The organism is Flavobacterium flevense, from assembly GCF_900142775.1.
Taxonomy (GTDB): Bacteria; Bacteroidota; Bacteroidia; order Flavobacteriales; family Flavobacteriaceae; genus Flavobacterium; species Flavobacterium flevense.
Window position 1 is genome coordinate 288,358 of the sequence record NZ_FRCC01000003.1, and the last position, 57,671, is coordinate 346,028.

A 57,671-nucleotide genomic window follows, 5' to 3' on the forward strand; every position below is an offset into this window, starting at 1 on the left:
TTTTCATCTTTTTTTACTATTTAAAACAAATATAGCCAGAGTTATGAATATTAATTAGTGGAAATTACCTTATTTTGCATTTCAAATTAATTAATGATGACACACACAATTCAAGCCAATAACTATAATGTTTATTTCAACGAAAAAGGATATGAAGAATTAAACATTCACCTTACTAAAAATAAATATTCTAATATTTTTGTAATTGTAGACAGCAGTACTAACGAATTTTGTTTACCAAAATTATTGCCTTATATCGAAACGGATCTCAATGTTGAAATTATTGAATTTGAAGCTGGAGAAGAAAACAAGAACATTGAAACCTGCGTTGAAATCTGGAAAGTACTAACGGAACTGGGTGGAGACCGAAAAAGTCTTGTTATCAATCTGGGTGGTGGTGTTGTTACGGATCTGGGAGGTTTTGTTGCTTCAACGTTCAAGCGCGGTGTTGATTTTATCCATATTCCTACTACTTTGCTTTCGATGGTTGATGCTTCGGTAGGCGGTAAAAACGGAGTAGATTTAGGGAATTTAAAAAACCAGATAGGTGTAATCAATGTTCCTGCAATGGTTATTATTGATACTCAATACTTAGAAACGGTTCCTCAAAACGAAATGCGTTCCGGTCTTGCCGAAATGCTGAAACACGGTTTGATTTACGATAAAAAGTACTGGGAGGAATTTTTAGATATTTCTACTATTGATTTTGAAGCCTTAGATCAATTAATTTTCAGATCGGTAGAAATTAAAAATGAAATTGTAAAACAGGATCCTACTGAGAAAAATATTCGAAAAGCATTGAATTTCGGGCATACTTTAGGACACGCTATCGAAGGTTATTTTCTGGAAAGCCAAACCAAAACAACCCTGCTTCACGGTGAAGCAATTGCTGTGGGAATGATTTTGGAAAGTTATATTTCATTAAAGAAAGATTTGATTTCTGCAGAAGAATATGCGCAAATTAAAAATGTATTAAAAGCAATTTACGAAGACATCATTTTTGAAGAAGCAGACATAGAACCGATTCTGGAATTACTTATTCATGATAAAAAAAATGAATATGGAAGTATTCAATTTGCCTTAATCGAAGGAATTGGGAAGATAAAAATCAACCAAGCAGTTGAGAATGAATTAATTCTTGATGCTTTTGAAGATTATAAATCTTAACTGTTTTTTTTATAAAAAGGATTGCATCACTTATATATTATTTTTTACATTTGCCGCAATGAAAAGAGATCAAAAACAGCGAAATTATAGCACAAATCAAAGCGTTAACAATAGTTCTTTCTTAAGAGTATTGAAGCGTTTAAACTTGGTTATAGGCAGATTTAATTTTGATACTTTTCAATATCTAAAAGTAGAAAACGAAAAATTACAAATTATTTATGCTAATATTAGGGTTTGAATTGTAGATTAATCATTATCATTAAGCTATAAAAATAAAAAATCCTAAAATTCAATGAATACAAAATATTCTGACTTAATAAATCAATCGTACTACTTTCCTCAGGAAGAATTCAAGCTCAATAAAGACAATCTTCAGTTTCACAATATTGATTTGATGAAACTGGTTGAAAAATATGGTACTCCATTAAAATTTACTTATTTACCTCAAATTTCCAACAACATTAACAAAGCCAAAAGCTGGTTTCGTAAATCGATGGAAAAAAATAAATATGAGGCAAAATATTATTACTGTTACTGTACTAAAAGTTCTCATTTTGAATTTATCATGAACGAAGCGTTCAAGAATAATATTCACGTGGAAACTTCGTCTGCTTTTGATATTAATATTGTCGAAAATTTATTAGAAAACGGCAAAATCAATAAAAGCACTTATGTTATTTGTAACGGATTTAAAAGAGACGAATACATCAGTAATATCGCCCGTTTAATTAATAATGGACATAAGAATACTATTCCTATTATTGATAACTATGAAGAATTAGATTTACTTCAGGCAGAAATTAAAGGAAAATTCAAAATTGGAATCCGTATTGCTGCCGAAGAAGAACCTAAATTTGAGTTCTATACTTCCCGATTAGGAATTGGTTATAAAAACATTGTTAATTTCTATAAAAAGCAAATTCAGGAAAACAATAATCTTGAATTAAAAATGCTTCACTTTTTTATCAATACAGGAATAAATGATACGGCTTACTACTGGAACGAATTAGTAAAATGTATTAAAGTTTATATTGCATTAAAAAAAGAATGTCCTTCATTAGACGGATTAAATATTGGAGGTGGTTTTCCTATCAAAAACTCATTGGCATTTGAATACGATTACCAATATATGATTGACGAAATTATCAATCAGATTAAAATTGCCTGTGATGAAGCCGAAGTAGATGTTCCTAATATTTTTACGGAATTCGGTTCCTTTACCGTAGGAGAAAGTGGTGGCGCTATTTACCAGATTTTATATCAAAAACAACAAAACGACAGAGAAAAGTGGAACATGATTGACTCTTCATTCATTACCACCTTGCCAGATACCTGGGCAATAAATAAGCGTTTTATCATGTTAGCTGTAAACCGCTGGAATGATACTTATGAAAGAGTATTATTAGGAGGTTTGACTTGTGACAGTGATGATTATTACAATTCAGAGCAAAACATGAATGCTATTTATTTACCTAAATACAACAAAGAAAAACCGCTATATATTGGTTTTTTTAATACAGGAGCTTACCAGGAAACCATTGGCGGATACGGCGGTTTACACCACTGTCTGATTCCGCAGCCTAAACATATCTTAATTGACAGAGATGAAAATGGTATATTAGCAACAGAAGTTTTTTCAGAACAACAAACCTCTGAAGATGTATTAAAAATTTTAGGTTACAATAAAAAATAATTAACAAAACACACAATTAGTAGATTTATAATTTCATTATATTTGAGCCGGTTTAGATTCAGATACCTATAAATTTACAAAATATTTAAACACCACAAAATGAGTAAAGGACCGATCAGTCAGTTTATTGAAAAGCATTATTTACACTTCAATTCTGCATCTTTAGTCGATGCCGCAAAAGCTTACGAACAACAATTAGCCAATGGAGCTAAAATGATGGTAAGTATGGCGGGTGCTATGAGTACGGCAGAAATTGGAAAAATCTTCGCCGAAATTATTCGTCAGGACAAAGTTCAGATTATTTCTTGTACAGGAGCTAATCTTGAGGAAGACATCATGAATCTGGTAGCACATTCTCATTATGAAAGAGTACCTAATTATCGTGATTTGACTCCTCAGGATGAATGGGATTTATTAGAAAGAGGACTAAATCGTGTAACAGATACTTGTATTCCTGAGCATGAAGCATTTCGTAGATTACAAAAACATATCTACAAAATATGGAAAGATGCTGATGATAAAGGAGAGCGTTATTTTCCTCATGAATTCATGTATAAAATGCTACTTTCAGGCGTTCTTGAAGAATATTATGAAATTGACTTAAAAGATAGCTGGATGTATGCTGCTGCTGAGAAAAATTTACCTATTATTGTTCCCGGATGGGAAGACAGTACAATGGGAAATATTTTTGCATCGTATGTTATTAAAGGAGAATTGAAAGCATCTACTATGAAATCAGGTATTGAATACATGACTTTCTTAGCAGATTGGTATCCAAAAAATAGTGAGAATGGTATTGGATTTTTCCAAATAGGTGGTGGTATCGCAGGAGACTTCCCTATTTGTGTGGTTCCAATGTTGTATCAGGATATGGAAATGCACGATATTCCGTTTTGGAGTTATTTTTGCCAAATTTCGGATTCTACAACCAGTTATGGTTCGTATTCCGGAGCAGTTCCAAACGAAAAAATTACTTGGGGTAAATTAGATATAAAAACGCCTAAGTTTATCATTGAATCAGATGCTACCATTGTAGCACCATTAATTTTTGCTTATTTATTAGATTTATAATACCATTTTTATGAGAAGAGTTATTGTTGAGTACGCTAAACTGACAAATGAAATTTTAAACTTATTGGTTGAAAAATTTCCTGACGGATATGATGACGAAGATATCATTCGTTTTAGAAATGCTAAAAACGAACTAGTTGAAGCAGTAGAAGTACGTACTGAAGACACTATTTATTTAGTAAAAGTAAGCACTAAACTTGCTGACAGAATCGAAAACTTTGATGAAGATGAAGATATTGATGATGAAATTGAACCAATTGCTCCTATTAAAGGTTTAGATCTTGATGACGACATTAGTGACGATGACGACGAAGACGATTCTATTGATAAACCGGAGCTGGATGATGACGATGAAGATGCAGACGACAAAGACATTGCTGACGATGAAGACGAAGATGATGAAGATTAATTCATAAAACAATACAAAAAAAAAAGGAACTCTATTTTGAGTTCCTTTTTTTATCCTTTACAAAATATTAAATCCATTTGTGCTAAATAATGATTACTTCCCAAATTTTACACCATACGCTTAAAGAAAATTTTGGATTTGAAAAATTCAGAGCCAATCAGGAAGAAATTATAAATACTATCTTAAATGGAACTGATGCCTTAGCAATCATGCCCACAGGTGGCGGAAAATCAATTTGTTTTCAATTACCCGCTTTACTATTTCCCGGAATTACGATCGTAATTTCACCACTTATCGCTTTAATGAAAGATCAGGTAGATAGCCTCAAAGCCAATGGAATTGCTGCCTGTTTCATCAACAGTACACAAACTGATGCCGAGCAACAATTGCATATTGAAAACCTGAGAAACAATAAAGTTAAACTTGTCTATGTTGCTCCCGAAAGTTTGTCGTATCTGGAAAATGTATTTAATATACTTACCGTAAGTTTAATTGCTATTGACGAAGCACACTGTATTTCGTCATGGGGTCATGATTTCAGACCGGCATATACTAACTTGGGTTACCTGAAAAACCGCTTCCCTTCTACTCCAATATTAGCTTTAACTGCAACCGCTGATAAAGCTACACGTCAAGACATTAGCAATCAGTTAAACTTAAGAAATTCAAGAACTTTTATAGCTTCTTTTGATCGAAAAAACCTAAGTCTGGAAGTGCGTCCCGCTCTGGACAGAGTAAAACAAATTGTTGATTTTATCGAATTAAAACCTGCTGAATCAGGCATTATTTATTGTCTTAGCCGAAAAACAACCGAAGAACTTGCCGAAAAACTCAGCAATATCGGAATCAAAGCTAAGGCTTACCACGCGGGTTTAGACAGCGATCTTCGTTCTAAAACTCAGGACGAATTTATAAATGATCAATGTCAGGTAGTTTGCGCTACCATTGCATTTGGGATGGGAATTGACAAGTCGAATGTTCGTTGGGTGATCCATTATAATTTACCTAAAAATATTGAAGGCTATTACCAGGAAATTGGTCGTGCCGGACGCGACGGATTAGCTTCTGAAACTATTTTATTCGAAAGTTATGGCGATTTGATTCAGTTGCAAAAATTTGCTTCGCAGGGTCAAAATTCCGAAATCCAGCTGGCAAAACTGGAGAGGATGAAACAATATGCGGATGCTTTGAGTTGCCGACGCAAAATACTACTTTCTTATTTTGGTGAAATTGTAACCCAAAACTGTGGCAATTGCGATATTTGCAAAAATCCGCCTGCTTTTTTTGACGGAACTATTATTGCTCAAAAAGCTCTCTCGGCTATCATCAGACTTAAAGAAGCAGAATCACTGCCTGTGATTGTTGATTTTTTAAGAGGTTCTAAAAACGCTTATATTTATGAAAAAGAATATCAAAATTTAAAAACATACGGTGTAGGAATTGAAACTTCATGGCAGGACTGGAATCAATATCTGATTCAGCTTATTAATTTAGGCTATTGCGAAATTGCCTTTCATCAGCAAAATAAAATAAAACTTACTCCGTTAGCTAAAAAAGTATTATTTGAAGGCGAGAAAGTACAACTCAATACGGTGCAGAAAGTAAATACTGATAAAGCTAAAAATAAAGAAACCAAAACTAAAGTAGTTGCTAATTCTCTTTTTGAAAGTTTACGCAAATTGCGTTATGAAATTGCTAAAGAAGAAGAAGTTCCGGCTTACGTGATTTTTAGTGATGCGGCTTTACGCCAAATGGAAGTAAATCGTCCCATGAGTGAAGAAGAATTTATTGTAATTGATGGTGTAGGAAAAGCCAAATTAGAAAAATATGGAGATGCTTTTATAAAAACGATTATTGCTTTTCTAAAAAATAAGAAAGATAAAACAAAGAAAGAATCGAGTACTTATAAAGAAACTCTGGCATTATTTAACGAAGGATTATCTGTTGAAGAAATTGCCGAAAAAAGAAAATTAGGCTTAGGAACTATTATGTCCCATCTGGCTAAATTACATTCCGACGGAGCTTCAATTGATTTGTACCAATTTATTTCAAAAGAAGAAGTTAGCAAAATTTCAGAAGCCAAAAACACTTTAGATAATCCAAATGCCTTAAGACCTTATTTTGATTATTTTGAAGAACAAATTAGTTATGGAAAAATAAGGCTGGGATTAGCAATAATTGAAAAAGAAGAAAAAAATATCTAAAATCATGATTCGGTCCTTTCCTCCTTTTATTAATAATGAAACCGAAATTTTAATTTTGGGAACTATGCCAGGAATTGCCTCTTTAGAAAAACAGGAATATTATGCTCATCCACGCAATCATTTCTGGAAAATCATCTATACTTTATTTGATAAATTGCCTGTTGCTACAGTTTTCGAAGAAAAAATAAAACTACTGCAAACGAATAAAATCGGAATTTGGGATGTTCTGGAAAATTGTGAACGCAAAGGAAGTTTAGATATTCACATCAAAAATCACAAACCCAATGATTTTGAAAGTCTCTTCAGTCAGTTTCCAAATATCAAAAAAATCATCTTTAACGGAAAAGAGAGCCACCGTTATTTTATAAAAAGTTTTGGACAAATAAAAGGCATTACTTATTGTGTAATACCTTCTACAAGTCCCGCTAATACGATGTCTTTTGAAAACAAATTGAAAATATGGTCAAGTTGTTTTGAGTAGATTATAAATATCTTTCCTGAAAAATTTTCTTATGATGGTTTTGATGTCCAATAATAATAAAACCTATCGCTCGCACTGAAATTTCATTATTAGAAGCTATTCCGATTCTTTTTAGCTGTTCTCCTGAAAAACTTTTATAAAGCGCTAAAGTACTTTGACGAACAATGGATAATTCAGTCAGTAAACTTTGCAAATGCCTGTCGTTAGCATTGGTGTTTTCAACAAAATCGTTTTCATCAAATCCGGGCAGCGGTGTTTTATCATTTCTGGAAATTCGCAGTGCACGGTAACTAAAAACCCGTTCGGCATCAATAATATGCTGAATAATTTCTTTAATCGTCCATTTGCCCTGAGCATAACGATAATCAAATTTATCCATTGGTATATCCTGAACAAAACGAATAAAATCATGAAGACTTATTTCTAAGTCTTCATGTAAATCTCCATTTCCAGCTGCTTTTATATAAGTAGCATAGAATTCAGAATATTCATTTTCCGGAATTTCAGTTCCCTTCATGATTTAATATTAAGCTGAATTTCTACTTGCGTTAGTATTACCAAACAAAGAACGCATTACGATTTTTTCGTATACTTTGATTAACTTGTCGTCCGGATTTGCTTCTTTATTCAATTCGTTAATACGCAATAAAGCATATTGCTGAATGGTTAACAATGGCAATACGATACGCTCTCTAATTTGGATAGAAGCCATTCCGTCAGGATAATTTTCCATCAGTTCTTTATGACCGGCGATTTTTAGCAACAATCTTTTTGTTTCTAAAAACTCATCGTAAATATTTTGCCAGAATTCTCCAAATTCAGGATCATTCTTCATGTATGCCGTTAATGGGAAAAATGATTTTGCCAATGACATCATACTATTTTCCAACAATGTTTTAAAGAACATAGAATGGTTGTATAAATCCTGAACTTTATCCCATTGATTGGTATCTTCAAAATGTTTCAATGCAGCTCCCACTCCGTAAAAACCAGGAACATTTTGCTTTAACTGGCTCCAGGAACCTACAAAAGGAATCGCTCTTAAATCCTTAAAATCCAGTTTTTCAGATTTACTTCTTTTAGAAGGACGGCTTCCGATATTTGTTTTAGCATAGTATTTCAACGTACTCATTTTTTCCAGATAAGGAATAAATTTGTCGTGATTTTTAAAACTTAAGTATTTTTTATATCCAAGTTCAGATAACTGATTCATTACCTCTTTATCCGTTTCAGAAAATTTATTTAATTCTTTACTGAACACCTGATTTGTAACTCCGGCACTCAATAAATTTTCTAAATTATGACGACAAGAGTCTAAAGTTCCAAAATTAGAACTAATGGTTTGTCCCTGAACAGTTACCTGAATTTCTTTGTTCTCAATATCCGGACCTAAAGAAGCGTAAAATTTATGTGTTTTTCCTCCTCCACGAGCAGGTGGCCCACCACGTCCGTCAAAGAAAATCACTTTAACACCATATTTTCTGGACATTGCAGTCAATGCTTCTTTTGCCTGATAGATACTCCAGTTTGCCATTAAATACCCACCATCTTTAGTACCATCAGAGAATCCAAGCATAATAGTCTGTTTCATTCCTCTGTCAGCCAAATGAGCCGCATATACCGGGTTAGTGTACAATTGCTCCATTACATTATGCGCATTTTGCAAATCATCAACAGATTCAAATAAAGGCACAATATCAACCGAAGGTTTTTCCCAGTCACTCAAACGAATTAATGCAAAAGTCTCTAAAACATTCACTGCATTTTCGTTATTACTGATGATATAACGATTAGCTCCTAACTCACCATTACTGGCCTGAATTTGTTTAATAGCCTGAATGGACTCTAATGTGGACTGAGTCATTTCATTTTTAAAATCACCAGGATTTAGATTGCCCTGAACGCTTGTTAAAACTTTACATTTTTCAGTCTCTGATAATTCGTAATAGTTTTTAGGAAAAATATCGCTGCCACTATTTTGATAGAAATCAAAAATATCTCTAAATACAGCATCGTGAATTCTGCTGTTTTGACGAATGTCTAGGGTTGCAAAATGGAATCCGAATAAGTTAACTTTTATCAGTAAAGCTTCTAATTCATTCACATATAAAGATTGATGTTGCTCAACAATAATCGTTTTAATTTTATTTAATTGTGCTTTGAATTCTTCTAAGGTGATGTAAATCTCTCCTCTTGAATAGAATACAGAACGGTATAATTTATTTTCCAGTTCAGCAACCAATACATCTACGCCTGAAAAAGTTAATTTTCTTTTTAAGCTTCTCATTTCAAAATAGTAGCATTTTAAAATCGAAGTTCTTAAGCGATCAGCAACTTTTAATGTAATATCAGTAGTTACAAACGGATTTCCATCCCTGTCTCCTCCCGGCCAGAAACCAAGCTGGATAATTGGATTTTTAATATTTCCTGATGGAGCAATATTAGTTTCTAAATAATGCATCAAATCACCGGCGGTGTTATAGAATACATTTTCAAGATACCAAATTAAGCTAACCGCTTCATCAAAAGGATTTGGTTTTTCATTTTGAATAAAAGGCGTTTTTCCTAACTGAGCTAAAAGTTGTTTAATTTGAAGTAAGTTATTATCACGAATTGCCTGAGTCAGGTCATTAATAATTCCTAAAACGGCTCCGGGATAAAATTGTGTAGGATGCGCTGTTAAAACAGTTCTGACATTGAAATTCTCTAAAAATTCAACTAACTCTTCGTTTTTACCTCTTGCATCTGATTTTTCTTTAACATCTCTAAGTGAACCACGCCCTTCCATATTATTTACAATTGGAAAAGCAGCATCTTCTACAGCATCAAATAACACAATTTGACGTTCGATATATTGAATAAAACGAAACATCAAATCGATTTTGTCTGCTTCTACGTCAGTATGTAAATATTTTTTGGAGAAAAATTCAAAAATTTCCTTAGGAGTTTCCATTTTTTTAAAGCCTGTTTCACAAACTTCTGTGAATAAAGGTAATAAAGCACCTGTATTGTCTATTGAGTCAAAAGGTAAAGTAATAAAAACGCTGTTGTAAATGTTATATTTAGAGAGTACGTTTTGGTTAAAACGTTCTATTTTAGGGAGCGTATACATAAATTATGTTAAATTATTAAGTTAATTATATGGTATTTATTGTTGTGTCTTAAAAAAAATAACCCCAAGAGTCAACTTGAGGTAAATATTTTTACATAGCATTCAAGTTGATTACATATTTTTGAAGATAGTATGCATCAAACGCTTTTTGTCGTTGATACTTTCTTCAAGGGAAATCATCGTTTCTGTTCTGTAAACACCATCAATATCATCAATCATAAAGATTACATCCTTAGCGTGTTTAGTGTCTTTTGCTCTGATTTTACAGAAAATATTGAATTTTCCTGTAGTTACAGAAGCAACAGTTACAAATGGTATTTCATTAATACGTTGCAAAACAAACTTAGTCTGAGAAGTATTATTCAGGAAAACACCCACATAAGCTATAAAAGAATAGCCTAATTTGTCATAATCCAAAACTAATGAAGATCCCATGATAATTCCGGCATCTTCCATTTTCTTTACCCTAACGTGCACTGTTCCGGCAGAAATCAATAATTTTTTAGCAATATCCGTAAACGGAACTCTCGTATTGTCTATCAACATGTCTAATATTTGATGATCAACTTCATCTAAACGGAACTTACTCATATTTCTCTAATTATATTATTAATTATCATTTTTAAAGCATAAAAATATACATAAAAATGAACAACTCTTACAAAAAATTACTTTTTTATCAATCCGTTAACAAAATTAATGTTTTTATCTAAACAAAAATTTGCTTTTTGATCTAATTTGGGGAAATTTTCATCATCATCTTCATAAAGGCCACCCTGACCATCAAACACCTCATGACCAAAAAAGCCATCCAAATCATCCAGTTTTGCAATATAAGCGTTAAAGTTGATTTTTCCTTCAACTAACTCTTCTTTATACTGTGCAGCAAAATTCGTTATTTTTTCATTACCGTCATAATTTATTTTAATCTTTTTATATATAAAATCATAAAAAACGACTTTATTTTGAGGAATATTCAAATAATCATCTGTTCTGTTAGTTTCTATAACGTTTTCGTTAAGGAATTTAAAACTCGATACTAATGCGATGAAAATATATTTACGGGTCACTTCTCTTTCATAGTCATTAGGGTAATGTCCTGCTTCAAATAAAATGGTGGGTACTCCCAGAAATTGAAAGGTATCACCAATACAATTGATGTTAAAAGAATCATCAAAACGGCCAATTTGCCCCGGAATGAATTTTTGCAAAACTTCATTCATTCCTGCAATCAAATTAATCGCTTTTTGTCTCGAATCATTTATTTCTCTTTCCTCATTGTAAGAAGGTGCTAAAAACGATACAGTTGCCGGTTTTCCTGTATCTGCCACGCCAAAAATAGTACGCTGATCATGAAGATTGTAGCAATAATCCGGTTTGAATTCTTCAAAAACAGCTCGTAGTAATTTGCTTTCTGGTTGGGTTAAATCCTGAGAATCCCGGTTTAAATCTATTTCGTTGGCATTAGCACGGGTGTATAAAACAGCTCCATCCGGATTCAGCATTGGCAAACAACAAAATGTAAAATTATCCAAAAAGCTTTTCGCTAAATCACTACCGCTGTGCAAGAGGTTTAGAAAGTCAAATAATGCTTTGGTCGTGGTACTTTCATTTCCGTGCATTTGTGACCAAAGATAAATTTTAGTCTTTCCGGTACCAATACTATATTTATAAATTGGTCTTCCCTGAACCGATTGTCCAATAATAGAAAGTTGGTTGTCTGTATTAATTCGGTTCAAAATTGGCTCAATTGACTCCAAAGTCAAATACCTGCCTTCAATCGTTTTTTCCTTGTTGTCTAGAAACAACTGCTCTAAATTCATAATCTGATATATTTGATTTACAAAAGTAAACATCTTTATTTTTACATTTGTAAACTATTTTTTAAACTGTTTTTTTAGAATTGTAAACAAAGATTTTAGATTTCTCCGACTAAATACATTACTTAGAATTAACAAATGTTACTCATTTTTAAAAATAAATTTAATTAATTCTTTTTCAGTTATTTAAATATTGTTACATTAACTAAAAGATTATACTTTTTAGCGTTAAAAACGCTTTTTACAGTTGTAAATTTGCTAATACTGAATGTTTTATTTACATTTGTAAATAGTTGAATTTTAATATCTATTTACAATGGTAAACACGGATGATTTTATAAAAAGACTCGAAATTATACTGGACTATTATGGTGTAAACGCTTCTACATTTGCTGATAAAATTGGGGTACAACGTTCCAGTTTATCTCACCTCCTTTCCGGAAGAAACAAACCCAGTCTGGATTTTATACTTAAAATTTTAGAGGTTTATCCTGAAGTGGATTTGTACTGGCTTTTAAACGGAAAAGGGACTTTCCCTAAAAATAACTCAATACCTGCTGAACCTGAAGCTATAAACAGCTTTACGGATAGCAAAACGGCTGTAAAAGAGGATTTGTTTTCTAATAGCTTTCAAGAAGACAGAAGAGAAGAAAAAAAAGATACCAATTCGGATAAAAAAGCCGAAATCGCATCTCATTTCTTTGAAGAGACTATTGACAAAATAGTGTTTTTTTACAAGGACGGAACTTTTAAAGTCTTTAATCCAAACCAAAAAAAATAACCCCAAACACCTTTAACAGCATTTAGGGTTATTCAAAACAAATAAAAACCTATTTTTAATTTCTTATAATAAAAATTGAAGTAACTCCCGCTTCTGTTCTTACACTTAAAGGATTAGCATCAGCAGAAGCAGTAGCTTTCGCAAAAGTAAGTACTTTTCCTCCGCCGTTTAATCGTTCTGCCACATACGTCATTTTAGTTTCATTATCATAAGCTACATCCACAGGATTTCCTAACTGAGAGTTAGGTCCGTAAATCCTGATTTGGTTGCTTGTTCCAATAGTTCCCATATTAGCAGTTGAAGCAAATACACTGGTAAAGTTTTTAATAAATACTAAACCACCATCCGAATCAGAAGTTGCACTTCCCACATCAGTAAGAACCATTAAGTTGTCCTGAGGTGAATAAGTAATTCCGTGAGTTCTTACAAGACCTTCGATGCTTACCCGCTTTGTTGCAGCAATATTTCCGGAAGGATTGTTCATGAAATTCTTAAAGACAACAATATCCGAAGTTAAATCTACAACAGCATACAAGTCATTTCCGTCCATGTGAATTCCCCATAACTTAAAATCAACGGTATAAGAATTTAAAAGTGTAAAACCACTTGCTGTTTTTTGATACACCAATAATTTATTAACCATTCCATTAGAAGCTAACTGATCCTGAGCAACAACAATTTTATCTCCGGAAACTGCTGTTTCGCGGGCATTTGTAAAATCAAGGTTAGAACTGCTTAAAGATGCCGTTAATGCGATTGCTCCCGAAGCAGCTGCGACTTTAACATCCGAATAACTTTCTAATCTGTTATTTGTACGAGACGCTACAGTAATAGCATCTGTATCCGGATCATACGAAATTCCTTCAGCATCCAGAGAAGCAATTGTAAATGATTTAACCATTGCAGAAGGTTCTAATAAATCAACATAAGTAACTTTACCTGAAGTATTACTTGATGTTACTAATACCAGTTCTTTATCTTTCATTCCTTTGTCATCATTAGAGCAGGAAGTAAGTGATAAGATCAAAACAGCACAGGAGATAAATAAATTTTTCATAGTTGTATTTTTTAAAGTTTCATTTATTTACGAAAAATAAAGTGCTGCGGTTTTATAAATTACTAAAAAAAATCCTGTTATTTTAATTTTATTATAATATGCAAAATCTTACCCATTTTTAAAGTTCCAAATAAGAGAATTTCAAAAAATATGCAGTATTTTTGGTAAAAGCCCAGTTTTTATGATCAAACGTTTATTAAGTTATTTTTATCCCGTAAAAATTTTTTCTCAAAAATCAGCTTTGAGTCAGACTTTAGAAATTACCTGGTCTAATGGCGATTTGGTTATGGATTCTTTAAATACTAATTATTCGTATGGAAGTTTGCAGCGTATTTTAAAATTAGGTTTAAAAAATATTGGTTTTGCCAAAATAAAGCAAATGCAGCATATTTTAGTTTTAGGAGTTGCAGGCGGAAGCGTCATCAAAACCCTGGTTGATGAAATTGAATTTAAAGGAAAAATAACAGCTGTAGAAATTGATTCAGAAATTATAAAAATAGCGAATCGGTTTTTTAAGCTAAATGAAATTCCACAGCTCGAAATTGTGATTGCCGATGCTTTTGAATTTGTTTTGAAAACTACCGAGAAGTATGATTTAATTATAGTCGATATTTTTCAGGATACCAAAATGCCAAACTTCCTTTTTGAATCCTTTTTTATCGACCGGATTTGTTTGCTGTTAAAAAACAAAGGAAACATTCTTTTTAACACCATGCTTTTAAACGAAGCGGATAATCTTAGAAATAAAAAATTAATTGCCGATTTTAAAAAGCAGTCTTTCGCAATTAAAACTATTCCAAGGGTAGAACAGCACAATGAATTAATTATTATTGAAAAATTAATTTAAAACTTTTAGATACTTCAGTAAAAAATAAAGCCACGAATTCACTTATTTTCAATTCGTGAATTCGTGGCAAAAAAGTTTATTTCTTAATTAAACTATTTTTCGGGCTTTGTCTAAATCTTCTTTGGTATCGATACCAATTCCGGCATGAGTAGTTTCGACCATTTTGATTTGTTTACCAAATTCCAAATAGCGCAATTGTTCTAATTTTTCCGAAGCTTCCAGGGATTTCATGGGTAAATGGTAAAAATCCAGCAAAGCCTGCTTTCTAAAAGCATATACCCCAATGTGTTTCATGTAACGTACACCCACATTTTGCTCTCTGGGATACGGAATTACCGAACGTGAAAAATATAATGCAAAATTGTTTTGATTCACCACCACTTTTACATTATTAGGATTATTGATTTCTTCCTCATCTTTGATTTCATACATCAACGAAGCCAAATCCACTTTTTTATCTAGGTCATTTTTAAAAACTTCGATTACTTCTTTTAAAGGTTCGGCATTGATAAATGGTTCGTCACCCTGAACATTGATTACAATATCCACATCCAGATTTTCTACCGCTTCAGCAATTCGGTCACTCCCCGATTCATGCTCCTTAATACTCATGATGGCTTTTCCGCCGTGAGCAACAATTTCGTCAAAAATCAAACTGGAATCGGTAACCACAAAAACATCATCAAACAAATTAGTGTTTACTGCTGCCTGATAGGTTCTTAAAATGACTGTTTTTCCTCCAAGATCCTGCATTAATTTGGCATGAAATCGTGTTGAGGCGTAACGCGCGGGAATGACTGCTATTATTTTCATGTTTTGACTGTTTGCCACAAAGGCACTAAGGCGCAAAGATATATTTTTTTAATTTTAAATTTAATTGAAATTAAATTGATAAATAAATTTATAAACTAAATTCAGTTATTCTAAATTTAGGCCACTTATTATAACCAATATTAGGATCATTTGATTTATATCTTAAAATCATCTCAACTTCAACCTTGTTTATTTCTTTATCAGTCAAAATATCAGATTCAAACAAAATGTCTTTTATTATTACAAAATTTTTTCTTTGTTCTCGAGTAAAATCTTTTTCAATTAAACGACTATCCGCACTACCAAAATAATTTAAAGTATCTGTCAAATCTTTTCCAATATAAATTTTTCCATTTGGATATGTAATTTTATAGATTATTTTAAACATTTTATATTATTTAAATTGATTTTAAAAATTCTTTTTTTTTTTAAATTTCACTTCCATAAATCTTCAATAGATATAGTAGTACATTCGCCGCGCTTGTATTCTTCTCTTCCTTCCTCAACTGATTTTATAAAATCAGGATTGTAAATATCGTCATCTTTATTTATATCACTCATAAAATATCTTTTAATTTAGTAAAGATAGAAAAATCAACTCGTTTTTTAATTCAAAACGTCTTACACAATCTTCACCGAAGTCATACTCAAAGAACCTCCCAGTAATTTATCATTAAATAAACTCAATTCTTCCTCTTTTTCTTTTAATCCCAAAGTATAAATTAAAGGCAAATAATGTTCCGGTGTAGGAATGGCCAGTTGCAAAGCCTGCCCTTGTTTTTCATAATCAATTAAGGCTTGAAAATTTCCGTCTAATAAACAAGAATTTACTTTTTCTCTAGCTTCAATAGCCCAGTCAAAACCATAATTATCTACATTCATATTATAGAAATCGACCAATCGCAAGTTATGTACAATGTTTCCGCTGCCTATAATAAGGATTCCTTTATGCCGCAAAGCACTTAATTTTTGTGCCAATTCAAAATGATATTGTGGTGATTTTGAATAATCAATACTCAACTGAATCACAGGAACATTAGCCTCAGGATATAAATGTTTAATTACACTCCAGGCACCATGATCTAATCCCCAGTGTTCGTCTAATTCAACTTCTGTGGGCAATAATAATTGTGAAGTTTCCACAGCCAGTTCCGGATTTCCTTTTGCAGGATATTCAACTGCGAATAATTCTTTTGGAAATCCGCCAAAATCATGAATTGTTCTGGGCATTTCCATGGCAGTGACTTTGGTTCCTTTAGTAAACCAATGTGCCGAAATACACAAAATCGCATTCGGCTGAGGCAAGGTTTTTGCCATATTTCTAAAACCAGCGACAAACTGATTTTCTTCAATGGCATTCATTGGGCTTCCGTGTCCTAAAAACAGCACCGGCATTTTATCGGTATTGGCAAAAGTGCCTGAAATTTTATGTAAATCGTTTAAATTATTCATAGACCATGTTTTTACCATTAAGAAGATAAGATTCTTTAACTAACGCTTAATAAAACTTAACTTCTTAATGATCTTTAAATCTTTATAAATATAAAAATCTTTTCTTTTAAAATTATTTTAGGTAGACCTCTTTTAAAAAATCGGCTAAAGTTTTGGGGTTTCTGCCTAATAATTTTTCCAAATCACTTGAATTTGTTTCAAACTCACCTTGTTCAATTGCTGCTCCAAAACCTGCAAACATTCCGATGTATTCTCCCGGAACTCCTGCATTTTTCAAGGTTTCGGCATATTCTTCTGAAATTGGATTTAAATAAGGGACTTCTTTATTAATAATTGTTCCTAAAATTTGAGCAACATCATTCATAGCATAATTCTCGATATTATTCATTGCATATTCTTTGTTTTCATGTCCCTCGGAACTTAAAACTATGGCTGCGGCTTCTGCCAAATCTGCTCTGGAAACATAAGCTGCTTTTCCTTCTCCGGCAGGAAAATAAATTCCGGATTCTAAAACTTGTTCTCCCAGAAACATAGGTAAAACATCCAGGTATAAATTATTTCTAAAAATAGTATACTTGATTCCGCTTGCTTTGATAGCATGGTCCGTAGCAATGTGTGATTGGGCTAAAAAGGCAATTGGCGAAGTTTCCGTTTCGTTTTTACGTTCAAAACTGGTATACAAAATATGCTTCACTCCTGCTTCTTTTGCCGCTTTGACAGCATTTAATTGTTGGCTCGTTCTGTTAGCTAAATCAGTTCCGGATACCAATACTAACTTATCGATTCCTTGAAAAGCGTTCAATAATGAATCATAATTATCATAATCTCCAACTTTTATATTAATTCCCTTTGCAGCCAAATCTTCTGCTTTTTTTTCGTCTCTGACTAATGCTGAAATATTTGCCGGAACAATTCCTTTTTTCAATAAAAAATCAATTGTTAATTTTCCGAAATTTCCGGTAGCTCCGGTAACTAAAATAGTAGTATTCATTTTTTTCTAAATTTTATCATTAATAATCATTCAAAGATACTTACATTTGCTATATAAAATATACTAACATACTAAAGTATACTACTATCCTTTTGTATAGTAACAACAAAATCAAACTCTTATGAATAACATTGTTAGTTTTAAAGAAGCCAAAGCCTGCCCTATCCAGTTTGTTTTAGCTGTAAACGATACGCTGAATGTTATTAGTGGCAAATGGAAATTACCAATTATTGGTTCGCTTTTATTCGAAAAAAAACGTTTTACAGATATTCAGCGTAATATCTCTAAAATCACGCCCCGAATGTTGTCCAAAGAGTTGAAGGATTTAGAAATGAACGGAATGGTAAAACGTACTGTTTATGACACTTCACCTATTACCGTTGAATATGAATTAACCGAATCAGGTAAATTACTGAGCGATGTGCTGGATAAAATGCTGGAATGGGGAATACAACACCGGGAAGCGGTACTTTCAGAAAAGTAATTCATCTTATCTTCCGGTGTAATTAGGACAGCCAAAACACTTTTTGTCTAAATTAAACTGGTAAGTCAGCGAAAGTTCGTAGACACCACCTGTTCGACCTATCTTAGTTGTATTTGCATCATAAGAAAGTCCCAGTCTTAAATGGTCATATTGCAATCCGGTAAAGAAGTTTAATGACGTTAGCAAGTGTCCGTCTATTCCGTTTTTAGCAGGATTAGTAACGGCTGTAACACCAAAAAACATTTTTTCAAATAATATTGAAGTTCCTATATCCAGACGGTTGTAACGTCCTTGTTGCATGTAATTTGCTGTAGCAAACATTTTAGTGGCATACGGAAAAAATTGTACATCGATATAATCGGCTAAAAGAAATTCGTACCCGGAACTCAATGAGAAAAAGGTATTTAAAGGCACATTTCCATCTTTATTAAAAGCAATATTGGGTTTATTGAGGTGTTTCACAGACAGACCTATCCATAAATCCTCCTTATTAAAAACCATCCCTGCTCCTATATCAAAAAAACCAACTTTATCATTCTTTAATGCCGGATCAATTGAAGTAGCATTATTAATTCCTGTTCGAATATTGATTTGGTCTTCCAATAATAAATTTTGAAATCCAAATGATTTTAATCCAAAACCAACTTCTATTGCGGGTCTAAAATCCCATTCGTCACTTATTTGCACACGGTAAGCATAGTTGGCATTGATTTGAGAAAAATTATAATTGGTTGCACTTTCCCGCTGACTTAAAAAACTGACACCAATACCACTATTCATTTCGTCGCTCCAGGTATTTAAAAAAGCATAATCAGTATCGATTTTCAAATTTAAATCAGGCCATTGTTCTCTATGAATAATTCCCAGATAGGTAGTCTCCATAAAACCTGTAAAACCGGGATTCAAAGTCTCTGGCACTAAAAAGTACTGCGTAAAAACAGGATCCTGGGCTTTTACATTCGAATAAAAGAAACACGAAATCAGGATAATAATTAATTTAATTCTCATTTGTAATTCTATTCTTTTATTTTATTAATGTAACAGCTCCTTCTTCGGTAATGGTATGATTGTAAAAGGTTGTCCCTATTATTTTAAAATAATAATTTCCATTTTCGGCATCAGTATCTTTTACTTTTCCATTCCAGCCTTTTATGGTTTCTCCTGTTTCACTGTAAATTAAACTGCCCCAGGTGTCATAAATATGCAATGTAATCTGAGTGAGACCTAAAAACACAGGAGCAAAACTATCATTAGTACCATCATTATTAGGAGTAAAAGCGGTAGGCATTACTAAGCTATATCCTTTTTCTACTTGAATAGTTTTAGAGAAAACATACTGACAACCAAAAGGATAAGTAACGGTTTGCTTAATAGTATAGGTTCCTGTTCTGGTATAAATATGAGAAGGATTTTGTTCATCAGAGAAATTACCGTCTCCAAAATCCCAGGCAATAGTAGTGAAATCTCCCGTAGCTGAATTGGTAAACAAAACAGGGTCAAATATGGAATATAAATTATAAACATCATTTCCATACGATTCGAAAGAAAAACCGGGATTTCCCAGTACCGGAGTATTTACATTGAAAGGCAAATCCTGTTTACAGCCAAAACTGTCTTCTACACTAAATACAATTAAACCATTATTTTTAGTGTTCATAATTTGGTTATTACTACCACTAATTACCCCGTCAGACCAGCTTAAAGTATAAGGCGGAATCCCTCCTTTTACATGTCCTACAAAGGTTTGTTTGACATATTTAGTATCACAATCATAATCCGTTATGGTTTCGACAGTGGGTGTTAATTGTTCAAATCGGGTAATTTTCCAGGATTCGGTAGCTTTACAACCATTCGCATCAGTGACATTCACAATGTAATTATCCGGAGGCAAATTGATTAAATCTTTTGTTTTTGCTCCATTAGACCAGGCATAAGTAAAAGGCGGTGTTCCTCCGGTAACAATCAGATTAATTGCTCCGGTATTGGCATCATTACAACTCAACGGATTAGAAACATCTGCTTTTAATTCTATAGCTAAAGGTTCGTTTATAATAAAAGTATCCTCAATTTTACATAGTTTTTTATCTGTAATAACTACAGAATATCTTCCCGGTCCAAGATTGTTTCGTTCCACTCCGGCTGTAGGATCATCACTCCATACTAATTTTACAGGAGCTACTCCTCCTACTAAGTTTAATCGAATGTGACCGTCTTTAGCTCCAAAACAGCTAATTTGTTTTACATCTGGATGAATGGCAAACTCAGGAACATTATCAATGGTAACCGGAAATACTTTTGGACAGCCTAAAGCATCTTCGATAGTAATAACATAAGTTCCCGCTGATAAATCGTTTTGGATTCTTCCCGAACCTAAATTACTCCATTTGATACTATAAGGTTCGCCTGAAGCAAATGGAACTCCGCCAGTAATATTTGTAATAGTAATGGATGCATTGGCATCATCATAACAGGCAATTTCAGTTTTAGTGTACTCCAGTTTAATTTCGCTATTCTGAGTCAAAACAACATCCAGATTGTCCACACATCCTGAATTATCAGTTACGCTTAAGCGATAAGTTCCTGCGTACAGATTGCGTAAATTTTTAGATGAACTTCTAAATCCGTTAGGACCAGTCCATGAATAGCTGTAATTAAATACACCCGGACTTGTTTCTACAGCTCTGCCGCCAATTACAGCTACATCAATTTCTCCCGTAGCATAACCATAACAAAGAATATCTTTTTTTCCTGCCAGACTTACTTCTAATAAAGGAGGATTGACAATCGTAAAACTTTTTTCGAGAATATCACAATTATTTACTTCGGTTATTGTGACCTGATAAACACCTTCGGCTAAATTTCGAAGATCTTTCGAAGAAGAAAATGGATTTCCGTCTTTGGTCCATACATACGTATAAGGTGTAGTTCCGCCACTTACATTCAGAATAATTTGTCCGTCATTCAAATTATGACAGGAGATGTCTGTTTTAAAATCAGTAAAAGCAAATTTGCCCGGCTGATTCACGGTATAAGATCTTGAAAAAGGACAATTTCCGTTATCGGTAACGGTCAGATTATAAGTACCGGCTACTAAATTAGAAATATCCTCACTGGTACTTGTAAAACCATTAGGTCCTGTCCAGGAAAATTGATACGGAGCTCCTGTAGTAAAAGGGATACCTCCTGCTACGGTTATGTTAATAGCACCATCAGCTGCACCAAAACAAGTAGTATTCCTGATGACAGGATTTGGATTTATCAAAGGATCAACCGTAACGGTAATTGTAAAATTAGGTCCCGGACAACTTCCTGCCGTAGGTGAAACGGTGTAAGTAGCAGTCGCCCGATTGCTTGTATTGTTGACTAATGTCTGACTGATATTGGTTCTGGGAGTTAATTGTGCCGATGCACCACTAATTGCTCCCGCAGGAGAAATTACCGGTGTAGACCAGGTATAAGTAGTACCCGACGGAACGTTGTCTCCGGCTCCGCTTCTTGGGGTAACATTAAAAGTAGCACCACTACACATATTAACTGTTTTAGGAGCTATAATAGGGGACAAAACCGTATTTACAGAAAAATTTTGTGATGCGGAAACAGAACCACAACTATTAGTAACCGTAAAAGTTGCCGTGTAATTCCCGCTGCTTGTATAATTTACAGGACCCGGATTTAAAGAAGCAGAAGTTGATGGTGTCCCTCCGGGAAAACTCCAGGAATAGGTCAACTCTGAACTTGGGGCACAATTTTCAATAATTTTTCCAACAGGATTAATAGTCGCCGAATTACAAAAATCAGAAATAGGCTCTAAAGTAATAACAGGTGGTTTTTTAACTTCGATTATTTTAGTTATTTCACGTTCTATACCACATGAATTGATGGTTCTTAATCGAAGGCGATACGTTCCAGAAACTGTAAAGTTAATTACAGGATCTTTAGAATTAGAGCTTGTTCCAGCTGTAAAATACCAGCTTCCTCTCTCATTTTTGCAATAAGGATCATAAAAATCGTTTATACTCCAATAATAACTTTGAGCGCCACAGGCAAAGCGGGTATCCGTGGTATTTGTAATTTGTGTATTCGAATTAACACAGGCTTTTACATACGTAAAATCAGGTTCTAAAACAGGTTCTACACATATCGTTCTTTTATATTCTACCCCAACACCACAAGGCGTTATTGCGTTAAGAGTAATGGTATAAGTTCCCGGAGAAGAATAAGCATGACTTGGACTGACTTGTCTTGAAACGGGACTTCCATCACCAAAATTCCATGTGTAAACATCTACAGTACTACAATCATTCTTAAATCCTGCTATGGTGGTATTGTTAAAATAAACCGGAGAGTTAACACAGGCAATATTTACAACACTAAAACTAACTGTAGGTTTATCCAGAATAATAATGGGACCTGCCGATAAATTAGTACTTCCACAGGAATTAGAAATAGTTAAAGTAACTGTATTGCCACTTGGACAATTAAACCGTGTAAAAGTATGCGGAATAGGAAAATCTTGTGAAGCAGCAGGATTTACAGCATCATAAAAAACAGAATTTTCTAACTGTGATTGGGTATATGTAGTAAAAGAACCATCCCCATAATTAACCTGATAACGGGTATCAGTAGGATTTAATGCCCAGGAACCAATGGCAAAATTCATAGGTTCTAATGGTACACAAAAATTGGTAGTATTCCCCGGAGCAATTAAAGCACCCACAGGATTATTAGAATTTTTAACAATATACGAAATGCTGTTGTTACATCCGCTTGTACCAATAGCGGTAATTACCATATTAAAAGAACCTAATTTTTGATAGGTGTGTTGTTTGGGAAAAGTAACATTTGTTTCAGAACTTCCGTCTCCCCAATCTACATTATAAGAAGTGATACAAGCCGTTGAAGCTGACATATTTCCCACATTAATTGTATAACTCAGACTGGAATTATTGTCCCCGCATCGTTCAAAAACAGAGCCGGAACCTGTATTTGTATTAACAAACTTTAAATCCGGTTTTTGTTGAACAGAAACTGATTTAGTAATTGAACTACTAAGACCATTTCTATCTGTAACCGTTAATTTGACATTGAAATTTTGAACTCCGCAACCCAAGGCGGTGAAACTATGTGTAGGATTACTATTAGCAGAAGTGGTTCCATCTCCAAAATCCCAATTGTACGTATAAGGAGCGTCGCCCGTTACTACGGGAACAAAGGTTACAGGAGTTCCGGAACAGCTGTTGTTATTATTAAAAGTAAAATCAACTACAGGAGCAGCTACAACATTGATAACAGCGGTATGCAGAGTATTAGCAATTGTTGTATTTATTCCAATAAGAGTTATGCACACAATTAACCAATAGGTAATTCTGTAAAGTTTTATCATAGAAAACGGATTCTGTATTTTTCTGACAAAAATATAGATAATTTTTAAATAAACAGGATATAAAAAAATATTCTGTTTTTTATATCCTAAGTTCCAATTATTTACTATTCAACGTAATTAAAAACATCTGTTAAAAAACGGAAAACCTCCTTTTTTATAAAAGCCACTATTTCTACTCTTCATAAAAATAACTATTTTTACAGTCTAAAATTTTTATCGATGCCAAACAAAAAATATAAAATTGCCGTTGTCCAGTTAAACCTGAATGACAATGCCGAAAACAATTTAAAAAAATGCATGAGTTGGGTAAGAGATGCTGCCAGTCAGGGAGCCGAAGTGATCTCATTGCCTGAATTATATAGTAGCCATTATTTCTGTCAAAGTGAAGATGTTGAAAATTTTAAGCTTGCAGAACCTTTATACAGTACTTCTTTTATTGCTTTTAGCGAATTAGCTAAAGAATTAGGTGTCGTAATTATTGTTCCTTTTTTCGAAAAAAGAATGGCCGGAATTTATCATAACAGTGCTTACATTATTGATACTGATGGTACTGAAGCCGGATTATACCGAAAAATGCATATTCCGGACGATCCCGCTTTCTATGAAAAATTTTATTTTACACCGGGCGATTTAGGTTTTAAAAACAATCCGACTAAAAAAGGAAATATAGGAACTTTAATTTGTTGGGATCAATGGTATCCGGAAGCAGCTCGTTTGACTGCTTTAAAAGGTGCCGAAGTGTTGTTTTACCCAACAGCAATTGGGTGGCATCCACAGGAAAAAGAGCAATATGGTGAAAACCAATATGGTGCTTGGATGAATGTAATGAAAGGTCATGCAGTTGCGAATGGTGTATTCGTAGCAGCAGCAAACAGAATTGGGTTAGAACAATATTTACCGGATACTCCGGGAATCGAATTTTGGGGTGCTTCTTTTATCTGTGGTCCGCAAGGAGAAATTTTGGCACAAGCCTCACATGACAAAGAAGAAATATTAATTGCTGAAGTAGACTTAGATTTACAGGAAAACGTACGCCAAAACTGGCCATTTTTCAGAGACAGACGAATTGATGCTTTTGGTGATATAACTAAAAGAGCAATTGATTAAGTAAAAATTAACCGCAAAGATTCGTAAAGGAAACACTAAGGCTCGCAAAGTTTTTTTTAGAATCTTTTATATCTAAATCAGTATATTGGATTAACATGACTTTTTTAGTTAAACTTCGTTTCTCCTTTACAAATCTTTGCGGTAAAACTCAAAAAACTATACGTTAAAACTTAAGAAATAAAAAAATGGACTAAAGCGCCTTGCCTTAGTCCATTTTTTTTAATCTTTGTGACCTTTGCGCCTACTTTGTGCGCTTTGTGGTTAGAAAATTATAGTAAATCTGGCTGGAAAAACTTAACTGCTCCATCACCTTCGCTACTTACTACTAACAGACTTCTTTTGTTAGGACTCTTGGCAGCAGGAATAAACAACAAACCTTCCGGTGCATCACCTGTTTTTATACTTTGTAAATATTGTGGTGCCGATGGATTGGTAATATCATAAACGATTACGGTATCAGTTCTTTCCAAGCCTACAAATAAAATATTTTTGTCCCCCATTTTAGTGACTACAACAGCCTCCGGTTCTGAACCTTTATCATCACTACGACCGTCATCATAAGTACCAAAATCATTAGAACGTTTATCCAGATCATTTTTGCTGTCAAAAACCAAACTTCCTGAATTTCCGTTCCAAATAGTAAATGAACGCGCTCCAAAACTGATTAATTCATCTAAATCACCATCATTGTCAGTATCTCCTTCAGTTGAAACTAAATTCAAACGTCCCATTTTAGCATCTGCTTTTAAAGTAGCGGCATCAGGAAAAACAGTCGCATCTAAACTCAGTGATTTTAATCGGGCAACATCTGCATAATCATCATATTCTCTGGCATCACCTTCGTTAGCGGTAATAAAATATTGCGTCCCGTTTACAGTATAACTTGTAATTGCATCCGGCATGAACAATCCTTTTACATTCCATGGTGTAAAACTAACAGCATTATCCTTATCACTTACATCAATTCCGTTCTCGGCAGTATTGAAATTTTTATATCCCAATCCAAAAACAGAACTAATAGTTTTGCTTGCTAAATCTATTTTAGCCACACCATTATTTTCCTGCAAAGTAACCCAGGCTGTTTTAGAATCTTCGGAAATTGTAATATATTCCGGCTCAATATCGGCAGCAAAGCTTTTAGCTTTTTTAGAAATTCTAAAACCTTTGATCTTTAAAGCAGCCAACTGACTTTCGAAAGCAGCAAAATTTAAAGTGGTTACCGCATAATTATTTGTGACATCAATAATAGAAATTGTTCCGTCAGGATCTACTGAATAATCAGCATTTGGTTCTCCTTCGTTAGCCGTCATAATGTATTTACCATCTGGGGGAAAAGTAACCATATCTGGCAAAGCACCTACATTAATTTGTTTTATCACACTATAATCAGAAGTTTTAAAAACTATTACTTTTCCATTTTCCTGCTTATTTGTAGTTGATTCTAAAGCTACAGCTAATTTTCCATCATAAACAGCAACACTATTAGAAGCTCCGTTATAAACAGACAAATCAATCACAGCTAATTTTTTAGGGCTTGCCGGATCTGACAAATCAATAACATCAATTTGGTTAGTATTACTGTTATTTACCGTAAAAAGCCTTTTAGTGATTTCGTCATACGCACTAATTTCAGCTGCTGCTTCACCACCTATTGTAATGGTTCCTATTTCTTTAAAGCTCGAAATATCTTCATTTACTTCAATTTCCTGATTGTTACCATCAGCTTTATCATTCTCGCAACTGCACAAAATGAAAAGTGCTGCCAATAATGAAATTCCAAAATTTTTCATGTTTTATAATTTATTCGTTTGCAGCAAAAATAGATTTCAGGCAAATCTTTTGAATTAAGACATCATTATAAAATCTTTAATTTAAACATGAAAAACAACCGCTAAATCCGTTCTAATGTTAAGCCAATAAATTAGTACGCATAAAAAAAGAGGATATAAAAATCCTCTTTACGTTTTTAAACTAACATCATTATTATAACAATCATGAAAGTCAACCATCTTGAAATAAAAAAAAGCTGTTTTAACAATTGTCAAAACAGCTTTTTGATATTTAATTTACTTAAAAATTATTTTACTTTAAAAGTAACTCTTCTTACAATTTGACGAGCTTCGTTTGAATTTTTGTTAACTGAAGCATCTTCACCATTACCTGATACAGTCAATCTTGAAGCATCAACTCCAGCATTGATTAACACGTTTTTAACAGCCTCAGCTCTTTTTTGAGATAAAGTCTGGTTGTAGCTTGAACTTCCAATTTCATCTGCATAACCAATAACTTCTGCACTTTTTGAAGGATTGTTTTTCAAATATTTCACTAAGAAATCAACACCTGATAAAGAAGTATTTGTTGGTTTTGACGAATTAAAGTCAAAATAAACATTTACATATCCTCCGTTGATTAATTCTTCAACAGTACTGTTAGTTGCACTTGTGCTGTTGTTTTGAGCAAATCTATTATCTAAATAAGTTTCTAATGAATCTGGAACACCATTTTGATTTTTATCTACAGCTTGTCCTTTTGTATTAACATCAGCACCTGCAGGAGTGTTTGGCTCTAAATCATATAAATCAGCTACACCATCTTTATCAGAATCAAGAATACCTGTTTCTACTAAAGTTAATCTTTCGTCTAATTCATCGTATTTGTCTTTAGAATACCAGTCAGCATGTACTTCGTTTTTACCTAAGTAAAAAGTCAAACCAACAGAAGCATTAAGAGTTACTCCGTCTAAAGCACCTGTACTAGCTGCTCCCATACCATCAAAATTATAATTTTGTCTTCCGTAAACTAAACCGCTTAAGTCTCCAGTTAAAGCAACACTGTTACTCAATTTAATTTGTCCGGTTAAACCAAGGATTCCATGTCCCATGTAATCTTCTCCGTCAAAACCATTATCTTTAGCAGATAATTGAGAAACTCCAAATCCACCATGTGCTAATAAACCAATAGTGTTAGTCCATGTCTCAAAGTTTAAAGTTCTACCTAAGTTGATAACCCCTTGTAAACTTGTTCTGATCATTCTGCTATCAAATGGTGCAGTATCATCACGTTCTTGGAATTTATCATATCCAAAATCAAGTTTCAAACCAAATTTAGGATTAAACATATATCTTACTCCTAAATCAGCATGAAAAGGATTAAGTGTAGCTGTAGAATAACCTGGTGTCATAGCTCTCAATGGTTTGTTTACACCACCATTTAATTCAATAGACCACTTATCAAATGGATCTTTCTCAATGCTAGTAGCTGATGTTGTTGACATATCCTGAGCAGTGGCTGCAAATGATAGTATTAACAGGGATAAAGAGGCAAATTTCTTTTTCATGATTATTTATTTTAATTTATTTTATTTTTTAAATCCCTGCAAATATAAATCATATAATTCTGATAATTGTTATATCAGAGTTATATAATTCCCACTTTTTTAGTTGCTCCTTCCTTATTAAGGATGTTAAAAGCGTACTATTATTTTGATTATCAAAGTGTTAAAACACCTAATAACACTATTTTCAGAGCCTTGAAAAAATAACTTTTTTTTTAAATTAATCTCTCGATTATCTGAATTTACTTGAGATATTATCTTTATTTCCTTAATTCAACCATCATTTTTTAACAATTGAGCAAGAAATATTCTCAGCAAAATTAAAAATCAAGACTACAAACAGAGATAAAAAACCATTTGCTAACATAACTGTTTTCTATTTATTCTATTCCTGACATTCCCTATCATTATAAAGAGACAGAAACAGCTTTTATTTTCATTTTCATACCTCTTTAATAAAGCCTTTTTATTGTTATAATGTAAATTCATTTTCTAAAAAATTGTTTTCCGGAGCGGAATTTTTATAATCCTTGTGAATGTTTATATTTGCGGTCTTATAATTTTTAGCTTTTTTTATGACAACTACAAACAGACGTTTTCCTGCTGAATGGGAAAAACAAGAAGGAATTTTACTTTGTTTTCCGCATAACGGAAACGATTGGCCGGGAAAATACGAAGCAATTCAATGGGCTTTTGTGGAGTTTATTAAAAAAGTAGCTGCTTATGAAAAAGTATTCCTTGTAGTTATTGACGAAAAATTAAAAATCAAAGTCAGTGACATGCTCAGCAGAGCGCGTGTCAATTTAGATCAGGTTTTATTTATTATCCAAAAGACTAATCGCAGCTGGATGCGTGACTCCGGTCCTATTGTTGTTTATAAAGATGGCCAAAGAGAAGCGCTGAATTTTAATTTTAACGGCTGGGCTAAATACAAGAATTTCCAACTGGATAAGCATGTTCCTGCTAAAGTCGCTGATTTTTTAAAAATACCTTTAACACAAGTAACTTACAAAGGAAAACCTGTAATTGTAGAAGGCGGTGCTATTGATGTTAACGGTCGTGGCACTTTATTGACTTCAGAAGAATGCCTGATGCATCCCACTATTCAGGTACGCAACGCCGGTTTTAGCAAAGAAGATTATGAAGCTGTTTTTAAAGAATATTTAGGTATAACCAATGTAATTTGGCTGGGCGACGGTATTCAGGGAGATGATACTCATGGTCATATTGATGATTTATGTCGTTTTGTCAATGAGGATACTATTGTAACCATTGTTGAAACTGATAAAACGGATAAAAATTACGAACCGTTGCAGGAAAATTTAAAACGTTTGCAAAATGCCAAATTAGAAAACGGAAAATCACCTGTAATTGTGACTTTACCTATGCCAAAACGATTGGATTTTGAGGATCTGCGTTTACCGGCGAGTTATGCTAATTTCCTGATTTTAAACAACTGTGTTTTAGTTCCTGTTTTTAACGACCCAAACGATAGAAAAGCGTTAAATATTTTAGCAGAATGTTTCCCTGACAGAGAAATAATTGGAATTAGTGCTATTGATTTAATTTGGGGATTTGGCACTTTACATTGCTTAAGTCAACAAATTCCTGTATAAAATACGAATGACTATTATTTTATTAAAATAGTCATTTTATCCATAATATCGTTAAATAACGCAATATCTTAAAATATCGCCTTATTTAACGATATTTTTATAGTATTAATTTATATAGCATCGCAAAAAGAATTCCGAGTCCAAAACTCATTAATGTACCTATTAAGATATATTCCGTCAAACGGACATCTTTAGATTCTTTTAAATCACCAAACCTGAAAATAGATTTTGCTGCCAATAAAAAGCCAATTCCCTCCCAAAAATTCATCATCACAAAAAAGAAAATAAACAGTCTTTCTAAAATCCCAATATATTTACCGGCATTATTAGTATTGTTATTATCTATTTTCACAATTTGTTCGCTCCATTTCGACAATAATACTTTTAAAAGTACTGCACTTACATAAGTAACTAAAATTAAAGCAGTTATCAAGGCTAAACTTTGCTGAGAATACAATTGAGAAAACGGAATTTGGTAGGGATAATAATAATTTACCGTAAAAGCGATTACTAATAAATGCAATAACTGATCGATAAAAAACCAGCTTTTTTCAGTTTTCTTTTTTTCGAAATATAATTTGGCACAATCAATCCCAAAATGACTTAGTACAATCAACAAAACAGCCACAAAATAGTTGGAATCAAATTGTGTGGTGAGCAGTAGCAATACCAAATGTACTGCAACATGATAATACAGGAACTTCGATTTAATTTTTCGCTTCTTTTTATCTTTTACCCAAGCTGTAGGCTGCATTAAAAAATCACCTGCTAAATGTGCCAGAAGCAAACTTAAAAATAATGCTACCATTGTTTTTTGATTTCTTGTTTATAAAATGCTATCATATTTTTGATTTCTTCGTAAGCTGCTCTCTTTAAGGAGGAACTAATCGAACTTTGGCTTTTTCTGTTCAATGCAGATGCGAGCTGGTTTTGATTAATTTCCGGATTCTCCAAAGCTTTTTTTACTATTTCCGCAGAAGTACTTGTCCAGTTATCAGCAATAATTAACATAAACGAAAGAATAACAGCAAACATTGCATTAAATTCCTCCCAGGGCGTGTGTATCCCCAGCGTTTGTTTTTTCAAATTTTCGAAACATTCCCCTGAATTAATAAAAGCCAGGCCATTCGATTCGGTAATTTTATCCGATAAATAATCTATTGTCCCCACTCCTATTGCCATTCGTACATCTAATTCTTTATGTTGCTTTATCGCTGCCTTAATCAGCAACGCAATCTCAAGAGCATCTTCAACAGTCACAAGCAGCTGAAAACTGTCTCCTCGATAAATTTCCCAATCTTTAGGTTCCTCACCATATTGATTTAAAACTGCCTTTAAATCGGCTAGCCAAACTGCCGAACTCAGCTTTCGTGAATCAATAATATCAGCTGTAATTACTGCTTTCATAGACTTTTTTATGGATTATCTTTTTAAATTAAAAGGCAATGTACAAAAATTATCGCTTATTTCGACGATAATTTAAAATATCGCTTAATTTAACGATAAAAAAATTATACCTCATTTATTCAATACTTTCTAAAATATAATTAGAAGGTGTTTTACCTAAATGTTTTTTAAACATAAAAATGAAGGCGCTTGTGGTTTCATAACCTAAATCGAATGCTATTTCTTTTACAGATTGCTTTTCTCCCAATCGTTTTATGGCTTCCAATAATTTTAATCGAATGCGCCAATCACTAAAATTCATTCCTAATTCTTTAATAAACAAGCGGGATAATGTCCGGCTGCTCATGGACGAAATCTCCGCATAATACTCAATAGTATATTTACTGGCTACATCATTCAGTAAAAGCTGAACCACGTTTTTTAATCGCTGATGATTTGTCGTAGGTAAAAAAGTCGCACTGGGTTCTATTAAAGCCATTTCATCTAAAAAAACATCCATAATTCTTCTTTCTGAATTTGTAATAGGTTGATTAGAGTCGAATGAAATGATTTTAAAAACTAATTGTTTTAAAAAAACCGAAATATCAAAGGAAAAACTGGCTACCGGCAAACCTTTTACAAACGAAGGATCTATAAAAACACTGTACAAATTCACATCTTTTTGAAAAGAAACCTCATGTTCGGTATTTCCCGGAATCCAAAGCCCCTGCAACGGATTAACTACCCAAATTTGATTATCTACCACCACATTCATTACACCACTGGTGGCATAAATCAATTGTGCTCTGGGATGGGAATGAGACAAACAAACGGCATTAGTAACTTTTTCAGTGTATCCGATTATTGGCAACTCAGGATTGACCTGAAATCCAAAATCTACAACTTTGTATGTCTGATTATCGTTATTCATTGTCCAAATATAACAATTAAGACAATACTTTTTCTTATCATCTTTGTAAAAAATAATACAGCTGTTATTTTAAAAGAATATTATAATTAAAAAACAACTCATGGAAAACGTTAAATCACATCCTGAAATAATTCAAAAGACCATCTATTCGATACTTTTTACAATTAGTTTTTCTCATTTTATTAATGATTTATTACAAGCCGTAATTCCTTCAGTTTATCCATTATTCAAAGAGAAATTCAATCTTAGTTTTGCCCAAATTGGTTTAATTACCTTAACCTATCAACTTACTGCATCCATTTTACAGCCTTTTGTGGGAATGTACACTGATAAGAATTCGAAACCCTATTCTTTGATGATAGGAATGAGTTTTACCTTATTCGGGCTATTCTTTGTTTCTATAGCAACTAGTTTTTATTATCTGTTACTTGCAGTTGCTTTAATCGGAATTGGTTCTTCCATTTTTCATCCGGAATCTTCCCGAGTGGCTCATTTGGCTTCGGGTGGTAAAAAAGGATTAGCACAATCTATTTTTCAATTGGGTGGAAATGCAGGAAGTGCGATTGGTCCATTATTGGCAGCTTTAATTGTAATTCCGTTTGGGCAATTTTATATTATTTGGTTTTGTGCTATTGCATTAATCGGTATTTTAGTTTTATACAAAATCGCCATTTGGTATAGCGATCAAATGGTATTAAAGCAACAAAACAAGGTAGCTCCTGAAAAAACAACTACGCAACATTTATCTAAAAACAGAATCATATTTTCTTTAATAATCTTACTTATTTTAATCTTTTCAAAATACTTTTATTTGACCAGTATTACTAGTTATTACACTTTTTTCTTAATTGATAAATTCCATGTATCTATCCAGCAATCTCAAATTTATTTGTTTGCTTTTTTAGGTGCGGTAGCAGCTGGAACCTTAATTGGTGGACCATTAGGAGATCGTTTTGGGAGGAAATATGTAATTTGGATTTCCATTTTAGGAGCAGCTCCATTTACGCTTTTATTACCTTATGTTTCCTTATTTTGGGTTGGTATTTTATCCATTATTATTGGATTAATCATCTCTTCTGCTTTCTCGGCAATTCTGGTTTACGCGACTGAATTATTACCTGGAAAAGTAGGTTTAGTAGCGGGATTATTCTTTGGATTTGCATTTGGAATGGGCGGTTTAGGTTCGGCAATTTTAGGGAAATTAGCTGACGATACCAGTATTACTTACGTTTTTACGGTTTGTGCTTTCCTCCCTTTAATAGGAATCATAACCGGTTTCCTGCCTAATATCGAAGGTGAAAAAAGATAATCATCAACCTAATTAAAACAAATGAAATTCAGTAAATTCTGGGTTTCATTTGTTAATTTCCTTGCAACCGGGTAAAAATACCTTTCATTAAAGCCATTCCGTCTCTTTTTCTTTTAGGAACTTCCTGAGCTTTCAAAACTCCATTTTCCTCTTTAAAAACATAACTAAAAGCAAATTGAGTTTCGTCTGAATCAGCAATTAGCACACCAAATCGTAAATCATTAAAGTAATAGTGCTTCTCTTTTTTTGTAATAATAAACCAACCATCGCTTATCACTCTTAATTTTTCAAAATCACTATTTCCTTCAAGTTCATGAGTGAATTTAGTGTTTTTGGGATATTTTTTAAAAGTAATAGCCTGAGTATCGAATAAGGAATAATCACCTAAAAAATAAGCATCGTTTGTAGCAACATTTGCATTCCACAAAATGCAATTAAAAGCTGTGGGTTTTACAATTAAATCATCATACACAATATTTTGTGCTTTTAGAGCTTTATCAAATTCTTGTAAGGCATACAATTTCAAACCGCATGTGAGCAGTAAATAAAAGGAACTCCAATAAATTCCAATAAGCACGTATTTTTTCCTGGAAAAGAAATCATCTTTTTTTCTCCAGACTAAAATCAAGGAAATCAGTAGCGGAATGGTATATAAAGGATCAATTACAAAAATTGTTTTTAAAGCTAACCGATCCGGTAGCGGCCAAAAAATTTGTGTTCCCCAAGAGGTAAAAAGATCCAAAAGTACATGGGTAAATAAACACCAAAAAACCATTTTAGTCGCTGAACCAAAATTAATTTTATCCCGTTCTGTTTTACTAATTAACCAACCCAAAATTGGCGAAAGCAATAAAAAGAATACTACAGAATGACTTAGTCCTCTGTGTATTGCAACTCCGTCAACAGGATTCATAAACTGACCAATTACAACATCTAAATCTGGTAATGTTCCGAGAATGGCTCCGTACAAAAAGGTTTTACGCTGCAGTTTTTTCCCTGCACATAATTCGGCTGTAGCAATTCCCAAAAGAATCTGAGTAAATGAATCCATAAAAAAGTTTTATTCTACAAAAATACATTTATACCCGCAAATAGCGTAATCCTTAAAATCCAAAACTAGTTTAATATCTTTGCAGCTTCGAAAACCATCCAAAAATGAACATCAAACTCATCGCCATAGGCAAAACCGATAATAAAGCATTACAAAGTTTAATTGACGATTACACCAAACGTTTGTCTTTTTACATCAAATTTGATTTGGAAATAATACCTGATATTAAAAATGTAAAAAACTTATCCGAAAGTCAGCAAAAAGAAAAGGAAGGCGAATTGATTTTGTCGAAAATAACTCCAACAGACCAATTAATTTTATTGGACGAAAATGGCAAAAACTTTTCCAGCGTAGGATTTTCGGAAGAATTACAAAAGAAAATGAACTCCGGAATTAAAACACTGGTTTTTGTAATTGGTGGTCCTTATGGATTTTCAGATACGGTTTACGCCAAAGCTCAAGGAAAAATATCGCTTTCGCTAATGACTTTTTCTCACCAAATGGTACGCTTATTTTTTATCGAACAATTGTATCGTGGTTTTACCATTTTAAGAAACGAACCATATCATCATCAGTAAAATACCGTCAAAACGGGGTAAATGCTACCCAACAGACTACACTTGTCTACTTTGATTGATTAATAGTTGTCATACAAGAAAACTTTTGGTATCTTGTATGACAACTATTAATTAAAATTTTATTGAAAAAATATGGACATTAATAAAATTACTGATTTAATAACTGAAAAATTAACGGTTTGGAGTGAAGCACTTATCAAACTCCTTCCTAACATTGTCGTTGCAGCCATTGTAATGGTATTAGGTTTTTATCTGGCAAAATTTATTCGAAAAACTGCATCCAGACTAATTGGTAAAATTTCTAAAAATCTAACTTTAAATAATTTATTCAGTTCCATCATTTATTTTATCTTTTTAGGAATCGTAATTTTCACGGTACTAAGTATTCTTAAATTAGATAAAGCTGTTACTTCCATATTAGCCGGTGCGGGAATTTTAGGATTAGCTTTAGCCTTTGCTTTTCAGGATATTGCAGCTAATTTCATGTCCGGAATTTTTATTTCCTTCAGAAAACCTTTAAAAGTGGGTGATATTGTCGAAATTAGAGATTATATGGGAAAAGTAAAAGAAGTTAATCTTAGAGATACCGTCGTTGAAACTTTTCAAGGTAAAACCGTTATCATTCCCAACAAAGAAGTTTTTCAAAATCCAATAGAAAATTACACCTTCCTTCAAAAAAGACGTTTTGATTTAAGTGTAGGCGTTTCTTATGGTGATGATTTAGAGAAAGTAAGGCAAATTACACTTGATGCTGTTAGTGATATTGAAGAACTATCAAAAGAAGATGCTGTAAATGTTTATTTTGTCGAATTTGGTGACAGTTCTGTGAATTTATCGGTTAGAATGTGGATCAATACTCCTGAGCAATCCGTTTATAATAAAGTAGGAAGCGAAGCAATTATAAAAATCAAGAAAGCCTATGATGCTAATGGTATTATGATTCCGTTCCCAATTCGTACATTAGATTTTGGCATCAAAGGAGGAACAACTTTAAACGAAATGCCTATTCAAATGGCAAATCCAAAAGAGTAAAAGCACACGTGAAATTGTATTAAAACCGTTGAAAGTTATAGTCTTTCAACGGTTTTTTATTTTAAAAAATAAATTCTTTTGGAGCAATTGGATTTACGCTATATAAATCAAATTTTCGAACTAAAATCTTATTTTGAATGTATTCTCCATAAGACATATTCTTGTCAAATTGTATCACAATTCTTGGTCTCTTTATAAACTGGATACTAAAAATTTCCTGCAATAAATCGGATTTCTTTACGGCTCTTCCGTTAAGCCAAACCAAGTTGGTCCCTTTTTTAAAATTGATAACAAAGTCATTTCTTTTGGGTTTTCCAATGGTGTAATCTACTTTGGTAAAAGGAATAAAAGCCATATTTTTCCCGATTGAATCCGCATAAGAATAATAATTCTCGGCATTTTCGTTTTTATGAGCTTTTTCTTTTCGTTTTTTATCTTGCAGTTTCATCACTTCGGGAATAACTAATTTCAAAGGCAAGCGCTTATCAATATTCAGAATCCAATTGGTCGTAATAATGCTGTTTTTCCAATTCACTTCAGCCAAAGTATCTTTCTCATTTATTCGAAAAAAAATATAAATTGGCGAATGATCTTGTACTTCACTTATTACTGTAGTATCCGATTTTGGAAGTAAAATATCTTCTTTATTTCCGCAGGAAAATAAAAATAAAAATACAATCAGACTAAAATGTTTCATCCTTTAAAATTTATTTTTTCGTATAATTTCACACATTCAACTGCTGCTGCCACATCATGTACTCTCAAGATATGAGCCCCATTGGTTAAAGCAATTGTATTTAAAACTGTAGTTCCGTTTAAAGCTTCATTTGCATTGATTTCTAGCGTTTTATAAATCATTGATTTTCTGGAAATCCCAATCAGAATTGGTAATTCCAAATTTTGAAACAATGCTAATTTTTGCATTACTTCATAATTTTGATCGATCGTTTTTGCAAAACCAAAACCGGGATCTACAATCAAATCGTTGATACCAAAACTTCTGGCGAGACTTATTTTTTCTGAAAAATAAAACAAAACTTCTTTCACAACATCTTCATATTCCGTCATGGATTGCATCGTTTGTGGTGTGCCACGCATGTGCATCATGATATAAGGAACCTGATATTTAGCTATGACTGCTAACATTTTATCATCGAGATTTCCGGCTGAAATATCATTAATCATAGCAGCTCCGTTTTCGATACAAACTCTTGCAACTTCGCTTCTAAAAGTATCAATTGACAATAAAATATCAGGAAAATGTTTTACTAATAATTGTACAACAGGAACAATGCGGCTTAACTCTTCCTCTTCCGAAACAAATTCAGCACTGGGTTTACTGGAATAAGCCCCAACATCAATAAAAGTAGCGCCTTCTTCTAGCATTTTATCAACTTTAGCGATAATTTCTTCATCGCTGGCATACTTTCCACCGTCAAAAAAAGAATTGGGCGTTATATTCAGGATTCCCATTACTTTGGGTTTTGATAAATCAATCAGCTGTCCTTTGCAGTTAATAGTCATTTTTTAATCTTTATTTTAAAGTTGAAACCTTTTCCCTATTTTTGATAAAAATTTTATACAAATATACACCAATAATGAAGAATACTTCTCAGGAATATGATAAGGTAATTGCAATTTGCCGTACCTTATTTGCTAATAAAATGCAGGATTACGGCAGTGCATGGCGTATTTTAAGGTTACCTTCTTTAACCGATCAAATTTTTATCAAAGCTCAAAGAATCCGCAGTTTACAGGAAAATGAGGTTCGAAAAGTAGATGAAGATGAATCCGGCGAATTCATCGGAATTATCAATTATTCGATTATGGCTTTGATTCAGTTGGAATTAGGCGTTGTAGATCAACCGGATTTGAATACTCAAAAAGCAACAGAATTATATGATGCTAAAGTAAAGTTAACCAAAGAATTAATGGAAGCCAAAAACCATGATTACGGCGAAGCCTGGCGCGATATGCGTGTGAGTTCGCTTACTGATTTGATTTTGCAAAAACTCCTTCGCGTAAAGCAAATTGAAGATAACAAAGGAAAAACGATTGTATCAGAAGGAATTGATGCTAATTATCAGGACATGATTAATTACTCTGTTTTTGCCTTAATATTAATGGGTTTTGCTAACAATCAATAAATTTATGAGAAATATAATTACACAATTTTCAAGGTTATTTGTTGGAATTTTATTTATTATTTCCGGTTTAATTAAGCTGAATGATCCGGTAGGTTTCTCCTATAAGTTAGCCGAATATTTTAGTGAACCTGTTTTTAATCTGCCATTTTTAGTGCCGTTTAGTTTACCATTAGCCTTATTTTTAGTAATTATTGAAGTGCTTTTAGGTATTATGTTGCTCATTGGTTACAAATCAAAATTCACGATTTGGAGCCTTTTACTGATGATTGTATTTTTTACTTTTCTGACGTTTTATTCGGCTTATTATAATGTAGTTAAAGATTGTGGCTGTTTTGGAGATGCGCTACACCTTACTCCTTGGCAATCCTTCACTAAGGATGTTATTTTATTGTTTTTTATCTTTATTTTATTTGCCAATAAAAAATTAGTCAAACCTTTATTTAACAAAGGAATCCAAAATTTAATCACTTCTGTAGGAATGGTTTTGGCCATTTTTGTGGCGTATCATGTTTTAAATCATTTACCCATAATTGATTTCAGACCTTACAAAGTGGGTACCAATATCCAAAAAGGAATGGAAATTCCCGAAGGTGCTCCACAAGCAGTCGTAGAAATGATTTTTATTTACAAAGTGAATGGTGTCAATAAGGAATTTACTGAAAAAGACCTGATGAATATTCCCGAAGGAGCTGAGTTTGTTGACCGCAAAGATAAAGTGATATCCGAAGGTTACGTTCCTCCTATTCATGATTTTACAATGATGAAAGACGGTTCTGATTACAAAGAAGAATTGCTGCAAGAACCAAAATTACTAATGTTAGTAACGTATGATTTAACGAAATCGGATGTTGATGGAATGCAAAAATTAGAAACATTATATAAAGATGCTACTGCTAAAGGCTACAAAGTTATAGGAATGACTAATTCATCAGAAGAAGAAATTCAAAAAGCACAAAAAACATACAACCTGAAATTTGACTTTTATACCTGCGATGCTATTGCTTTAAAAACAATAGAAAGAGCTAATCCAAGTATTGTAATTTTAGAAAAAGGAACTGTAAAACAAAAAATGCATTATAACGATATTCAGGATTTAAAATTATAATAAAAAAGAAAGCTCATAAAGACTAAATTTAGCATTTATGAGCTTTTTTTATGTTCGAAAAAAGGTAAAAAAGGACTCAAAACCGCCTTTTTTGATAGCTGTCTTTGAAGTTTATTTTTTTAAAAAGAAAAAATCATCTTAACTATTACGTTTTCATTTGTATTTTTATAACTCTGAAAGCGGTTTTTGTTATTTTATTACTGATTTTGTAAAAAACAACAATCAGCAAACAGCAATCAAATTGTTTATTTTAACTTTGTTACAATGAAAAAATTCGAAAAAACAATAATCATTCTACTGGCTCTAGTTGTCGTTTCCTGTGCAAAATCAACTGCGCAAAAAACGGAATTTTCTAAAGAAGCCTTATCTGAAACATTATTATCAGTTAATGATGAGCAAATTGCTTTTGGAGAAATACTGTCTCAAAACAAAGGAAAAATTACGGTAATTGAAGTTTGGGCTTCCTGGTGTGGAGATTGCGTAAAAGCGATGCCTAAAATCAAAGAGCTACAAGCAGCACATCCGCAAACTGCTTATGTATTTATTTCAATGGATAAAACCGCTGATAAATGGAAAGCCGGAATTGAAAAACACCAACTAAAAGGCACGCATTTTATGGCGAATGACCAAATGAGTGGCGTTTTTGCAAAAGCAATAGATTTAGACTGGATTCCCAGATATATCATCATTGATAAAACGGGGAAAATTGTGCTGTATCGCGCTATAGAAACTGATTTTGAAAAAATCAATACTACTTTAAGTCAATTAGAAAAACAATAAAATAAAATTCAAATATAACACTACTAAAATGAGAAAAAAGATTGTAGCAGGAAACTGGAAAATGCACAAAAATGCAGCACAAACTAGCGAATTATTAGCAGAATTAATTGCTAAAGTACCTTCTGAAACGACAGCACAAGTAATTGTTGCGCCAACATTTGTAAACCTGGCTGCTGCTGTAAATCAATTAAAAGGAACTAACATTAGTGTTGCTGCACAAAACGTTCACCAGACAGAAAGTGGTGCTTTTACAGGAGAAATTTCTGCTGATATGTTAACGGGAGTTGGTGTAAACACAGTGATTTTAGGACATTCTGAGCGTAGAGCTATTTTTAACGAAACTGACGCTCTTATTGCTGATAAAGTAAACACTGCTTTAAAACACGATATGACCGTTATTTTTTGCTTTGGCGAAGAATTAAAAGACCGTCAATCTGACAATCACTTTAATATTGTTGAAAACCAATTGAAAGATGGTTTGTTCCAAATTGATGCTAAATCATGGGAAAAAGTTGTTTTAGCTTACGAACCGGTTTGGGCTATTGGAACAGGCGAAACTGCTTCTCCGGAACAAGCACAGGAAATGCACGAATTCATCAGAGAAACAGTTCTTAAAGCTTACGGAAAAGAAATTGCTGAGAATGTAACTATTCTTTACGGAGGTTCTGTAAAACCGGATAATGCTAAAGAAATTTTTGGAAAACCAGATGTAGACGGTGGTCTTATTGGTGGAGCTGCTTTAAAAGCGGATGATTTTATTGCAATTGTAACAGCTATCTAAAAAAACATTTTTATATAATTCTAAAAAGCGATAATTCATTTTATCGCTTTTTTTATATCCGTTTCTTAGGAAAAAACAGCATCGACACGAATGCAGCAATTAAATTATATCTTTCTCCAATCTATAAAAAACTTACTGAATTACAATTACTTAAATCTATTGTTGATGAGAGAAATTAGCGAATTAGTGGCTAAAAATAATTACTTCACAAAGCGAGCACTCCTAAAAGAGAAATACTACCTTTGCAAAAAATTAAATCCATTATGTCAAATATTTATATCGCCTACCATTTTAGCATTGAACCAAAAGAACTGGGTTCTGAAATTTTAATTGCCGAATTAGGCGAACTTGCTTTCGAAAGTTTCACTGAAACCGAAAAAGGAATTTCGGCTTTTGTTCAAAAAGATTTATGGGACGAAATGATTCTTGACAATGTGAATATTCTGCATTCAGAGGAATTCGAAATCGATTATACTTTTGAAGAAATCGATCAGGTCAACTGGAATGAGGAATGGGAAAAGAATTTTGAACCTATTGATGTAGATGGAAGATGCCATGTAAGAGCTCCGTTTCACCCTAAAACGGATGCTGAGTTTGATATTTTAATTGAACCAAAAATGAGTTTTGGTACAGGACATCATGAAACGACTCACATGATGATTCAGCATTTATTAGAAATTGATGTTACCGGTATGAAAACCTTAGACATGGGTTGCGGAACAGCTATTTTGGCTATTCTTGCCGAAATGAAGGGTGCTCAGCCTATTGATGCTATCGATATTGACAACTGGTGTTATTTGAATTCTATTGAAAATGCAGAGCGTAATAATTGTAAAAACATTAGTGTTTATGAAGGTGATGCTTCTTTATTAAAAGATAAAAAATACGACTTGATTATCGCTAACATCAACAGAAACATTTTGTTGAACGATATGCAAGCCTATGTAAATTGTCTGAATCCAAAGGGAACTTTGCTATTAAGCGGTTTTTACACAGAAGACATTCCTTTTATCGATGCTTCCTGTACAGAAAATGGCTTAACTTATGTTAAAAAATTCGAAAGAAACAATTGGGTTTCACTAAAATACGTAAATTAGTATCCTGTTTATTATCAAATAATTAAAGTACAAAAAATAACATAATGAGTACTAAAGAAAAAATTAGAGAAAGAGTAAGCGTACAAGAAGTTACAGCCAGGAATAACGAAATAATTGTTTACAATGATGATGTAAACACGTTTGATCACGTAATTGAAACTCTGATGCGTGTTTGTGAACATACAGCAGAACAAGCTGAACAATGTTCGCTAATTATTCACTACAATGGAAAATGCACCGTAAAAACAGGACTGATTGCCAAATTAAAACCGCAGTGTACCCAGCTTTTAGAAGCAGGTTTAAGCGCCGAAATAATTTAATAAACTACAAAATTTACCCAATTTTTAAAGCATTCGTCACGGCGAATGCTTTTTTTATAGCACTTTTTTTTACCATGAAGTTAATTAATAAAATTTAGGATTATAGTGTTCTTAAATTTCTTAATTAACTTCATGGTTTAAACCTTTTTTATTTCAGACAATTAGCTGTAAATCGTTTTTTAATGAGGTAATTTATTTTTTAAAACGCCATATAAAAAAGTCCCCAGTACAGCTCCTAAAAGCACTACAATAACACTAATAAAACCTGATCCAATCAAAATAAATATGGGTCCGGGACAAGAACCCGCCAAAGCCCATCCTAATCCAAAAATTAGTCCGCCTAAAAGATAGCGAGCAATAGAATGTTCTTTATTTGGAATAGATATTGGAGTCCCTGAATAATCTTTTAAATGGAATCTTTTTATAATTTGGATACCAATAATTCCCGTTAAAACAGCAACCATAATAATTCCGTACATGTGAAAAGACTGAAACTGGAACATTTCATAAATTCGGTACCAGGAAACTGCTTCTGATTTGGTTAATACGATTCCGAAAACAAATCCAACCAAAATAAATTTTATTAATTTCATATTTAAATATTTATTGTTTTTTATAGGTAATATGTAATTCGCATATAACCAATTGGTAATTTTCAACCCATTTTAGTTTATACTCATTTCATATTTATACAATTAAAGGTAAAATAAAATGAGCCATAATTAATCCGCCAATGAAAAACCCAATTACGGCTATTAAAGAAGGAAGTTGCAAATTACTCAATCCTGAAATAGCGTGTCCTGAGGTACATCCACCAGCATAACGCGATCCGAAACCAATCAATATTCCGCCAATAATCAAGATTAAAATCGCCTTTGGAGACTCAAAAACCTGGTTCGAAAACAAAGCATCCGGCATTAATTTTCCTTGTGGAGCATCAATGTTCATTGCTTGAAGAAACTCAATTGTTTCCGGATTTATCGAAACATTAGAAGGATCGCTTAAATAATTTGTGGCTACAAAACCTCCTAGCATCGCTCCGGCAACTACCGCAAGATTCCAGCGTTGTGATTTCCAGTCAAAATTAAAAAAAGATACTTTTTTTCCGGCTCCGGCCAGACTGCACAGGGTCCTCAAATTAGAAGACATTCCAAACGATTTCCCAAAATAAATTAAAATCAGCATTACTAAGCCAATTATAAAACCTGAAATGTACCAAGACCAGGTATGATAAATTATTTCCATATTTTTATTTTTTTGACAAAGTTAAACAGTATGTTTTGCAGGGAGTGTGAGAAATGTTACAGAAGCTCAAAATAATGCTACTTTTTAAAAAAACACAAAAAGGTAGTATAAACTTTAAAGTTCTGAATATCTTTGTATCACTATTATAAACAACCCACTATTTCTAAATTAATTCATTTTATGAAATTACAATTAATAACTAATTTGCGTAAAAAAGTTTTGGAAAATAAAAAACTCATCCTTTTTATAATTTCTAAGAAAATAATAGTTGCAATTGTTTTAATGTTCTTAAGCGGTTCTTGTATCAGTACAAAATCGACGTTGAAAAACGTAGATGATAATGCTCCTGTTCCCCGACTTTCAAAAAACAATACTTTTATCATTACAGAATATAGTAAAGATAAAAAGTACGGGTACAATAAAGATTATCCCATCAATATATTTTATTACAACACCTATAATGAGCAATTAAACGAAGAACGTTTTTTAAATGCTCTGGCTGGTCCTAAAGGCGAGAAAATCAGCTATACTAAAATAGAGACCTGTTGTCCTTTTCCTTCTAAAAGAACAGCTATGGGTGCAGGATTTCTTAATATTTATGAAATTCGCTGGGAAGGTCAAAAAAAACCAATTCTTTTATATTTAAACATCTATGAAAAGGGATATTTAAAATGCCCTGTGGGTTTAAGTATAAAAAAATAGTAAAAACAATAAGTGCTCTTTACAACAAGAACAAACAGCTGATTTTAATTAAAAAAATCACAAAATCAACTCTTAAATCGCAAATCATAACTACATTTGCACTACTAAATATTACCCATGAACATACACGATATTCCTAAAATTAAGCATACAGAAAGTGGTAATTTCTTTTTGCTTTCAGGGCCTTGTGCCATCGAAGGAGAAGAAATGGCAATGCGTATTGCTGAAAAAATTGTTAGCATTACTGATAAACTACAAATTCCTTACGTTTTTAAAGGTTCTTTTAAAAAAGCAAATCGTTCCCGAATTGACAGTTTTTCCGGAATAGGTGACGAAAAAGCATTAAAAATTCTTCGAAAAGTATCCGAAACATTTGATGTTCCTACTGTAACTGATATCCACACTAATGAAGATGCTGATATGGCAGCTCAATATGTAGATGTTTTACAAATTCCTGCTTTTTTAGTTCGTCAAACTGATTTAGTTGTGGCTGCAGCCAATACAGGAAAAGTTGTCAATCTAAAAAAAGGACAGTTTATGAGTCCTGAAAGCATGAAACATGCCGTTCAAAAAGTATTGGATTGTAACAATCAAAATGTAATGGTTACGGATCGTGGAACTATGTTTGGCTATCAGGATATGATCGTTGATTTTAGAGGAATCCCTACTATGCAACAATATGCTTCGACCGTACTTGATGTTACTCATTCCCTGCAACAACCCAATCAAACTGCGGGAGTAACCGGCGGAAGACCAGACATGATTGAAACAGTTGCTAAAGCGGGTATCGCCGTTGGGGTTGATGGAATTTTTATAGAAACTCATTTTGATCCGGCAAACGCTAAAAGTGACGGAGCTAACATGCTTCATCTGGATTATTTTGAGGATTTAATGACTAAACTGGTAGCCATTAGAAAAACCATCAACAACTTCTAATTAATTATTTTTAAAAAAATCGTGAAAAAATTATTCGCTGCTGTATTTGCGGCTATCTTATTTGTAACCAATTTAAGTGCTCAGGAAGAAATAAAATTACAAGATAAATATACAGCCCACAATAAAGGAAAATTTTTTGTTTCCTGGGGCGGAAACAGAGAAAGTTATACCAAATCAGATGTAACTTTTACCGGAAAGGATTATAATTTTACGGTTAGCAACATGGCTGCTCATGACAAACCAAAAGGTTGGAATGTAGATTATGTTAACCCTTCCAGAATGACAATTCCTCAAACTAATTTACGTTTGGGGTATTTTTTTAATGATCATTACAGTGTGGCTATTGGAGTGGATCATATGAAATATGTAATGACGCAAAATCAAACTGCAAATGTTACAGGAGAAATTAATTTACCGTTAACTGCTCCCGGGGCTATTCATAACGGCATATATAACAATACTCCTGTTGATTTTTCGGATATGAGCTTCCTGACTTATGAGCATACTGACGGTTTAAATTATGTACATACTGAAGTTTCTCGTTTTGACGATATGTCTAAACTATTTGGACTTCCTAATATAGATAAAGTACAAATTAATTTAACGGAAGGACTTGGTTTTGGGATTTTGTACCCTAAAACAAATACCAAATTATTAGGAAAAGAACGGCATGATGATTTTCATGTTTCAGGATTTGGAACTTCGATAAAAGCAGGTTTAAACATCACCTTTTTTAAGCATTTTTATGTTCAGGGCGAATTAAAAGCAGGATATATTAATATGCAGGATATTCGTACTACAAAAAGTGCTGATGACAAAGCTTCTCAGGATTTTTTCTTTTTCCAAAGAATTATAGCCTTTGGCGGAATATTTAAAATATAAAAGAATATAAAAAAAGCTGTTTTTCTCCTTGTAAAAACAGCTTTTTCCTTGCATATAAGTTCTTTTTCTTCAAAAAACAACAATTAATACCTGTAGAAAAAACCAATTAATTATCTCACAAAAAAAACCTTAATTTTAGGGTTTAATTTGGAAAATAATTTATTTTTGTATAAAAATTCTCCCCAAGTCTTTTTTTAACCTATTTATTTGTCCTAATACTATTAATTTTTTTTTAGTAAATGATTATGACCAAAAATAGAGAAACTGACTTAGTATACAATTATGATGTTTTCAATAACTTTGAACATTTTTTTGATGTATCGCAAGATTTATTCTGCATTGTAGGATATGATGGTTATTTTAAAAAAATTAATAGTGCTGTTTCCAATCTTTTAGAATATACTACAGAAGAATTGTTAGCAGAACCTGTTAACCATTTTGTGTACAGCACTGATAAAGAAAAAACAAGTCTTGCCCGTAAAAATTTAAGAGACAGAGTTCCCTTGTTTAGTTTTGAAAACAGATACCAAACTAAAAGTGGACGGATTGTCTGGCTTTTATGGACTTCTATACCGGTAGAAGACGAAAAATTAATTTATGCGGTAGCGAAAAACATTACAGATAAAAAAGAACTGGAACAGGAACGAAAAATTCATCTGAAGAGGCTTACTGAAATTAATAATGAGTTCAAGCAATTAAGTTATGCTACCGCTCATGATTTAAGATCTCCGGTAAATAATATGCTTTCTGTTTTCGAACTTTTAGAACCCGAAAGTATTAAAAATGAAGAAACTTTAGAATTACTTTCTATATTAAAAAGTACTACCCATACTTTAAAAGAAAATCTGGACGAGTACATTAGGGTTTTGAATTATAAAAATCAAACGGATAATCAACTGGAAGAAATCGATTTAAACAATTCTTTGGATGAAGTTTTAATTTCGATTAATTCATTAATTCATAATTCTGAAACAAAGATCAATGTTGATTTTTCTGCCGTTGATAAAGTGTATTTCAATAAATCCTATTTAAAAAGTATTTTTTTAAACTTAATAACCAATGCTATAAAATATGTAAAACCTAATACCACTCCTTCTATCTCTATTAGATCCAGAAAACAAAACAATACCATTCAATTAATTATTTCAGATAATGGTATTGGGTTTGATTTAGAAAAAGTAAAAGACAAAGTATTTGGGCTATTTCAAAAATTTAATGAACATATCGATAGTAATGGTATTGGACTCTATTTAGTTCACAACCACATTACAGCACTTGGCGGCCAGATTACACTGGATAGCGAAGTGAACAAAGGTTCTAAATTTACAATTAGTTTTCCGCAGCGATTATAGAATCACTTTAATTGATTAAATCATAGACTTGAGTGGCAATTTCTAATTCTTCATTTGTTGGAATAACCAGAATCTTAGTTTTTGAATTAACGGTATTGATTTCGCGAATAGTATTAGAGCGGATATTGTTTTTATCAAGATCTAATTTTAATCCTAAAAACTCCATTTCCTGGCAAACTTTTTCTCTGATATAGGCCGAATTTTCACCAATCCCGGCTGTAAAAATTATAGCATCAATTCCGTTTAAAACAGCCGCATAAGCACCGATGTATTTTTTTATTCGATATACATTCATATCTAATGCAAGCTGACAATTGACATCACCGCTTTCAGCATTAGCCTGAATATCCCTTAAATCGCTATGTCCTGTTAAACCCAGCATACCGCTTTGTTTTTGCAATACAGTATTGACTTCACTTAACTGATAACCCAGTGTGTTGACCATATAAAAAATCACCGATTGGTCTATATCACCGCTGCGGGTTCCCATTATCAATCCGTTCATGGGACCAAAACCCATGCTGTGATCCATACTTTTACCGTCTTTTATTGCGGTAATACTACAGCCGTTACCAAGATGAATACTGATAATTTTATTACTTTTTTCTAAAAATCCAATGGCTTTTTCCGAAACATATTTATGAGAAGTTCCATGAAAGCCATAGGCTCTTATTTTATTTTCGGTCAATAAATAATTAGGTATCGCATATCGATAAGCCACTTCAGGCATGGTTTGATGAAAAGCAGTGTCAAAAACCGCTACTTGTTTAGCGGATGCAAATACCTCTTCGGCAACCATAATTCCTTCTAAATTAGCCGGATTGTGCAAAGGTGCTAACTCAAAAAGCTGTTTTATTTTTTCTTTAATCGCATCATTTATCATAACCGTGTTGGAAAAACTTGCCCCGCCATGCACTACTCTATGTCCAACAGCTTCAATTTCTTGTGTACTTTTAATTACACCAATACTTTGATCCAATAATAATTGAGCAATTTTTTCCAAACCTGTTTTATGATTCGCAATTGGTATCCTTTCCTCTAATGAATCTTTATTGGTTTTATAAGTAAGATTAGATGTTTCTAAACCTATTCGATCAATCATACCACTACAAATCACTTCTTGTGAAGGCATGTCAATTAATTGGTATTTTATAGAAGAACTCCCTGAATTTATAATAACTATTTTCATTTTCTTTTTTTAAGTTTTTAAGATACTAAGCAACTAAGGCACTAAGCAACTCTGTTTACAATCCCTGAGCCTGAATCGCTGTAATCACTACTGTATTGATGATATCATCTACCGTACAACCACGACTTAAATCGTTTACCGGTTTATTCAAACCTTGTAACATAGGACCTATAGCTAAAGCTCCGGTTTCTCTCTGAACCGCTTTATAAGTATTATTTCCCGTATTTAAATCCGGAAAAATAAGTACACTCGCCTGCCCTGCTACTTCAGAATTGGGCATTTTGCTTTGACCCACTTCCATGTCAACGGCGGCATCATATTGAATAGGACCTTCAATTTTGAGGTCAGGACGTTTTTGTTTTACAATTTCGGTTGCGGTTCGCACTTTTTCTACTTCATCCCCTTTTCCTGATGAACCGGAAGAATAGGAAAGCATGGCTACTTTAGGTTCTATTCCGAAAGCCAGACTGGAATCAGCTGAAGAAATGGCAATTTCGGCTAATTGCTCCGCTGTAGGATTTGGATTAATAGCACAATCTCCAAAAACAGAAACCCGGTCTTCTAAACACATAAAAAATACCGAAGAAACCACACTGCAATTAGGTTTGGTTTTGATGAATTGTAAGGCAGGCAAAATAGTATGCTGAGTCGTATGAGCTGCACCCGATACCATTCCGTCGGCATGCCCTTTATACACCATCATAGTCCCAAAATAAGACACATCTTCCATTAAATCTTTAGCCATAGCTATAGAAACATTTTTGTTTTTACGAAGTTCATAGTAAGTATTTGCATACTCTTCATAAAAGGGTGATTCGATCGGAACAATGATATTTACTTTCGAAAAATCAAAAGCAATTCCTAATTCGGCTACTTTATGCTCTATTTGTTTTCTGTTTCCAATGATCGAAATATCCACCACATCCATTGCCAATAATCGGGAAGTTGCAATAATTATTCGGTCGTCGTTACCTTCAGGAAGCACAATATGTTTTCGGTGTTGTTTGGCTCTTTTTACCAAATTGTACTGAAACATTTTTGGTGTCATTCCATCAGCTTCAAAAGCACTTAATTTATTGGACAAATCATCTAAATCAACATATTTTTCAAACGTACTTATTGAGGTCTCAATTTTATGTTTATTACCGGCATAAATCTTAGATTGTATCGAACCTATCTTATTCGTTATCCGATACGTACCGCCATCTACTGAAATAATTGGTACAACACTATTTAAACCTTCGATTAATAATAAAATACTTTCTTCCGGCAGAATATTTCCTGTGAGAACAATTCCCGAAACCGTGGGATAATTAGCCGATTCATTAGCCTGTAAAGCTCCTAAAATGATATCCGCTCTGTCACCCGGAGTGATGACTAATGCATTTTCTTTCAGGTGCAATAAATAGTTCCTCAGCTGCATTGCTCCCACACTAAAACTTCCTACTTCATTGTTCAGGTATTCAGCACCAAAAAGTATTTTAGCATCTAATTCCTCTACAATTTCTTTTACTGTAGGGTTATCTAAAGTGGATACCACCGGAATAGCACTTACTAACACCTCTTTAGGTAAAATGCTCTTTAAACCATCTGTAGCCAATTGCAGATTTTCAGGCTGAATTTTATTAGCAATAAAAGCTAAAACCTCTACTTCTTTATTTTTGAAAGAATCATAAACCAAATATTCTCCATCTAAAAATTCCTCCAGGGTTTTGCCTACTCCAGATCCCACAATAATTACGGGAATCCCTAAATTTTTAGCAATAAGAACATTCATATCTAATTCGATCGCGGTTCCTTCTCCACTAAAACTGGTTCCTTCCACTAAAACAAAATCAAAACGTTCTTCCAGATGTTTGAATTTTTCGATAATTAAATCGAGAACATCTCCTATTTTTCCTTTATTCTTCTTTTTGATTAATTGACTCTTAGTAATCGCAAAAGCGGCTTCAAAAGAGATATCTAAACCAAAATGAGTAATCACTGTTTCGATATGATTATCTGATTTTCCGTCTTCAAAATCTTCGATAATAGGTCTAAAATAACCCACTTTTGCAGTTTTACCTATCAGCATACTCATTAACCCTAAAGTAATCATTGATTTTCCACTGTTACTTTCGGAAGTTGCAATATAGATGGCTTTGTTCATGGTATTCTTTTTAGATTTAATAATTGTTTCTATAATTAAAGGTTTCCGTGCATTAAAACCATTTATTTTTTTTAAAATAGGCCATCATTCCCAACACCATTAAAAACATAACACCGATCACTATAAAATAACCGTTACGCATTTTTAATTCAGGAATGTATTCAAAATTCATCCCATAGATACCTGCCAAGAAAGTGAGCGGAATAAATATGGAAGAAATAATAGTGAGCGTTTTCATAATCTCATTCATTTTATGTCCCTGAGAAGAAAAAAAGAAGTTAGAAGCACTTTCCAGCATTCCCATATCTGATTCAATTTGTTCTAAAAGTTCTAAACTTTTTTGGTGCAATCGGGAAAAATACACAAAGGAATCCATTTCGATAACATCACAAATAGCATCATCTTTTAAACTTTTTATTCCGGTTAAGGAATCTCGAAGCGGTACAATAGAACGTTTTAAAAAATTAAAATTATCACGGTGTTTTTCTATTCGAATTAAAATTTCAGGATTAGCGCTTCCTTTTGAAAGTGTCAATAATTCTTCTACTTTATCTTCTTCATTTTCAATAGTAACATAAAAATTTTCGATAATAGCATCCAAAAGCAAGTACAATAGATAATCTACTTTTTTTGTTCGTACAATGCCTGATTTTGTTCGAATTCGTTCTCTGATGTGCGTAAAAAAATCACTCCGTTTTTCCTGAAATGAAATCAGCACACCTTCTTTTATCATGAAGCTAATTTGCTCAACGGTTACATTATCTGAGTTTTCTGTGGGCAAAATAGATTTGATATTGAAAAATAAACTGTTATTTGTTTCTTCTAATTTTGTTCTTCGGCTCGTATTTAAAATATCAGAAAGTAAAAAACTATCAATTTCAAAAAAATTACCAATTCCTTCCACAATTTCAATATCGTTCAAACCATGTAAGTTCAACCAGTTATTTTTAGTTAAATCGATACCTGATTTTAAATCTGATAAAAGAACATTTTTATTTTCGGTAAAACCAGATCCATCATAAACAAATAATTGCATTTCTGACTGAGATTGCCTGTGTTTCCCCGTATATTCTAAAGGATTGGGCTGGACTTTTCTGGTCTTTTTATATTTTATTTTTCTCATACAAAAATCATTTGATAGTAATATTACAAAAAACTTTTGGCAAACAATAACAACTTAACAATTTAAAAACAGTGGTTAACATTGGTAAAAGTAATTTTAAAAAAGTGTCTGTTTTATGAGATAAATCATGTTTTTAAAAGAACCTCAAAAAAACTTTTGAATTCTCTCGGGCAAAGGCTAAATTTATAACATCTAAAAAAAATAGTATGGCTACTCAGAATTACAACAATCATATTCGGTTTTATACACCCCATCATTTTGTTTTTTATCCTGTAATTTTATTTTTAATTGGGTTGAGCACCTATTTAGCTTTTACCCATTCGGAATATTTAATATGGGGTATGTTTGCTGTATTATTTATCATTTTATTTTGCTTAGCCTTTATGCTGCGACAGCATTATGCACTCACATTACAAAACCGATTGGTAAAACTGGAACTTCGTTACCGCTATTTTGTTTTAACCGGAAAGCGGTTTGAAATAATAGAAACGCAGTTAAATGACGGTCAGATTTTTTCGTTGCGATTTGCTCCTGATGAAGAACTTATACCATTAATTGAAAAAACTATAGCTGAAAATCTGGATTCTAAAAGCATTAAAAAAGCAATCATAAAATGGAAACCTGATTATGAAAGAGTTTAATTATCAGCCCGGATTTTTGAAGAAAGTTTTAAATGTTAGAATTTAAAAAAGTAACAATTTCTTCTTCATTAAAAATAAAATCAGGATTGGCATTTAGTACTGCAAATTGGGGCATATAAGAGACTTCAGCTGTTTCAGGTTTTTGAACAATAGTTATTCCGCCCTTTTCTTGAATCATTTGTAAACCGAAGGTTCCATCAGCATTTGCTCCTGAAAGCAAAATTCCTACCAGCTGTTCCCTGAAAACAAAAGCAGCAGATTCAAAAGAAACATCAATACTGGGGCGGCTGTAATTTACCTTTTCCGAGCCATCAAGTGCAATGTTATTTTTATCTTCGAATAGCATGTGGTAATCAGACGGAGCAATGTATAACACGCCTGGCTGAAGCTTGGATTTATCCTCTACATACTCCATAGGAATTAATGTTTTGAGTGCAATTAAATCTTCTAAAACAGTATCATAAGAGTTTTTTCGATGTACAACGATAACTATTGCAAAGGGAATGGGCAGCTTTATTTGAGGCAAAATATTAATTAAAACCTGCAAACTCCCCGCCGAACCTCCAAAAATCACCAACTCACATCTTATTCTCATTGTATTTTTCTCCAAATTTTTTCTTTACGCAGCTGCACAAATTTACTGTCGCCCTGCGTATATTTAATGGTTTCTTTAGAGCCTAATGCTAAAAAACCCAAGACTGATAAGCTATCATCAAATAATTTTATGGCTCTGGATTGCAAATCATTATTAAAATAAATTAAAACGTTGCGACATAAAATTAAATCAAACTCGTTAAAAGAAGTATCTGAAACCAGATTGTGCTGAGAAAAAACCATTTTTTCAGATAACTCCGGATTGAATTTCACAATATTAAAATTAGCACTGTAATAAGAGGAAAAATCTTCAGTTCCGCCTGAAGCTAAATAATTTTCAGAATATTGCTTCATCATTCGCAGCGGAAAAATGCCTTTCTTAGCCGTTTCCAGAACACTGGCATTGATATCAGTAGCATATAAAAGGGATTTGTGCAAAAGCCCCAGTTCTTTTAATAAAATAGCCATAGAAAAAACTTCTTCACCTGTAGAGCAACCGGCATGCCAGATTCTGATAAATGGTTTTGGTGCTAAAAAGGGAATGATTTCATTTCTTAAAACACTATAAAAAACAGGATCCCGAAACATTTCGGTTACATTAACCGTAATTTCTTCAATCATTCTTTTATAATATTTTTCATCCGTTTGTATGCGGTGTAAAAATTCGTGAAAATGACTAAATCCATCCATTTGATAGAGCCTGTCCACCCGCCTTTTTAAGGAAGCCTTGGAATAATTTCCAAAATCAAAACCGTAATGTTCATAAACTTCGTTAATAAGGGTTTCCAACTCTAGTTCTTCTATCATTTTATATTTTGTCAAGCGCGGCTAGCAACTTGTCTACATCAATAGGTTTAGAGATGTAGTCATGTGCTCCCGCTATTAAACATTTTTCGCGATCACCCACCATGGCCTGAGCCGTAACGGCAAGTATTAAGACATTTTTTCGGTGAGGTATCTCTTTTATCAAAGGAATGGCTTCATAACCATCCATATCCGGCATCATCATATCTATTAAAACAGCATCAATAACTTCATCTGTTTCTAATTTTTTCAATCCTTCTTCGGCACTTAAACAAGAAACACATTCAAAAGATCTGGCTCGTAATGTTGCTGTTAATGCAAAAATATTGCGAGCATCATCATCAATAATTAAAATTCTTTTCCTGGTCATTTTAGCAACAAATTCTTAGTTGGTTTTATCGTACAACCAAACTCTTAATAATGAAAGTAACTGATCAACATCTACCGGTTTTGTAATATAATCTGATGCTCCAGCCTCAATACATTTTTCACGGTCTCCTATCATTGCTTTTGCTGTAACTGCGATTACAGGCATTTTCTTAAACAATGGATTTTTACGAATCTGGACAGCTGTTTCATAACCATCCATGTTAGGCATCATCATATCTAATAAAACAATGTCAGTATCCGGGTTTTCTTCTAATGCAATTAAGGCATCTTTACCATCAATTGCAGTAATAATATTCATTTTAAAAACCTCTAAGGATTTAGTTAACGAATATATATTTCGAACATCATCATCAACGATTAACACTTTTTTACCGTTGAGAATATTATTTAACAAATTCAGCTTTTTATCTACTTTAGAACTATCTCCGTTTTCTTCCACTAAATGAAGAAACAAAGAAACTTCATCCAACATGCGTTGGTAAGAATGTGCTGTTTTAACGATAATCGAATCGGCATATTTTTTAATCTTAACCTCTTCTTTCATCGACAGACTTTTACCTGTAAAAACAATCACTGGCAGAGTTTCTAATCCCTCCGTTTTCTTTAAACCTTCTAAAATAGCATAGGATTGCTTGTCCGGAATTCCCATATCCAGGATAACACATTCCACATCACTATTAGTCAAAGCTTCTACTCCGGCACCTACTTCACTCTTAATTTCTGAATGGATATTATATGTTTCCAGAAAATAAGCCAATGCCTGAGCATGATGAGAATTATCCTCAATAATTAATACTTTTTGGGATTCTTTATTAATTATCCTTTCAATTTTTTCAAAAATAGACGGAATTTTTTCAAATGCTACCGGTTTATCTAAAAAGTTAACCGCACCTTTTAATAAACTTTCCTGTTTTACTTTATGTGATGACATAATGTGTACAGGAATAGGACGGGTTTTAGAATCTCCTTTTAAATCTTCCATAACTTCCCAGCCACTTTTTACAGGCAATTCTACATCCAGCAAAATCCCCACAGGACTGTATAGTAAAGCATAATCTAAGGCATAATCGCCCCTCACTGCCACTATTCCTTTATATCCCTGATTACGGGTATATTTCAATAAAGATTTAGCAAAATTGATGTCGTCTTCTACAATTAAAATCACTTTGTCTCCAGGGGCTAATGTAGCTCTGTCATCTTCAATTTCATCCGGAATAACCGGGCTGATGAATTTTTTTACAATTGGCTTTACTTCAACGGAAGTTTCCGCTGAGGAATTCTTTTTCTCTTTATTTTTTATTGATTTTTTACCATAAACCGGTAAACACAAAGTAAATTCACTTCCCTGATTGACAACACTTTTTAATTTAATTTCTCCTTTTAACAACTTAGCTAATTCCCGGCTTATAGACAGTCCTAAACCAGTCCCGCCATATTTACGTTTTGTAGAACCATCAGCCTGCTGAAAAGCTTCAAAAATAAGCGGTTGCTTGTTCAACGGAATTCCGATACCTGTATCTGTAACAATAAAACAAACCGTTCTGTCGTTTTCAGGATCCATTTTTATTTCCAGAGTAACCTTTCCTTCCGAAGTAAATTTAATAGCATTAGAAATCAAATTTTTAATAATTTGTTCCAAACGAATTTTATCTGTTCGGATTACCAATGGCGCATTGTCTGCAATAATTTCGAAAGCAATATTTTTTTCTTTGGCTACAATAGAAAATAAATTTTTCATTGTATCTGTTATTTCCTTTACGGAAACCTCCAGAAATTCTAACTCCATTTTCCCCGCTTCAATCTTAGATAAGTCGAGTATTTCATCAATTAAACCTAATAATCCGTTTCCTGAACTCTGAATAACTTTTGCAAATTCTATTTGCTCTTCATTCATATTATTATCATTGTTTTCAGAGAGCAAACGACTTAACAATAAAATAGAATTTAATGGAGTACGCAATTCATGCGACATATTCGCTAAAAATTCTGATTTATAACGGGTTGTGACTTCTAAATCTTCTGATTTTTTCTGAATTTCAGTATTTTTTTCTTCTAATAAAACACTACGTTCCGCTAGTTCTTCATTGGTTTGCTGCAACTCTTCCTGTTGTACACGTAATTCTTCTTCTGATGCCTGCAGTTTTTCGGTTTGCGCTTCTAATTCAGCATTTATAGCTTCCATTTCGCTATGCTGAATGCGTAATTCTTCTGATTGTGCCTGTGTTTCTTCTAATAAATCACTTAAATGTTTGCGGTTGATAGTAGCTCGTAAACCTACTCCGATATTCTTAGCAACTACTTTTAAAAACTCTAATTCTAAATCAGTATAAGTAGTAAGACTTGCGAGTTCAATAACACCTTCAACTTTATTATCAATTACAGGGAAAGCGACAATATGCATTGGTTTAACCTCTCCCAAAGCATAAGAAATCTGAATAGCATCTTCTTCAATAATTTCTAATTCTAATAATTCTTTAGAAACAGCAGCCTGACCTATTAAGCCTTCACCCAGTTTAAATTGCTCCCTTTTTTCATTGGCAGTAAAATTGTAACCTGATTTAGCATATAATCTATCTCCTTCCAGCACATATAAAACCCCTGCACTACTATTAGTGTAAACCGCTAAAAACTGAACTACATCACCGGAAAAGACATCCATTGTTTTTTCACCCAGCATTACATTATTTAATTCAGCAACTCCGGCTTGTAACCATTCCTGATCTTCTAATAAGCGGAAAGATTCTTTTAGTGATTTCCCCATACTGTTAAGAGAAACACTAACACTACCCAGAGTATCATTGGTTTTAGCCTCAATTTGAATATCATAATTGCCCTCCGAAATTTGTTTTGCCACCTTACTAATAGTACTGATACGCAATGCTGTTTCTTCTTCCTTTTTTTGGAGTTCTCTTTGCAATTCTAAGCGTTTTTTATGATCTTTTAGAATTCGAATTAGAAATAACCCACTAATAATAAGAGCAATAATAAAAGCGGCAACAATTAATATCGAACTGTATTTACCATAACGTTCCGATGTAGAAATGCGTTCGGTTAATAATCTTTGTTCCTCTTTTTCAATGCGAGAGGTAAGATCATCCATTTTTGCCATAAGTTCTTTTCCCCGATCTAAATCATAAGCAAGAAAATTGACCCCGTTTTTTTTCTCCAGAATTTTTTGATTCAAAAATCGAAAATATTGGGCTCGCAAAGGTTTTAGCTGAACTAATCTTTTTTGCTGGATAGGATTATCAAGTGTTAGTTCTTCAACTGTATAAAAAAAAGTATCTGATTTAGCTTCATTTTCATCAAATCCAGCTAAAAAACT

The 57,671-nt window shown here is 32.9% G+C and carries 55 protein-coding genes (2 of these 55 only partly in view); 25 read left to right on the plus strand and 30 right to left on the minus strand.

All coding sequences use genetic code 11. The annotated features are described in order from the left end of the window. A protein-coding gene (locus tag BUB89_RS07280; protein WP_073243517.1) for a proline dehydrogenase family protein crosses the window boundary here: on the minus strand, nucleotides 1-7 show its beginning. It extends 1,163 nt beyond the left edge of the window; 7 of the gene's 1,170 nt are visible here — the first part of the coding sequence; the start codon lies at nucleotides 5-7; the stop codon falls past the left edge of the window. Nucleotides 8-93: 86 nt separating this feature from the next. On the opposite strand from BUB89_RS07280, the gene aroB reads away from it, so the two are divergent. The 6 genes from aroB (at nucleotide 94) to BUB89_RS07315 (ending at nucleotide 7,025) form a co-directional block, all read left to right on the plus strand. Continuing rightward, nucleotides 94-1,167 carry a 3-dehydroquinate synthase gene (gene aroB, locus BUB89_RS07285; RefSeq protein ID WP_394333299.1) on the plus strand — a complete coding sequence of 358 codons (1,074 nt, stop codon included), beginning with the start codon at nucleotides 94-96 and terminating at the stop codon, nucleotides 1,165-1,167. Between the two features lie 292 nt (nucleotides 1,168-1,459). Next, nucleotides 1,460-2,860: a type III PLP-dependent enzyme domain-containing protein gene (locus BUB89_RS07295; RefSeq protein ID WP_073243523.1), complete on the plus strand. Its 1,401-nt coding sequence runs from the start codon at nucleotides 1,460-1,462 to the stop codon at nucleotides 2,858-2,860. Nucleotides 2,861-2,959: 99 nt separating this feature from the next. Further along, nucleotides 2,960-3,931 (plus strand): deoxyhypusine synthase family protein, encoded by a 972-nt coding sequence (locus BUB89_RS07300; protein ID WP_073243525.1) that lies wholly within the window; start codon nucleotides 2,960-2,962, stop codon nucleotides 3,929-3,931. 10 nt (nucleotides 3,932-3,941) lie between these two features. Continuing rightward, nucleotides 3,942-4,340 (plus strand): DNA primase, encoded by a 399-nt coding sequence (locus BUB89_RS07305; RefSeq protein ID WP_073243527.1) that lies wholly within the window; start codon nucleotides 3,942-3,944, stop codon nucleotides 4,338-4,340. An 89-nt stretch (nucleotides 4,341-4,429) separates the two neighbouring features. Next, a complete protein-coding gene (gene recQ, locus BUB89_RS07310; RefSeq protein ID WP_073243529.1) occupies nucleotides 4,430-6,544 on the plus strand; it encodes a DNA helicase RecQ in 2,115 nt (704 codons plus the stop codon). Nucleotides 6,545-6,548: 4 nt separating this feature from the next. After that, nucleotides 6,549-7,025, plus strand: coding sequence for a DNA-deoxyinosine glycosylase (locus BUB89_RS07315; protein WP_073243823.1), 477 nt, complete (start codon nucleotides 6,549-6,551; stop codon nucleotides 7,023-7,025). A 1-nt stretch (nucleotide 7,026) separates the two neighbouring features. Here the strand turns inward: BUB89_RS07315 and BUB89_RS07320 are convergent, their stop codons facing one another. The 4 genes from BUB89_RS07320 to BUB89_RS07335 all read right to left on the minus strand — a co-directional run bounded on the left by BUB89_RS07320 (nucleotide 7,027) and on the right by BUB89_RS07335 (nucleotide 11,960). Further along, on the minus strand, nucleotides 7,027-7,542 hold the full coding sequence (locus BUB89_RS07320; RefSeq protein WP_073243531.1) for a DinB family protein: 516 nt from the start codon (nucleotides 7,540-7,542) through the stop codon (nucleotides 7,027-7,029). A 9-nt stretch (nucleotides 7,543-7,551) separates the two neighbouring features. Beyond that, complete coding sequence (locus tag BUB89_RS07325) at nucleotides 7,552-10,137, minus strand: phosphoenolpyruvate carboxylase (protein ID WP_073243533.1); 2,586 nt, start codon at nucleotides 10,135-10,137, stop codon at nucleotides 7,552-7,554. Between the two features lie 111 nt (nucleotides 10,138-10,248). Further along, on the minus strand, nucleotides 10,249-10,728 hold the full coding sequence (locus tag BUB89_RS07330; RefSeq protein WP_007139244.1) for an Lrp/AsnC family transcriptional regulator: 480 nt from the start codon (nucleotides 10,726-10,728) through the stop codon (nucleotides 10,249-10,251). Between the two features lie 77 nt (nucleotides 10,729-10,805). After that, a complete protein-coding gene (locus BUB89_RS07335; protein ID WP_073243535.1) occupies nucleotides 10,806-11,960 on the minus strand; it encodes a M14 family metallopeptidase in 1,155 nt (384 codons plus the stop codon). 313 nt (nucleotides 11,961-12,273) lie between these two features. Here BUB89_RS07335 and BUB89_RS07340 point away from each other — a divergent pair, with 313 nt between their 5' ends. Next, nucleotides 12,274-12,738 carry a helix-turn-helix domain-containing protein gene (locus BUB89_RS07340; RefSeq protein ID WP_073243537.1) on the plus strand — a complete coding sequence of 155 codons (465 nt, stop codon included), beginning with the start codon at nucleotides 12,274-12,276 and terminating at the stop codon, nucleotides 12,736-12,738. A gap of 55 nt (nucleotides 12,739-12,793) precedes the next feature. Here BUB89_RS07340 and BUB89_RS07345 read toward each other — a convergent pair whose 3' ends face one another. Then, nucleotides 12,794-13,795 carry an NHL repeat-containing protein gene (locus tag BUB89_RS07345; RefSeq protein WP_073243539.1) on the minus strand — a complete coding sequence of 334 codons (1,002 nt, stop codon included), beginning with the start codon at nucleotides 13,793-13,795 and terminating at the stop codon, nucleotides 12,794-12,796. Between the two features lie 181 nt (nucleotides 13,796-13,976). Between BUB89_RS07345 and BUB89_RS07350 the strand changes: the two genes are divergently transcribed. After that, entirely contained in the window at nucleotides 13,977-14,642 is a 666-nt protein-coding gene (locus BUB89_RS07350) for a spermidine synthase (protein ID WP_073243541.1), read from the plus strand. An 87-nt stretch (nucleotides 14,643-14,729) separates the two neighbouring features. On the opposite strand, the gene kdsB is transcribed toward BUB89_RS07350, so the two are convergent. The 5 genes from kdsB to BUB89_RS07370 form a co-directional block, all read right to left on the minus strand. Beyond that, a complete protein-coding gene (gene kdsB / locus BUB89_RS07355; RefSeq protein WP_073243542.1) occupies nucleotides 14,730-15,455 on the minus strand; it encodes a 3-deoxy-manno-octulosonate cytidylyltransferase in 726 nt (241 codons plus the stop codon). Nucleotides 15,456-15,543: 88 nt separating this feature from the next. After that, a complete protein-coding gene (locus BUB89_RS07360; RefSeq protein WP_073243544.1) occupies nucleotides 15,544-15,843 on the minus strand; it encodes a GIY-YIG nuclease family protein in 300 nt (99 codons plus the stop codon). 47 nt (nucleotides 15,844-15,890) lie between these two features. Then, complete coding sequence (locus tag BUB89_RS18305) at nucleotides 15,891-16,016, minus strand: DUF2683 family protein (protein WP_255312554.1); 126 nt, start codon at nucleotides 16,014-16,016, stop codon at nucleotides 15,891-15,893. A 60-nt stretch (nucleotides 16,017-16,076) separates the two neighbouring features. Further along, entirely contained in the window at nucleotides 16,077-16,907 is an 831-nt protein-coding gene (ygiD, locus tag BUB89_RS07365; RefSeq protein WP_073243825.1) for a 4,5-DOPA-extradiol-dioxygenase, read from the minus strand. A 112-nt stretch (nucleotides 16,908-17,019) separates the two neighbouring features. Continuing rightward, a complete protein-coding gene (locus BUB89_RS07370; protein WP_073243546.1) occupies nucleotides 17,020-17,898 on the minus strand; it encodes an SDR family oxidoreductase in 879 nt (292 codons plus the stop codon). 121 nt (nucleotides 17,899-18,019) lie between these two features. Here BUB89_RS07370 and BUB89_RS07375 point away from each other — a divergent pair, with 121 nt between their 5' ends. Beyond that, the gene (locus BUB89_RS07375) at nucleotides 18,020-18,382 is read left to right on the plus strand and encodes a winged helix-turn-helix transcriptional regulator (RefSeq protein ID WP_073243548.1); all 363 of its coding nucleotides are present in this window, start codon (nucleotides 18,020-18,022) and stop codon (nucleotides 18,380-18,382) included. Nucleotides 18,383-18,388: 6 nt separating this feature from the next. On the opposite strand, the gene BUB89_RS07380 is transcribed toward BUB89_RS07375, so the two are convergent. After that, the gene (locus BUB89_RS07380) at nucleotides 18,389-19,390 is read right to left on the minus strand and encodes a PorP/SprF family type IX secretion system membrane protein (protein WP_073243551.1); all 1,002 of its coding nucleotides are present in this window, start codon (nucleotides 19,388-19,390) and stop codon (nucleotides 18,389-18,391) included. Between the two features lie 16 nt (nucleotides 19,391-19,406). Continuing rightward, entirely contained in the window at nucleotides 19,407-23,765 is a 4,359-nt protein-coding gene (locus BUB89_RS07385; RefSeq protein ID WP_073243553.1) for a PKD domain-containing protein, read from the minus strand. A 219-nt stretch (nucleotides 23,766-23,984) separates the two neighbouring features. Between BUB89_RS07385 and BUB89_RS07390 the strand changes: the two genes are divergently transcribed. Then, nucleotides 23,985-24,872, plus strand: a complete 888-nt coding sequence (locus BUB89_RS07390; RefSeq protein ID WP_073243555.1) for a carbon-nitrogen hydrolase — start codon at nucleotides 23,985-23,987, stop codon at nucleotides 24,870-24,872. Between the two features lie 269 nt (nucleotides 24,873-25,141). Here the strand turns inward: BUB89_RS07390 and BUB89_RS07395 are convergent, their stop codons facing one another. Both BUB89_RS07395 and BUB89_RS07400 read right to left on the minus strand, forming a co-directional pair. Continuing rightward, nucleotides 25,142-26,662 (minus strand): choice-of-anchor I family protein, encoded by a 1,521-nt coding sequence (locus tag BUB89_RS07395; RefSeq protein WP_073243557.1) that lies wholly within the window; start codon nucleotides 26,660-26,662, stop codon nucleotides 25,142-25,144. A gap of 287 nt (nucleotides 26,663-26,949) precedes the next feature. Next, nucleotides 26,950-28,209, minus strand: a complete 1,260-nt coding sequence (locus BUB89_RS07400) for an OmpA family protein (protein ID WP_073243559.1) — start codon at nucleotides 28,207-28,209, stop codon at nucleotides 26,950-26,952. A gap of 572 nt (nucleotides 28,210-28,781) precedes the next feature. Between BUB89_RS07400 and BUB89_RS07405 the strand changes: the two genes are divergently transcribed. Further along, entirely contained in the window at nucleotides 28,782-29,822 is a 1,041-nt protein-coding gene (locus BUB89_RS07405) for an agmatine deiminase family protein (protein ID WP_073243561.1), read from the plus strand. 97 nt (nucleotides 29,823-29,919) lie between these two features. Here BUB89_RS07405 and BUB89_RS07410 read toward each other — a convergent pair whose 3' ends face one another. The 3 genes from BUB89_RS07410 to BUB89_RS07420 form a co-directional block, all read right to left on the minus strand. After that, the gene (locus BUB89_RS07410) at nucleotides 29,920-30,630 is read right to left on the minus strand and encodes a DUF3307 domain-containing protein (protein ID WP_073243563.1); all 711 of its coding nucleotides are present in this window, start codon (nucleotides 30,628-30,630) and stop codon (nucleotides 29,920-29,922) included. Then, nucleotides 30,624-31,229, minus strand: a complete 606-nt coding sequence (locus BUB89_RS07415) for a nucleotidyl cyclase domain-containing protein (protein ID WP_073243565.1) — start codon at nucleotides 31,227-31,229, stop codon at nucleotides 30,624-30,626. Before BUB89_RS07415 ends, BUB89_RS07410 begins: the two co-directional genes overlap by 7 nt. Nucleotides 31,230-31,344: 115 nt before the next feature. Continuing rightward, a complete protein-coding gene (locus BUB89_RS07420) occupies nucleotides 31,345-32,139 on the minus strand; it encodes an AraC family transcriptional regulator (protein WP_073243567.1) in 795 nt (264 codons plus the stop codon). 100 nt (nucleotides 32,140-32,239) lie between these two features. Here BUB89_RS07420 and BUB89_RS07425 point away from each other — a divergent pair, with 100 nt between their 5' ends. Further along, nucleotides 32,240-33,448: an MFS transporter gene (locus BUB89_RS07425; protein WP_073243568.1), complete on the plus strand. Its 1,209-nt coding sequence runs from the start codon at nucleotides 32,240-32,242 to the stop codon at nucleotides 33,446-33,448. A 52-nt stretch (nucleotides 33,449-33,500) separates the two neighbouring features. Here the strand turns inward: BUB89_RS07425 and BUB89_RS07430 are convergent, their stop codons facing one another. Then, the gene (locus BUB89_RS07430; RefSeq protein WP_073243569.1) at nucleotides 33,501-34,499 is read right to left on the minus strand and encodes a metal-dependent hydrolase; all 999 of its coding nucleotides are present in this window, start codon (nucleotides 34,497-34,499) and stop codon (nucleotides 33,501-33,503) included. 104 nt (nucleotides 34,500-34,603) lie between these two features. Between BUB89_RS07430 and rlmH the strand changes: the two genes are divergently transcribed. Together rlmH and BUB89_RS07440 are read left to right on the plus strand one after the other, a co-directional pair. Further along, the gene (rlmH, locus tag BUB89_RS07435) at nucleotides 34,604-35,077 is read left to right on the plus strand and encodes a 23S rRNA (pseudouridine(1915)-N(3))-methyltransferase RlmH (RefSeq protein ID WP_073243570.1); all 474 of its coding nucleotides are present in this window, start codon (nucleotides 34,604-34,606) and stop codon (nucleotides 35,075-35,077) included. A gap of 132 nt (nucleotides 35,078-35,209) precedes the next feature. Then, entirely contained in the window at nucleotides 35,210-36,109 is a 900-nt protein-coding gene (locus BUB89_RS07440) for a mechanosensitive ion channel family protein (RefSeq protein WP_073243571.1), read from the plus strand. A 61-nt stretch (nucleotides 36,110-36,170) separates the two neighbouring features. Here BUB89_RS07440 and BUB89_RS07445 read toward each other — a convergent pair whose 3' ends face one another. Together BUB89_RS07445 and folP are read right to left on the minus strand one after the other, a co-directional pair. Continuing rightward, nucleotides 36,171-36,806, minus strand: coding sequence for a hypothetical protein (locus BUB89_RS07445; protein WP_073243572.1), 636 nt, complete (start codon nucleotides 36,804-36,806; stop codon nucleotides 36,171-36,173). Further along, nucleotides 36,803-37,633: a dihydropteroate synthase gene (gene folP / locus BUB89_RS07450; protein WP_073243573.1), complete on the minus strand. Its 831-nt coding sequence runs from the start codon at nucleotides 37,631-37,633 to the stop codon at nucleotides 36,803-36,805. The genes BUB89_RS07445 and folP overlap by 4 nt, the downstream gene beginning before the upstream one ends. Before the next feature lie 74 nt (nucleotides 37,634-37,707). On the opposite strand from folP, the gene BUB89_RS07455 reads away from it, so the two are divergent. The 6 genes from BUB89_RS07455 to BUB89_RS07480 all read left to right on the plus strand — a co-directional run bounded on the left by BUB89_RS07455 (nucleotide 37,708) and on the right by BUB89_RS07480 (nucleotide 42,339). After that, nucleotides 37,708-38,256: a DUF1599 domain-containing protein gene (locus tag BUB89_RS07455; protein WP_073243575.1), complete on the plus strand. Its 549-nt coding sequence runs from the start codon at nucleotides 37,708-37,710 to the stop codon at nucleotides 38,254-38,256. Between the two features lie 4 nt (nucleotides 38,257-38,260). Then, nucleotides 38,261-39,361: a BT_3928 family protein gene (locus BUB89_RS07460; RefSeq protein ID WP_073243577.1), complete on the plus strand. Its 1,101-nt coding sequence runs from the start codon at nucleotides 38,261-38,263 to the stop codon at nucleotides 39,359-39,361. A 264-nt stretch (nucleotides 39,362-39,625) separates the two neighbouring features. Continuing rightward, on the plus strand, nucleotides 39,626-40,141 hold the full coding sequence (locus BUB89_RS07465) for a TlpA family protein disulfide reductase (RefSeq protein ID WP_073243579.1): 516 nt from the start codon (nucleotides 39,626-39,628) through the stop codon (nucleotides 40,139-40,141). A 28-nt stretch (nucleotides 40,142-40,169) separates the two neighbouring features. Further along, nucleotides 40,170-40,922 (plus strand): triose-phosphate isomerase, encoded by a 753-nt coding sequence (gene tpiA / locus BUB89_RS07470; protein ID WP_073243581.1) that lies wholly within the window; start codon nucleotides 40,170-40,172, stop codon nucleotides 40,920-40,922. A gap of 263 nt (nucleotides 40,923-41,185) precedes the next feature. Continuing rightward, entirely contained in the window at nucleotides 41,186-42,019 is an 834-nt protein-coding gene (gene prmA / locus BUB89_RS07475) for a 50S ribosomal protein L11 methyltransferase (RefSeq protein WP_073243583.1), read from the plus strand. 44 nt (nucleotides 42,020-42,063) lie between these two features. After that, nucleotides 42,064-42,339: an ATP-dependent Clp protease adaptor ClpS gene (locus BUB89_RS07480; RefSeq protein WP_073243585.1), complete on the plus strand. Its 276-nt coding sequence runs from the start codon at nucleotides 42,064-42,066 to the stop codon at nucleotides 42,337-42,339. Nucleotides 42,340-42,518: 179 nt separating this feature from the next. On the opposite strand, the gene BUB89_RS07485 is transcribed toward BUB89_RS07480, so the two are convergent. After that, the gene (locus BUB89_RS07485) at nucleotides 42,519-42,932 is read right to left on the minus strand and encodes a DUF6691 family protein (protein ID WP_073243828.1); all 414 of its coding nucleotides are present in this window, start codon (nucleotides 42,930-42,932) and stop codon (nucleotides 42,519-42,521) included. A 94-nt stretch (nucleotides 42,933-43,026) separates the two neighbouring features. After that, nucleotides 43,027-43,584, minus strand: a complete 558-nt coding sequence (locus BUB89_RS07490) for a YeeE/YedE family protein (protein WP_073243587.1) — start codon at nucleotides 43,582-43,584, stop codon at nucleotides 43,027-43,029. A gap of 282 nt (nucleotides 43,585-43,866) precedes the next feature. On the opposite strand from BUB89_RS07490, the gene BUB89_RS07495 reads away from it, so the two are divergent. From BUB89_RS07495 to BUB89_RS07510, 4 genes are all read left to right on the plus strand, one after another. Further along, nucleotides 43,867-44,286: a 2-dehydro-3-deoxyphosphooctonate aldolase gene (locus BUB89_RS07495; RefSeq protein ID WP_073243830.1), complete on the plus strand. Its 420-nt coding sequence runs from the start codon at nucleotides 43,867-43,869 to the stop codon at nucleotides 44,284-44,286. A gap of 117 nt (nucleotides 44,287-44,403) precedes the next feature. Continuing rightward, nucleotides 44,404-45,222 carry a 3-deoxy-8-phosphooctulonate synthase gene (gene kdsA, locus BUB89_RS07500; protein ID WP_073243589.1) on the plus strand — a complete coding sequence of 273 codons (819 nt, stop codon included), beginning with the start codon at nucleotides 44,404-44,406 and terminating at the stop codon, nucleotides 45,220-45,222. Between the two features lie 21 nt (nucleotides 45,223-45,243). Continuing rightward, a complete protein-coding gene (locus BUB89_RS07505; RefSeq protein WP_073243591.1) occupies nucleotides 45,244-46,104 on the plus strand; it encodes a hypothetical protein in 861 nt (286 codons plus the stop codon). 245 nt (nucleotides 46,105-46,349) lie between these two features. Further along, entirely contained in the window at nucleotides 46,350-47,456 is a 1,107-nt protein-coding gene (locus BUB89_RS07510) for a PAS domain-containing sensor histidine kinase (RefSeq protein WP_073243593.1), read from the plus strand. A 7-nt stretch (nucleotides 47,457-47,463) separates the two neighbouring features. On the opposite strand, the gene BUB89_RS07515 is transcribed toward BUB89_RS07510, so the two are convergent. Genes BUB89_RS07515 through corA form a run of 3 tightly spaced genes read right to left on the minus strand, consistent with a single transcriptional unit; the run spans nucleotide 47,464 to nucleotide 51,917 of the window. Next, nucleotides 47,464-48,645, minus strand: a complete 1,182-nt coding sequence (locus BUB89_RS07515) for an acetate/propionate family kinase (RefSeq protein WP_073243595.1) — start codon at nucleotides 48,643-48,645, stop codon at nucleotides 47,464-47,466. Between the two features lie 55 nt (nucleotides 48,646-48,700). Then, nucleotides 48,701-50,794: a phosphate acetyltransferase gene (gene pta, locus BUB89_RS07520; protein ID WP_073243597.1), complete on the minus strand. Its 2,094-nt coding sequence runs from the start codon at nucleotides 50,792-50,794 to the stop codon at nucleotides 48,701-48,703. Nucleotides 50,795-50,846: 52 nt separating this feature from the next. Next, on the minus strand, nucleotides 50,847-51,917 hold the full coding sequence (gene corA, locus BUB89_RS07525; protein ID WP_073243599.1) for a magnesium/cobalt transporter CorA: 1,071 nt from the start codon (nucleotides 51,915-51,917) through the stop codon (nucleotides 50,847-50,849). 206 nt (nucleotides 51,918-52,123) lie between these two features. Between corA and BUB89_RS07530 the strand changes: the two genes are divergently transcribed. Continuing rightward, the gene (locus tag BUB89_RS07530) at nucleotides 52,124-52,558 is read left to right on the plus strand and encodes a DUF6526 family protein (RefSeq protein ID WP_073243601.1); all 435 of its coding nucleotides are present in this window, start codon (nucleotides 52,124-52,126) and stop codon (nucleotides 52,556-52,558) included. 28 nt (nucleotides 52,559-52,586) lie between these two features. On the opposite strand, the gene BUB89_RS07535 is transcribed toward BUB89_RS07530, so the two are convergent. The 4 genes in view from BUB89_RS07535 to BUB89_RS07550 are tightly spaced (at most 15 nt apart) and all read right to left on the minus strand, a layout consistent with a single transcriptional unit that may run on beyond the window. Then, nucleotides 52,587-53,153 carry a chemotaxis protein CheB gene (locus BUB89_RS07535; RefSeq protein ID WP_234982554.1) on the minus strand — a complete coding sequence of 189 codons (567 nt, stop codon included), beginning with the start codon at nucleotides 53,151-53,153 and terminating at the stop codon, nucleotides 52,587-52,589. Next, nucleotides 53,150-53,959, minus strand: coding sequence for a CheR family methyltransferase (locus BUB89_RS07540; protein ID WP_073243605.1), 810 nt, complete (start codon nucleotides 53,957-53,959; stop codon nucleotides 53,150-53,152). The genes BUB89_RS07535 and BUB89_RS07540 overlap by 4 nt, the downstream gene beginning before the upstream one ends. Nucleotide 53,960: 1 nt before the next feature. Beyond that, nucleotides 53,961-54,326 (minus strand): response regulator, encoded by a 366-nt coding sequence (locus BUB89_RS17990; protein WP_073243607.1) that lies wholly within the window; start codon nucleotides 54,324-54,326, stop codon nucleotides 53,961-53,963. Between the two features lie 15 nt (nucleotides 54,327-54,341). Continuing rightward, nucleotides 54,342-57,671, minus strand: the 3' portion of a protein-coding gene (locus BUB89_RS07550; protein WP_073243609.1) for a hybrid sensor histidine kinase/response regulator. The gene runs 222 nt beyond the window's last position; 3,330 of the gene's 3,552 nt are visible here — the last part of the coding sequence; its start codon lies off the right edge, out of view; its stop codon occupies nucleotides 54,342-54,344.

Bases quoted from the DNA above. Each gene is read 5' to 3' on its own strand.
- BUB89_RS07535 (WP_234982554.1), bottom strand. From the start codon at position 53,153: ATGAGAATAAGATGTGAGTTGGTGATTTTTGGAGGTTCGGCGGGGAGT.
- BUB89_RS07465 (WP_073243579.1), top strand. From the start codon at position 39,626: ATGAAAAAATTCGAAAAAACAATAATCATTCTACTGGCTCTAGTTGTC.
- BUB89_RS07430 (WP_073243569.1), bottom strand. From the start codon at position 34,499: ATGGATTCATTTACTCAGATTCTTTTGGGAATTGCTACAGCCGAATTA.
- BUB89_RS07330 (WP_007139244.1), bottom strand. From the start codon at position 10,728: ATGAGTAAGTTCCGTTTAGATGAAGTTGATCATCAAATATTAGACATG.
- BUB89_RS07315 (WP_073243823.1), top strand. From the start codon at position 6,549: ATGATTCGGTCCTTTCCTCCTTTTATTAATAATGAAACCGAAATTTTA.
- BUB89_RS07375 (WP_073243548.1), top strand. From the start codon at position 18,020: ATGAATAACATTGTTAGTTTTAAAGAAGCCAAAGCCTGCCCTATCCAG.
- aroB (WP_394333299.1), top strand. From the start codon at position 94: ATGATGACACACACAATTCAAGCCAATAACTATAATGTTTATTTCAAC.
- corA (WP_073243599.1), bottom strand. From the start codon at position 51,917: ATGAGAAAAATAAAATATAAAAAGACCAGAAAAGTCCAGCCCAATCCT.
- BUB89_RS07345 (WP_073243539.1), bottom strand. From the start codon at position 13,795: ATGAAAAATTTATTTATCTCCTGTGCTGTTTTGATCTTATCACTTACT.
- prmA (WP_073243583.1), top strand. From the start codon at position 41,186: ATGTCAAATATTTATATCGCCTACCATTTTAGCATTGAACCAAAAGAA.
- BUB89_RS07420 (WP_073243567.1), bottom strand. From the start codon at position 32,139: ATGAATAACGATAATCAGACATACAAAGTTGTAGATTTTGGATTTCAG.
- pta (WP_073243597.1), bottom strand. From the start codon at position 50,794: ATGAACAAAGCCATCTATATTGCAACTTCCGAAAGTAACAGTGGAAAA.
- BUB89_RS07350 (WP_073243541.1), top strand. From the start codon at position 13,977: ATGATCAAACGTTTATTAAGTTATTTTTATCCCGTAAAAATTTTTTCT.
- ygiD (WP_073243825.1), bottom strand. From the start codon at position 16,907: ATGAATAATTTAAACGATTTACATAAAATTTCAGGCACTTTTGCCAAT.
- BUB89_RS07305 (WP_073243527.1), top strand. From the start codon at position 3,942: ATGAGAAGAGTTATTGTTGAGTACGCTAAACTGACAAATGAAATTTTA.
- BUB89_RS07445 (WP_073243572.1), bottom strand. From the start codon at position 36,806: ATGAAACATTTTAGTCTGATTGTATTTTTATTTTTATTTTCCTGCGGA.
- BUB89_RS07515 (WP_073243595.1), bottom strand. From the start codon at position 48,645: ATGAAAATAGTTATTATAAATTCAGGGAGTTCTTCTATAAAATACCAA.
- BUB89_RS07295 (WP_073243523.1), top strand. From the start codon at position 1,460: ATGAATACAAAATATTCTGACTTAATAAATCAATCGTACTACTTTCCT.
- BUB89_RS07480 (WP_073243585.1), top strand. From the start codon at position 42,064: ATGAGTACTAAAGAAAAAATTAGAGAAAGAGTAAGCGTACAAGAAGTT.
- BUB89_RS07410 (WP_073243563.1), bottom strand. From the start codon at position 30,630: ATGGTAGCATTATTTTTAAGTTTGCTTCTGGCACATTTAGCAGGTGAT.
- kdsB (WP_073243542.1), bottom strand. From the start codon at position 15,455: ATGAAAATAATAGCAGTCATTCCCGCGCGTTACGCCTCAACACGATTT.
- tpiA (WP_073243581.1), top strand. From the start codon at position 40,170: ATGAGAAAAAAGATTGTAGCAGGAAACTGGAAAATGCACAAAAATGCA.
- kdsA (WP_073243589.1), top strand. From the start codon at position 44,404: ATGAACATACACGATATTCCTAAAATTAAGCATACAGAAAGTGGTAAT.
- BUB89_RS07440 (WP_073243571.1), top strand. From the start codon at position 35,210: ATGGACATTAATAAAATTACTGATTTAATAACTGAAAAATTAACGGTT.
- BUB89_RS07530 (WP_073243601.1), top strand. From the start codon at position 52,124: ATGGCTACTCAGAATTACAACAATCATATTCGGTTTTATACACCCCAT.
- BUB89_RS07425 (WP_073243568.1), top strand. From the start codon at position 32,240: ATGGAAAACGTTAAATCACATCCTGAAATAATTCAAAAGACCATCTAT.
- BUB89_RS07490 (WP_073243587.1), bottom strand. From the start codon at position 43,584: ATGGAAATAATTTATCATACCTGGTCTTGGTACATTTCAGGTTTTATA.
- BUB89_RS07380 (WP_073243551.1), bottom strand. From the start codon at position 19,390: ATGAGAATTAAATTAATTATTATCCTGATTTCGTGTTTCTTTTATTCG.
- BUB89_RS07370 (WP_073243546.1), bottom strand. From the start codon at position 17,898: ATGAATACTACTATTTTAGTTACCGGAGCTACCGGAAATTTCGGAAAA.
- BUB89_RS07485 (WP_073243828.1), bottom strand. From the start codon at position 42,932: ATGAAATTAATAAAATTTATTTTGGTTGGATTTGTTTTCGGAATCGTA.
- rlmH (WP_073243570.1), top strand. From the start codon at position 34,604: ATGAACATCAAACTCATCGCCATAGGCAAAACCGATAATAAAGCATTA.
- BUB89_RS07510 (WP_073243593.1), top strand. From the start codon at position 46,350: ATGACCAAAAATAGAGAAACTGACTTAGTATACAATTATGATGTTTTC.
- BUB89_RS07495 (WP_073243830.1), top strand. From the start codon at position 43,867: ATGTTCTTAAGCGGTTCTTGTATCAGTACAAAATCGACGTTGAAAAAC.
- BUB89_RS07335 (WP_073243535.1), bottom strand. From the start codon at position 11,960: ATGAATTTAGAGCAGTTGTTTCTAGACAACAAGGAAAAAACGATTGAA.
- BUB89_RS07390 (WP_073243555.1), top strand. From the start codon at position 23,985: ATGCCAAACAAAAAATATAAAATTGCCGTTGTCCAGTTAAACCTGAAT.
- recQ (WP_073243529.1), top strand. From the start codon at position 4,430: ATGATTACTTCCCAAATTTTACACCATACGCTTAAAGAAAATTTTGGA.
- BUB89_RS07455 (WP_073243575.1), top strand. From the start codon at position 37,708: ATGAAGAATACTTCTCAGGAATATGATAAGGTAATTGCAATTTGCCGT.
- BUB89_RS07400 (WP_073243559.1), bottom strand. From the start codon at position 28,209: ATGAAAAAGAAATTTGCCTCTTTATCCCTGTTAATACTATCATTTGCA.
- BUB89_RS07540 (WP_073243605.1), bottom strand. From the start codon at position 53,959: ATGATAGAAGAACTAGAGTTGGAAACCCTTATTAACGAAGTTTATGAA.
- BUB89_RS07360 (WP_073243544.1), bottom strand. From the start codon at position 15,843: ATGTTTAAAATAATCTATAAAATTACATATCCAAATGGAAAAATTTAT.
- BUB89_RS07385 (WP_073243553.1), bottom strand. From the start codon at position 23,765: ATGATAAAACTTTACAGAATTACCTATTGGTTAATTGTGTGCATAACT.
- BUB89_RS07320 (WP_073243531.1), bottom strand. From the start codon at position 7,542: ATGAAGGGAACTGAAATTCCGGAAAATGAATATTCTGAATTCTATGCT.
- BUB89_RS07325 (WP_073243533.1), bottom strand. From the start codon at position 10,137: ATGTATACGCTCCCTAAAATAGAACGTTTTAACCAAAACGTACTCTCT.
- BUB89_RS17990 (WP_073243607.1), bottom strand. From the start codon at position 54,326: ATGACCAGGAAAAGAATTTTAATTATTGATGATGATGCTCGCAATATT.
- BUB89_RS07340 (WP_073243537.1), top strand. From the start codon at position 12,274: ATGGTAAACACGGATGATTTTATAAAAAGACTCGAAATTATACTGGAC.
- BUB89_RS07405 (WP_073243561.1), top strand. From the start codon at position 28,782: ATGACAACTACAAACAGACGTTTTCCTGCTGAATGGGAAAAACAAGAA.
- BUB89_RS07460 (WP_073243577.1), top strand. From the start codon at position 38,261: ATGAGAAATATAATTACACAATTTTCAAGGTTATTTGTTGGAATTTTA.
- BUB89_RS07415 (WP_073243565.1), bottom strand. From the start codon at position 31,229: ATGAAAGCAGTAATTACAGCTGATATTATTGATTCACGAAAGCTGAGT.
- folP (WP_073243573.1), bottom strand. From the start codon at position 37,633: ATGACTATTAACTGCAAAGGACAGCTGATTGATTTATCAAAACCCAAA.
- BUB89_RS07395 (WP_073243557.1), bottom strand. From the start codon at position 26,662: ATGAAAAATTTTGGAATTTCATTATTGGCAGCACTTTTCATTTTGTGC.
- BUB89_RS18305 (WP_255312554.1), bottom strand. From the start codon at position 16,016: ATGAGTGATATAAATAAAGATGACGATATTTACAATCCTGATTTTATA.
- BUB89_RS07300 (WP_073243525.1), top strand. From the start codon at position 2,960: ATGAGTAAAGGACCGATCAGTCAGTTTATTGAAAAGCATTATTTACAC.